At 48.4% G+C, this 57,671-nt stretch carries 52 protein-coding genes (1 of these 52 running past the window's edge); 20 read left to right on the top strand and 32 right to left on the bottom strand.

Going from position 1 to position 57,671, the window contains the following annotated elements; genetic code table 11:
• Positions 1–402, top strand: the final stretch of a protein-coding gene (locus KBW69_RS16535) for a translocation/assembly module TamB domain-containing protein (protein WP_257281573.1). It extends 2,886 nt beyond the left edge of the window; 402 of the gene's 3,288 nt are visible here — the last part of the coding sequence; its start codon lies off the left edge, out of view; it ends in the stop codon at positions 400–402.
• Here KBW69_RS16535 and KBW69_RS16530 read toward each other — a convergent pair whose 3' ends face one another.
• Positions 403–690 carry a HigA family addiction module antitoxin gene (locus KBW69_RS16530; protein ID WP_257274900.1) on the bottom strand — a complete coding sequence of 96 codons (288 nt, stop codon included), beginning with the start codon at positions 688–690 and terminating at the stop codon, positions 403–405.
• Between the two features lie 71 nt (positions 691–761).
• Positions 762–1,706, bottom strand: coding sequence for a D-2-hydroxyacid dehydrogenase (locus KBW69_RS16525; protein ID WP_257274892.1), 945 nt, complete (start codon positions 1,704–1,706; stop codon positions 762–764).
• Between the two features lie 92 nt (positions 1,707–1,798).
• Between KBW69_RS16525 and KBW69_RS16520 the strand changes: the two genes are divergently transcribed.
• A complete protein-coding gene (locus KBW69_RS16520) occupies positions 1,799–2,041 on the top strand; it encodes a DUF2789 domain-containing protein (protein WP_257281572.1) in 243 nt (80 codons plus the stop codon).
• 13 nt (positions 2,042–2,054) lie between these two features.
• Here the strand turns inward: KBW69_RS16520 and rlmB are convergent, their stop codons facing one another.
• A complete protein-coding gene (gene rlmB / locus KBW69_RS16515) occupies positions 2,055–2,792 on the bottom strand; it encodes a 23S rRNA (guanosine(2251)-2'-O)-methyltransferase RlmB (RefSeq protein WP_257281571.1) in 738 nt (245 codons plus the stop codon).
• Positions 2,793–2,919: 127 nt separating this feature from the next.
• Positions 2,920–3,282, bottom strand: a complete 363-nt coding sequence (locus KBW69_RS16510; RefSeq protein ID WP_257281570.1) for a GFA family protein — start codon at positions 3,280–3,282, stop codon at positions 2,920–2,922.
• 191 nt (positions 3,283–3,473) lie between these two features.
• Between KBW69_RS16510 and KBW69_RS16505 the strand changes: the two genes are divergently transcribed.
• Positions 3,474–3,908, top strand: a complete 435-nt coding sequence (locus KBW69_RS16505) for a CCDC90 family protein (RefSeq protein WP_257274897.1) — start codon at positions 3,474–3,476, stop codon at positions 3,906–3,908.
• 76 nt (positions 3,909–3,984) lie between these two features.
• Here the strand turns inward: KBW69_RS16505 and KBW69_RS16500 are convergent, their stop codons facing one another.
• Positions 3,985–4,623, bottom strand: a complete 639-nt coding sequence (locus KBW69_RS16500) for a hemolysin III family protein (RefSeq protein WP_257274898.1) — start codon at positions 4,621–4,623, stop codon at positions 3,985–3,987.
• A 169-nt stretch (positions 4,624–4,792) separates the two neighbouring features.
• Entirely contained in the window at positions 4,793–7,342 is a 2,550-nt protein-coding gene (gene rnr, locus KBW69_RS16495) for a ribonuclease R (protein WP_257281569.1), read from the bottom strand.
• 398 nt (positions 7,343–7,740) lie between these two features.
• Here rnr and KBW69_RS16490 point away from each other — a divergent pair, with 398 nt between their 5' ends.
• The gene (locus KBW69_RS16490) at positions 7,741–8,412 is read left to right on the top strand and encodes an OmpW family protein (RefSeq protein ID WP_257281568.1); all 672 of its coding nucleotides are present in this window, start codon (positions 7,741–7,743) and stop codon (positions 8,410–8,412) included.
• Positions 8,413–8,565: 153 nt separating this feature from the next.
• Here KBW69_RS16490 and KBW69_RS23865 read toward each other — a convergent pair whose 3' ends face one another.
• Positions 8,566–10,461, bottom strand: a complete 1,896-nt coding sequence (locus KBW69_RS23865) for a hypothetical protein (RefSeq protein ID WP_257281567.1) — start codon at positions 10,459–10,461, stop codon at positions 8,566–8,568.
• A 62-nt stretch (positions 10,462–10,523) separates the two neighbouring features.
• Positions 10,524–12,539 carry a hypothetical protein gene (locus tag KBW69_RS16480; RefSeq protein WP_257281566.1) on the bottom strand — a complete coding sequence of 672 codons (2,016 nt, stop codon included), beginning with the start codon at positions 12,537–12,539 and terminating at the stop codon, positions 10,524–10,526.
• 262 nt (positions 12,540–12,801) lie between these two features.
• On the opposite strand from KBW69_RS16480, the gene KBW69_RS16475 reads away from it, so the two are divergent.
• A complete protein-coding gene (locus KBW69_RS16475; protein WP_257281590.1) occupies positions 12,802–13,227 on the top strand; it encodes an OmpW family outer membrane protein in 426 nt (141 codons plus the stop codon).
• 42 nt (positions 13,228–13,269) lie between these two features.
• Here the strand turns inward: KBW69_RS16475 and KBW69_RS16470 are convergent, their stop codons facing one another.
• The 3 genes from KBW69_RS16470 to KBW69_RS16460 all read right to left on the bottom strand — a co-directional run bounded on the left by KBW69_RS16470 (position 13,270) and on the right by KBW69_RS16460 (position 16,189).
• Positions 13,270–14,562, bottom strand: coding sequence for an adenylosuccinate synthase (locus KBW69_RS16470; RefSeq protein WP_257281565.1), 1,293 nt, complete (start codon positions 14,560–14,562; stop codon positions 13,270–13,272).
• 136 nt (positions 14,563–14,698) lie between these two features.
• Complete coding sequence (locus KBW69_RS16465; protein WP_257281564.1) at positions 14,699–15,883, bottom strand: ATP phosphoribosyltransferase regulatory subunit; 1,185 nt, start codon at positions 15,881–15,883, stop codon at positions 14,699–14,701.
• Between the two features lie 120 nt (positions 15,884–16,003).
• Positions 16,004–16,189, bottom strand: coding sequence for a DUF2065 domain-containing protein (locus KBW69_RS16460; RefSeq protein WP_257281589.1), 186 nt, complete (start codon positions 16,187–16,189; stop codon positions 16,004–16,006).
• A 476-nt stretch (positions 16,190–16,665) separates the two neighbouring features.
• On the opposite strand from KBW69_RS16460, the gene KBW69_RS16455 reads away from it, so the two are divergent.
• A complete protein-coding gene (locus KBW69_RS16455; RefSeq protein ID WP_257281563.1) occupies positions 16,666–19,605 on the top strand; it encodes a death domain-containing protein in 2,940 nt (979 codons plus the stop codon).
• Between the two features lie 330 nt (positions 19,606–19,935).
• Here KBW69_RS16455 and hflC read toward each other — a convergent pair whose 3' ends face one another.
• The 5 genes from hflC to miaA form a co-directional block, all read right to left on the bottom strand.
• Entirely contained in the window at positions 19,936–20,814 is an 879-nt protein-coding gene (gene hflC, locus KBW69_RS16450; RefSeq protein WP_257281562.1) for a protease modulator HflC, read from the bottom strand.
• Positions 20,811–21,989, bottom strand: coding sequence for an FtsH protease activity modulator HflK (gene hflK / locus KBW69_RS16445; protein WP_257281561.1), 1,179 nt, complete (start codon positions 21,987–21,989; stop codon positions 20,811–20,813). The genes hflC and hflK overlap by 4 nt, the downstream gene beginning before the upstream one ends.
• Before the next feature lie 470 nt (positions 21,990–22,459).
• Positions 22,460–23,749 (bottom strand): ribosome rescue GTPase HflX, encoded by a 1,290-nt coding sequence (hflX, locus tag KBW69_RS16440; protein WP_257281560.1) that lies wholly within the window; start codon positions 23,747–23,749, stop codon positions 22,460–22,462.
• Positions 23,750–24,108: 359 nt separating this feature from the next.
• Positions 24,109–24,366 carry an RNA chaperone Hfq gene (hfq, locus tag KBW69_RS16435; protein WP_034836467.1) on the bottom strand — a complete coding sequence of 86 codons (258 nt, stop codon included), beginning with the start codon at positions 24,364–24,366 and terminating at the stop codon, positions 24,109–24,111.
• Between the two features lie 308 nt (positions 24,367–24,674).
• The gene (gene miaA, locus KBW69_RS16430) at positions 24,675–25,646 is read right to left on the bottom strand and encodes a tRNA (adenosine(37)-N6)-dimethylallyltransferase MiaA (protein WP_257281559.1); all 972 of its coding nucleotides are present in this window, start codon (positions 25,644–25,646) and stop codon (positions 24,675–24,677) included.
• Positions 25,647–25,893: 247 nt separating this feature from the next.
• On the opposite strand from miaA, the gene KBW69_RS16425 reads away from it, so the two are divergent.
• Complete coding sequence (locus KBW69_RS16425) at positions 25,894–27,786, top strand: autotransporter domain-containing protein (protein ID WP_257281558.1); 1,893 nt, start codon at positions 25,894–25,896, stop codon at positions 27,784–27,786.
• A gap of 124 nt (positions 27,787–27,910) precedes the next feature.
• On the opposite strand, the gene mutL is transcribed toward KBW69_RS16425, so the two are convergent.
• From mutL to KBW69_RS16400, 5 genes are all read right to left on the bottom strand, one after another.
• Positions 27,911–29,851: a DNA mismatch repair endonuclease MutL gene (gene mutL, locus KBW69_RS16420; protein ID WP_257281557.1), complete on the bottom strand. Its 1,941-nt coding sequence runs from the start codon at positions 29,849–29,851 to the stop codon at positions 27,911–27,913.
• Positions 29,852–29,921: 70 nt separating this feature from the next.
• Positions 29,922–30,863 (bottom strand): hypothetical protein, encoded by a 942-nt coding sequence (locus tag KBW69_RS16415; protein WP_257281556.1) that lies wholly within the window; start codon positions 30,861–30,863, stop codon positions 29,922–29,924.
• Positions 30,864–30,969: 106 nt separating this feature from the next.
• Positions 30,970–32,301: an N-acetylmuramoyl-L-alanine amidase gene (locus KBW69_RS16410; protein ID WP_257281555.1), complete on the bottom strand. Its 1,332-nt coding sequence runs from the start codon at positions 32,299–32,301 to the stop codon at positions 30,970–30,972.
• Positions 32,286–32,777, bottom strand: a complete 492-nt coding sequence (gene tsaE, locus KBW69_RS16405; protein WP_257281554.1) for a tRNA (adenosine(37)-N6)-threonylcarbamoyltransferase complex ATPase subunit type 1 TsaE — start codon at positions 32,775–32,777, stop codon at positions 32,286–32,288. Before tsaE ends, KBW69_RS16410 begins: the two co-directional genes overlap by 16 nt.
• A 65-nt stretch (positions 32,778–32,842) precedes the next feature.
• A complete protein-coding gene (locus KBW69_RS16400) occupies positions 32,843–34,372 on the bottom strand; it encodes an NAD(P)H-hydrate dehydratase (RefSeq protein ID WP_257281553.1) in 1,530 nt (509 codons plus the stop codon).
• 178 nt (positions 34,373–34,550) lie between these two features.
• Between KBW69_RS16400 and queG the strand changes: the two genes are divergently transcribed.
• Together queG and KBW69_RS16390 are read left to right on the top strand one after the other, a co-directional pair.
• Positions 34,551–35,654 (top strand): tRNA epoxyqueuosine(34) reductase QueG, encoded by a 1,104-nt coding sequence (gene queG, locus KBW69_RS16395; protein ID WP_257281552.1) that lies wholly within the window; start codon positions 34,551–34,553, stop codon positions 35,652–35,654.
• 59 nt (positions 35,655–35,713) lie between these two features.
• Entirely contained in the window at positions 35,714–36,112 is a 399-nt protein-coding gene (locus KBW69_RS16390) for a nuclear transport factor 2 family protein (protein WP_257281551.1), read from the top strand.
• A 44-nt stretch (positions 36,113–36,156) separates the two neighbouring features.
• Here the strand turns inward: KBW69_RS16390 and KBW69_RS16385 are convergent, their stop codons facing one another.
• Complete coding sequence (locus KBW69_RS16385; protein ID WP_257281550.1) at positions 36,157–37,506, bottom strand: DEAD/DEAH box helicase; 1,350 nt, start codon at positions 37,504–37,506, stop codon at positions 36,157–36,159.
• 181 nt (positions 37,507–37,687) lie between these two features.
• Positions 37,688–38,230, bottom strand: coding sequence for an oligoribonuclease (gene orn / locus KBW69_RS16380; protein ID WP_257281549.1), 543 nt, complete (start codon positions 38,228–38,230; stop codon positions 37,688–37,690).
• 345 nt (positions 38,231–38,575) lie between these two features.
• Here orn and rsgA point away from each other — a divergent pair, with 345 nt between their 5' ends.
• The 4 genes from rsgA (at position 38,576) to gshB (ending at position 42,455) form a co-directional block, all read left to right on the top strand.
• Entirely contained in the window at positions 38,576–39,595 is a 1,020-nt protein-coding gene (gene rsgA / locus KBW69_RS16375; protein WP_257281548.1) for a small ribosomal subunit biogenesis GTPase RsgA, read from the top strand.
• A 59-nt stretch (positions 39,596–39,654) separates the two neighbouring features.
• The gene (locus tag KBW69_RS16370; RefSeq protein WP_257281547.1) at positions 39,655–40,467 is read left to right on the top strand and encodes a sulfurtransferase; all 813 of its coding nucleotides are present in this window, start codon (positions 39,655–39,657) and stop codon (positions 40,465–40,467) included.
• A gap of 121 nt (positions 40,468–40,588) precedes the next feature.
• Entirely contained in the window at positions 40,589–41,449 is an 861-nt protein-coding gene (gene asd, locus KBW69_RS16365) for an archaetidylserine decarboxylase (protein WP_257281546.1), read from the top strand.
• Positions 41,450–41,501: 52 nt separating this feature from the next.
• Complete coding sequence (gshB, locus tag KBW69_RS16360) at positions 41,502–42,455, top strand: glutathione synthase (protein ID WP_257281545.1); 954 nt, start codon at positions 41,502–41,504, stop codon at positions 42,453–42,455.
• A 59-nt stretch (positions 42,456–42,514) separates the two neighbouring features.
• On the opposite strand, the gene KBW69_RS16355 is transcribed toward gshB, so the two are convergent.
• From KBW69_RS16355 to KBW69_RS16345, 3 genes are all read right to left on the bottom strand, one after another.
• Positions 42,515–43,198: a hypothetical protein gene (locus KBW69_RS16355; protein WP_257281544.1), complete on the bottom strand. Its 684-nt coding sequence runs from the start codon at positions 43,196–43,198 to the stop codon at positions 42,515–42,517.
• Positions 43,199–43,416: 218 nt separating this feature from the next.
• Positions 43,417–43,746, bottom strand: coding sequence for a type II toxin-antitoxin system PemK/MazF family toxin (locus tag KBW69_RS16350; protein ID WP_257281543.1), 330 nt, complete (start codon positions 43,744–43,746; stop codon positions 43,417–43,419).
• Positions 43,746–44,000: an AbrB/MazE/SpoVT family DNA-binding domain-containing protein gene (locus KBW69_RS16345; protein WP_257281542.1), complete on the bottom strand. Its 255-nt coding sequence runs from the start codon at positions 43,998–44,000 to the stop codon at positions 43,746–43,748. The genes KBW69_RS16350 and KBW69_RS16345 overlap by 1 nt, the downstream gene beginning before the upstream one ends.
• Before the next feature lie 819 nt (positions 44,001–44,819).
• Between KBW69_RS16345 and KBW69_RS16340 the strand changes: the two genes are divergently transcribed.
• The 4 genes from KBW69_RS16340 to KBW69_RS16325 are packed head-to-tail and all read left to right on the top strand — an operon-like array spanning position 44,820 to position 47,652.
• A complete protein-coding gene (locus tag KBW69_RS16340) occupies positions 44,820–45,686 on the top strand; it encodes an energy transducer TonB (protein ID WP_257281541.1) in 867 nt (288 codons plus the stop codon).
• A gap of 20 nt (positions 45,687–45,706) precedes the next feature.
• Positions 45,707–46,327 (top strand): YqgE/AlgH family protein, encoded by a 621-nt coding sequence (locus KBW69_RS16335; protein WP_257281540.1) that lies wholly within the window; start codon positions 45,707–45,709, stop codon positions 46,325–46,327.
• 43 nt (positions 46,328–46,370) lie between these two features.
• On the top strand, positions 46,371–46,811 hold the full coding sequence (ruvX, locus tag KBW69_RS16330) for a Holliday junction resolvase RuvX (protein ID WP_257274972.1): 441 nt from the start codon (positions 46,371–46,373) through the stop codon (positions 46,809–46,811).
• Entirely contained in the window at positions 46,789–47,652 is an 864-nt protein-coding gene (locus tag KBW69_RS16325; protein ID WP_257281539.1) for a hypothetical protein, read from the top strand. Before ruvX ends, KBW69_RS16325 begins: the two co-directional genes overlap by 23 nt.
• Positions 47,653–47,994: 342 nt before the next feature.
• Here the strand turns inward: KBW69_RS16325 and KBW69_RS16320 are convergent, their stop codons facing one another.
• Both KBW69_RS16320 and KBW69_RS16315 read right to left on the bottom strand, forming a co-directional pair.
• Complete coding sequence (locus KBW69_RS16320) at positions 47,995–49,122, bottom strand: PilT/PilU family type 4a pilus ATPase (RefSeq protein WP_257281538.1); 1,128 nt, start codon at positions 49,120–49,122, stop codon at positions 47,995–47,997.
• Between the two features lie 2 nt (positions 49,123–49,124).
• Positions 49,125–50,159, bottom strand: coding sequence for a type IV pilus twitching motility protein PilT (locus tag KBW69_RS16315; RefSeq protein WP_257255071.1), 1,035 nt, complete (start codon positions 50,157–50,159; stop codon positions 49,125–49,127).
• Positions 50,160–50,264: 105 nt separating this feature from the next.
• Between KBW69_RS16315 and KBW69_RS16310 the strand changes: the two genes are divergently transcribed.
• From KBW69_RS16310 to KBW69_RS16300, 3 genes are all read left to right on the top strand, one after another.
• Positions 50,265–50,981 carry a YggS family pyridoxal phosphate-dependent enzyme gene (locus KBW69_RS16310; protein ID WP_257254763.1) on the top strand — a complete coding sequence of 239 codons (717 nt, stop codon included), beginning with the start codon at positions 50,265–50,267 and terminating at the stop codon, positions 50,979–50,981.
• On the top strand, positions 50,971–51,795 hold the full coding sequence (gene proC, locus KBW69_RS16305) for a pyrroline-5-carboxylate reductase (protein WP_257254762.1): 825 nt from the start codon (positions 50,971–50,973) through the stop codon (positions 51,793–51,795). The genes KBW69_RS16310 and proC overlap by 11 nt, the downstream gene beginning before the upstream one ends.
• A 166-nt stretch (positions 51,796–51,961) precedes the next feature.
• Positions 51,962–52,513, top strand: coding sequence for a YggT family protein (locus tag KBW69_RS16300; RefSeq protein ID WP_257254761.1), 552 nt, complete (start codon positions 51,962–51,964; stop codon positions 52,511–52,513).
• Between the two features lie 179 nt (positions 52,514–52,692).
• Here KBW69_RS16300 and KBW69_RS16295 read toward each other — a convergent pair whose 3' ends face one another.
• From KBW69_RS16295 to KBW69_RS16280, 4 genes are all read right to left on the bottom strand, one after another.
• Positions 52,693–54,255 (bottom strand): hypothetical protein, encoded by a 1,563-nt coding sequence (locus tag KBW69_RS16295; protein WP_257254760.1) that lies wholly within the window; start codon positions 54,253–54,255, stop codon positions 52,693–52,695.
• 239 nt (positions 54,256–54,494) lie between these two features.
• Positions 54,495–55,610, bottom strand: coding sequence for a hypothetical protein (locus KBW69_RS16290; protein ID WP_257281537.1), 1,116 nt, complete (start codon positions 55,608–55,610; stop codon positions 54,495–54,497).
• A 154-nt stretch (positions 55,611–55,764) separates the two neighbouring features.
• Complete coding sequence (locus KBW69_RS16285) at positions 55,765–56,943, bottom strand: hypothetical protein (RefSeq protein WP_257254758.1); 1,179 nt, start codon at positions 56,941–56,943, stop codon at positions 55,765–55,767.
• An 88-nt stretch (positions 56,944–57,031) separates the two neighbouring features.
• A partial coding sequence (locus KBW69_RS16280) for a hypothetical protein (protein ID WP_257281536.1) occupies positions 57,032–57,671 on the bottom strand: 640 nt, incomplete at its 5' end.

Raw genomic sequence — 57,671 nt, 5'->3', positions numbered from 1 at the left:
TCCAGCCCGGAAATGCCACAACAGGAACAACTTTCCTACCTGCTGCGAGGCAGAGGTCTGGAAGGCGATGACGGTTCCGGAGCGGAGGCGATGCTGGTGGGTATCGGTGTTTCCCAGTTTGGTGGTATCGCTACCTCCATTGGTGAAAGCTTTGGTTTCAGCGACGTCTCGCTGGATACAGCAGGCAGTGGCGAAGACACCCAGATCACCATTGGTGGCTACATAGCTCCCGGTTTGCGCCTGCAGTACGGTGCAGGTGTTTTTAACTCAGTGAGCGAAGTGAAGGTTCGCTATGAACTCATGCCCAGACTCTATCTGCAGGTTGTCAGTGGTCTGGCTCAGGCTGTGGATATTTTTTATCGCTTTACCTACACTCCTGATTCTGAAGGAGGGGCTCAGTAGTCACGCTAAAGAAAACTTGAAAGGCTTCAGTGTGTTGAGCGACACCGACTGCTCTGACTGCCAGACGTCATAATTATTCTGCATGATGAGCCAGCTTTCCGCAGTTCTGCCAAGAACCTTGGAAAATCTTCTGGCCATCTCGGTAGACACAGCGCTTTTTCCCTGCAAAATTCTGTTCAAAGTAGAGGGTGAGACCTCTAAGGCCTCAGATAGCTGCCTGCAGCTTACTTTAGCTGGTTCCATGTAGGTTTGCTTAATAAACTCTCCGGGATGGAGTGGGTCGTGCATTCTCATCGATGATAATCCTCATAGTTCAGTATTTCAGGAGTTTGCATTCCTAAACTTATGAAAGCCGACTCCTATCCCTGAAAAAAACGTGCATAATGCTGCGCCGCAAGATTGACCAGACGCTGTCTCGACTCGAGACTTCCCCAGGCACAATGGGGAGTGACGATCAAATTTGGCAGAGACTTATTGAGCAGGATATTCCCGTTTCCGGGAGGCTCTTCTGACAACACATCAAACCCGGCACCTCCCAGTCGCCCTGCCTCCAGCGCCGAGACCAAAGCACTCTCGTCTACCAGCCCACCTCTGGCGGTGTTGATCAGAATGGCCCCTGGCTTCATCAGCGAAAGTCTTTTCTGATCCAGAAGGTTGGCCGTACTTTCACTCAATGGACAATGCAAACTGACGACATCTGACTGTTTCAACCCTTCGTCTAATTCTATCCGGTCTATAGAGGTTGTCGGTGAGCCAGGTACTCTAGCCTTCAATACATTCATTCCGAATGCTCCTGCCAGTCTGGCAGTCGCCTTGCCCAAGTCACCATAACCGACAATGAGCAGGTTTTTACCTCCCAGCTCCATGATCGGATGATTAAGCAGACAGAATCTGTCGCTTTCTGCCCAGGTGCCGTTCACAGCATCTCGTGAGTAAGCGGGAACAGAGCCCGCCAGAGACAAGATTAAAGTCATGGCATGCTGAGCAACAGACGCAGTGCTGTAACGCTCTACATTCTGGACTTTAATACCGCGCAGATCACACGCAGCAAGATCAATATTATTCGTTCCTGTTGCCAGTACTCCGATATACCGGAGGTTGGGCAGCGAAGAAAGCGTCGACTCATCAATCACCACTTTATTGGTGACAATCGCGACCGCATCACGACAACGTTCAATCACATCTTCTGGTTCACTCTGATCGTATATCACCAACGGTACCGGAAGCTGATGAAACGCCTCCAGAGACACGCCGTCACCCAGAGTAGCCCGATCCAATAAAACGACATTCTTTTTTGTAGTCACATTTTTTACCTTTGGAATCCGGTTTTATCTTTTCAAAAGACAGTGGCCTGCTATCCTGACGTTACGAAAACAGATTCCATCAGGAGGTCTCAATGGAACCTGCCCATCACACCATGAACGATCTGTTTGATCAGCTTGGACTGCCCAGCAGTGATCAAGAAATCAATGCCTTCATCGAAGAGCATAAAAAAATGCCCCACCGGGTAAAAATTGAGCATGCCGACTTCTTTTCAGATAGTCAGCAGGCTTTTATTCAACAGGCATACAATGAAGACGCTGACTGGGTTGTGTTGATTGAACATCTCGACGCCCTGTTGAGAGAAAAACCATCCTGAGAATTTCGGATTGCTATAACTGTCTTTGGCGAACCGCCTCAAACAAGCAGACACCTGTCGCTACAGAAACATTTAAACTGCTGACTGACCCTGACATGGGGATAAAGATTAATGAATCGCACTTGTCACGGGTCAGTCTTCTCATGCCCTTACCTTCAGCGCCCATCACCAGAGCCAGGGGACCCTTGAGGTCTGTTTTGTAAATATCAGAAGCACTTTCACCCGCGGTTCCAATCATCCAAATGCCACGATCTTTCAGCCATTCCATGGTTCTGGAAAGATTGGTTACCTGTACCAATGGAACATTCTCTGCAGCACCACTGGCCACTTTTCGAGCTGTCGCATTCAGGCTGGCCGATTTGTCTTTGGGCGTAATCAGGGCATGGACCCCTGCAGCATCTGCGGTTCTTAGACAGGCACCCAGATTATGAGGATCGGTCACACCATCCAGTATTAATAGAAAAGGCGGCTCATCCAGTGTATTCAGAAGATCTTCCAAATCACCTTCCCGGTAGACTTTCGCCTGCGCAACACGGGCCACTATGCCCTGGTGCACCCCTTCAACTTTCGAATCCAGTCGGCTGCGTTCGACAAAACGCACCGTCACTCCCTGGTTGCGGGCTTCCTCCACCAGCGCATTAATGCGCTTGTCAGTGCGACCTTTCTGGATCATCAGTTCCAGAACTTTTTCCGGAGAATGCTCAAACAGGCTTTGCACAGCGTGCAGGCCAAAAACGACATCATCACTCATTACGGGAATTCGTATACAGGGTTGGAATTAGGAATGAACGCATATTAGCAGAGCCAAAGGTTCAAGTGGAATGTTGATCTACTCATCAGAGGCTTCAATGAGCCGTTAATGATTGAAGTCTTATCAATCATTCAGAGTCGATGCGCAGACAGTTTTCGGTATATATATGGCTGTATTTGAATGAACTCATGTCGATATTCAAACAGGCAGGGCGCAATCGAACCGACTCCGGCTGTGCCACCCGATAAGCGTAAAGATGAGAACCACATTGGCCACAGAAAACTCTTTTCTTTCCTGTTGAAGATTCGTACTCCTTCAGCAGTTCCTGTCCTGTCTGCAGCTCGAAATCAGCACTGTCGATTGTCACTCCCATGGCAAAAGCTGAAGAATGAGCTTTTCTGCACGTCAGACAATGACAGCATTCAATCTCGACAAACTCGGATTTTACCCGATAGGAAACCTGCCCACATAAACACTGACCGAAATACATAGACGTTCTCGCTCTACAGAAACATTATTAGGCTCTATTGTGCAGAGCAAATGAAAGATCGACAACTGTCGACTGCGCCCGACAAGGCGCATCATCCCAATACTGGAAATGAGAGTCTGCGCTCTATTCCTGCCAGGTGGTCATAGTGTCATCCCTGATCTATGCTGTGATTCTGAATTTTTGGGGTTGTTATGGAAAAGTCGTTATTTTCAGAATTAAAGCGTATTGGCATTGATGAAGAACTGGCCAGCAAAGTCAGTGCTTCCCTTGATCCTGAGTACAATGCCAGTAAGAAAGATGTGCTGGTAATGCAAGAAGCCATCATGCAGGTGCAACTGCAAAGTGAGCGCAGCTATCAGGCACTCAGTTCAGAAATAAGCAGCCTGCGTTCTGAAGTGCATAAAGAGATAGCCGGTGTCCGCGCTGAAATCACGGATGTCCGCACTGAAATCACTGATTTCCGCGCTCAAATTACTGATGTCCGCACTGAAATCACTGATGTCCGCACTGAAATCGCCGATGTGCGTTTCGAGATGGGCTCCATCAACCGGCAATACATCATTACCTTCCTCGGTTTGATTACCACCATTGTCAGCGTCTTTGCCATCAACTGGTACTTCCATTAACACAAAAGTTGGTTAGCCCGCCTATTTCACCAACGCGAGCACAGACAATAGAACTAACTTGTAGCTTGACCAGGAACTAACTGACGGGAAGCACGTGAAAAAAAACAGCAAAGAAATGACAGAAGCTACCGCCCAGGACAAACACATGCCAGATAGCATGGTTAAAGGGCAGCTTTTTCCACAGGTAAAAAACAGCCCCGAGGGTATAAGAGAGGCCTCCCGCTACCAGCCAATAGACGCCCTCCAGCGATATCTTGCTGGCTAATTCTTTTGACGCAAAAAGAACCAGCCAGCCCATCAAAATATAAGTGGCTACTGAAAGTTTTTTAAAGCGTGGACCAAACCAGACTTTGAAAACAATGCCTGCAATAGCCAGCAGCCAGACAGTAGCAAACATGATCCAGCCCAAAGTATCCCTCATACTGACCAGTAAGAATGGGGTATAAGTTCCAGCGATCAGGAGATAGATGGAACAATGATCCAGCAGTTTGAAGACCTTCTTGGTCTTCTCATGCTGGATGCTGTGATAGAGCGTGGAAGAGAGAAAGAGCAGTATCAGCGTTGCCCCGTAGATACTGAAACTGGCGATGCGCCAGACATCATGCTGCTCGGCTGCATAAGCTACTAAAAGGGTCAAACCAGCAACACTGAGCAAGGCGCCCAGACCGTGGGTGATACTGTTTGCAATCTCTTCAGCCAGGCTATATCTGGCCATGAGGTTGTTTCCTGTGTCGGTGTTTCGTGACATCTTAACACTCGAAGCGGACTATCGAGCCCGGATAATACTCAAGATTCCGATTAATGCCAGAGCAGATGACAAAGAAAGATCAATTGACTGATCAAAAAATCAGAAAGCAAAGGAGTGCCGCCTAACCACTTTCAAATCACTTAGCTTTTCTCTTTCCCGGCTGCCTGCCAGCAGGTTTTGCTGAAGGCTTTTTATCGGCTACTGGCTTCTTACCTGCTGACGGCTTCCTATCGGCTGACGGCTTCCCGGCTTTCTTGCCAGTGTTTTTAGCCCCGGCTTTTTGCTTGCGGTTGGGCTTTCGCTTCTTACCTGTCGTCTTCTTGCCTGACTCTTCAGACTTTGCCGCATCCAAGAGAGCTTTTTTTGCCGCCCGACTCTTGGCCACATTGGCTAATGGCTTACCACCTTTTGAGGGGCTTTTTCGGGGTTTACGAGAACGAGAGGGTCTCAGTCCAGCGCCTGTGGATAATTCGAAATCAATTTTCTGGTCATCCAGATTGACGCTGGCAACCATGACTTCGATATCATCACCTAGCCGATAACCTCTACCGGTTCTTTCACCCACCATGCGATGGTGAACGGAATCATAGTGGTAATAATCACCTGGAAGGCTGGTAACGTGTAGCAACCCCTCTACATAAATATCATCCAGGGCGACAAACAGGCCAAAGCCGGTCACAGACGAAATGACACCGGAATACGTTTGTCCGATATGTTGCTGCATATACTCACACTTCAGCCAATCCATAGCATCCCGCGTGGCTTCGTCTGCCCTGCGTTCGGTCGCAGAACAATGCTCGCCCATAGCCAGAACTTCATTGCCATCATAGGGATAAATAGTCTTTTTGTTCATCTCACTGGCGCCCACACGAACAACGTGACGGGTTTCAACGGAAGAACGAATAATATGACGAATAGCCCTGTGCACCAGCAGGTCGGGATAGCGACGAATCGGCGAAGTGAAGTGCGCGTATTCGTCAAAGGCCAACCCGAAGTGCCCCTGATTATCCGAGGTGTAGACTGCCTGACTCATGGAGCGCAGAACGACAGTCTGGATCACATTGTAATCAGGACGGTCTTTGACCGATGCCAACAGAGCCTGAAAGTGAGCAGGCTTCAGTTTACCCGCTGGCAGCGATAATCCGAGACTGGCAATAAAGCTGTTCAGGTTGAGCCGCTTCTCCATAGTGGGCCCTTCGTGCACGCGATAGAGCCCGGGAACCTTATGCTTCTGAAGAAATCTGGCAGCACAGACATTGGCGCAAAGCATACATTCCTCAATCAGCTTGTGCGCATCATTGCGGACAGCAGGAACAATTTTTTCGATTTTTCGGTTACGGCCGAAGACGATCTGTGTTTCCACCGTTTCAAAATCAATGGTGCCACGTTCAGAACGAGTACTTTTCAGAACCTTGAACAGGTTGTAAAGCTCTTCAACATGAGGAAGCACCGTTTTTCGTTCGCGACGCAGAGCTTTACCGTCATCACTAAGCGGCTTTGAGAGCATTTCCCAGACCTGGTTGTAGGTCAGACGGGCATGGGAGCGGATCAGGCCCTCATAGAACTTGTAACCGGATATTTTACCTTTGCCGCTGATGGTCATTTCGCACACCATGGCCAGACGATCCACTTCAGGATTCAGAGAGCAGAGTCCGTTAGACAGTACTTCCGGCAACATAGGAATAACATGCCCCGGGAAGTACACAGAAGTGCCCCGGTTATAGGCTTCCTTATCCAGAGCTGTTCCGGGCTTTACGTAATGAGACACATCCGCAATGGCTACTAATAAACGCCAGCCACCACTTTTTTTGGTGTCACAGTAGACCGCATCATCAAAGTCTCGGGCATCTTCACCATCAATGGTAACGAAAGGCGTTTCTCTGAGGTCCACACGGTGCTTTTTGTCCCGCTTAGCCACTTCCGGCTTGAAACGGGCCACCTGCTCTTCCACTTCAGGAGGCCACTCATGAGGAATGTCATGGGTCCGTAATGCGACGTCCACTTCCATTCCGGCATCTTGCCGCTCGCCCAATACTTCTTTGATCAGGCCCACTGGCTGAACACGGCGGCCCGGCTGCTCAAGAATTTCAACCAGAACATATTGCCCATGGCTGGGCATCAAAGGACCGGGCTTAATATGAATTTCGCGATCAATTCTGGAGTTTTCCGGTACCACAAAAACATTGTCGTTTTCCATGTAAAAGCGCCCTACCAACTGAGTGGTATTACGCTCTATGACTTCAACAATCTGACCTTCACGTCGTCCTTTACGATCAACACCGGTTTCGCGAATAACCGCACGATCACCATCAAAAGCCTTGCGCATTTCACGCCATGAGAGGTAATAGTCTTCCCCACCCTCATCAGGAATAAGGAAACCATAGCCGTCCTTATTACCCTGAATACGCCCTTTGACCAGATCCATTTTACTGAGCAAGCCATAGGTTCCCTTGCGGGTTTCCAACAGCTGACCATCACGAATCATGGCTTTTAGGCGGAATAAAAGAGCTTCCTGCTGCTCTGGCACAGTTACACCCAACTCACGGCACAATACTTTATGGTTCGCCGGAGCCCCTCTTTTTTCCAGAGTCTCCATAATAAACAGACGACTGGGAATGGGGTTGTCGTAGCGGGCTGCTTCATCGGCAGCCTGGGAGTCCAGTTCTTTCCACCCTTTTTTGGGCATAGAGTTTATCAACCTCTCGGTGATCAAATAATGTCTGTATGCAGTGTAACCCTACTCCGGGTAACTAGCAGCCTGTCGGACTTAAGGCTGTCCTACTGCGGTTGCAATAAATTGGTCTAAAAATTCCTGCTTCTTCGTCAAATAGCTCGCTATTCTCCTCAGAAGCAGAAATTTTTATCCTCAATTTCTTGCAATCCTCGCTACGGACGCTTAAGTCCGACAGGCTGCTAGCGCGCATCTTTGCCTAGTATGCCCATACTTGCAACAGAATTCCTACCGTATATGTGTTGGCACACAGGGCGATGCATTGATTCAGGTCAATATTGCGTTACTACCAATTAGTTAAACTATTAATAGTTAAGAAGTAAACTTTCTGCACCCACACACAAGGGACCACTATGAACAGAAACGTTCTCTCATTCACTATTGCTGCAGCTGTTGCTGTTTCTGCTGCCTCTGCTCAGGCTTATGAGGCCGGAGATTTTATTTTCCGGGGCGGAGTTGCCAGTGTTCAGACGGATGTTGATAGCGGGGGGTTAGAACTCAACGGGGTTGAGAACAAGAACGCAACAGTTGACGTCAACAATGACACCCAGCTGGGACTCTCCTTTACCTACATGCTGTCGGATAAGTTTGGCGTTGAGTTGCTGGCAGCTACCCCGTTCAAACATACTCTGAAAGGAAAAGGTGATCTGGCAGGATTGGGGGATTTTGCCGAAGTAAAACACCTGCCGCCTACTGTGAGCCTTCAGTACTATCCAATGGACAAAAATTCCAGATTCCAGCCATATCTGGGCCTTGGTTTGAACTACACCGTTTTCTTCAGTGAAGATTTCAAAGGCTCCGCAGGTAATGACTACAGCGATCTGGAATTAGACAGCTCATTGGGTCTGAGTGGACAACTGGGTTTTGACTATCAGCTGAACGAGCACTGGGCCGTCAATGCTGCCGTATGGTACATGGATATCAATACCACAGCGAAGTTTAAGAACAATGCCGGAAACCGCTATAAGCTGGACGCAGAACTGGACCCACTGGTTTATATGGCCGGTGTTTCTTACAAGTTCTGATTGAAAGGGAATCCCCGCCAGTGAATGAGGTTGTCGTAAAAGGTAGCGAGCGCAGCCCTTTTTCGACAGCCTCTCAGTCGTGAGTTTGAAAAGTCTGCTGTCATGACGGAAAAATAGCTAGCGAGAAGCTTGCCACTTTATGAGATTTCCGGGTTAATCCTCAACCATATATTCAAGAAGATCTGGATGTTCAGCCTCTATCATTTCCCTGAGTAAAGGCAAGGTGTTAACTGAATGGCTGACACCGTTGACCAGTTTAAATGTCGGCCTTGGGATGCCATCAACGGTATCAATGGTCTGCATATATTTATTGTCGAACATTTCAGGCTGCTTTTTTGCAAGTTTTTTCAACAGACCAAAATGGGTGGATAACAGTAGCGTAAGATGGGGCAACTGACCCAGCTCTTCGGCGATAATATACGAGCCTATAGCAGCCTCTTGTGGATTTGTGGTTCTTAGCAGTTCATCAGCAAGAACAAGATCTCTGCTCTTGTTGGTTCTGCCTCGAACAATTTTAAGTAAATGGCTAACCTGATTGACTTCTGTTTCAAAAGAAGACCTTCCAAGCTCATCATTTTTTTCCATAAGAGTATTGATAGATGTGTAGGGTCTCAGGGTAAATGTTTCAGCAGAAGCAATACCAAGGTTTTGAGCCAAAAAGGCCACATTAATACCCAATGTTCTGAGAAAAGTCGATTTCCCGGAAGCATTAATACCTGTCAGAATGACATTTCTGACTTTTTTTCTTCCAGCACCAATATGGATATCAGAAGCGACTCCCTGTGAAGAGTCCAAACCAGGAGGCCTGAGCTTCTCGGCTGAAAGGTATGGACGCCTGGAATTACTTTCATCAAACTCAACAAAGGTATAAGGGTTTTGCTCAGAATTGATCTGTCGGCTGACAGAAAGCATAAAGTCGATCCATGAAAGCTTTTTCAACCACCGGTTAATTGAGCCATGCAGCAAAACAACAATTCTCATTGCACTGGCAGCATGCTGTATGCTCGATGATGAGAAATATCCATAATCTTCGAGCGTCAAAAGCTTCATCTGCTCCATAAGTATTCTAAGTAAACTTTCTTCTTTATCAGTGAAATTAAATAACCCGGTATTTTTTCCAAGGTTATACAGAGCTGAGAAAAAAGGACGCAGTAATAGTAACTCTGAAGTAATTTCTCTATTGACTCTTTTCAAATCATCGTGATTCTGCTGGAGCGATTTGAGTTTGTATAACGTACTTAAAGCTAATGACCACGGAAGAATGTAGCTTCCTGTTTTCTCCGTGATAACCAAACCGTTCCATAATATGCTTTGATCAGTATGTATGTTGACATTTCTTGATGGGGTACTTAATTTAAACAGCCACCCCGAAGTCAGCAACCCTAAAACTGGCATGATATACATCAAGGTTCTGAATTGTGGCGTCACCCCATGAATATTATTCTGAAGCATTAGCTCCTGCATAGCTTTTTCATTTTTTAATTCTATCCCTATGAGTGATTCCGACTCGGCCCAAGTGCCTTCATCATGAAGTAAAATGGGCATATGAAAGAAGTAAAAGAATGGATGTTTTTTATCCAGAAGCCGAACGACCGGATTAATATATTGATTAATTTCATCAATACTTGATACTAAAGCGGTAGCTGTATTGGGAGCCATTAAACTGCGAAGGATCTCTTTGCGTTCCTTCAGTGTTTTAATGCTACTTGTAGAGCCTGTAACCAGTTGACAGGCTCCGTACACTTCTCCAAGTAATGAGGTACCTGGAAACAGCCTGTCATACAGGTGAGCGTACCCATCTTTCCTGAACACCTGCATATCCTGCCATATATCCGTCTGAAACATACCCTGAATCTCAGCAGACTGAGAGCATTCAGGATAAAGATGATGCAACAGCAACTCTCGCTTTCTTCGAGAGGAGAGCTCTTCATGAGCTGTATGAGAAGAACTTTCCTCACTCTGATATGCCTCTGACTGGAACGATTGATTGTCAGAGTCCGAAAACTTGATCAGGTATTGTCTTTCAAGGATCTCATAAGGTGTTTGCACAGCCTGAACCTGGCTGGTTATCAGGCAAACTGGCAATAGGAACAGATGCCGTAGAATCATACTTAATGTGCTCGGTAAGTACGTATTTTTTCAGCAATATCAGGCAGTTCAGACTGAAAAGTTTCAGCCAGAAATTCAAGCGCAACTTTGCACTTGTTAGGGCCTTCCTCTATCTGATAGGTCGGCCTGATATAGCCAGAGCTGTTTGTCATCCCCATGTGCATGATGTTAAAGGATTCCTGCCATTCGCCTGTATCAGCCAGGTCATAATGAGTGGATATCAGTGCCATTAAATGGCTTTGTCTTCCGAGAGCTTTTAAAACAATCTCAAAACCTTTTCTACCATCATCAGGGTCTGTAGTACTGAACAGCTCATCAAAACAGACAAGCTTGTTTTCGTTATTTATTATGCCTGGCTTCTTTAAAAGCTCTGATACGTAGCGCAACTCTTCCATGTAAGACGACGACTCCCCAGCCTTGTCAAACTTGTCCATGTAGCTTCCTGCTTCATGAAAAATACTCGCTTCATAGGATTTGGCTGCGGCAACTCCCAGGGTCTGGGCAAGAAAAATACTGTTCAAGGTAACAGCCCTCATAAGAGTGGATTTTCCGGATGCATTATTGCCTGATAGCAAAAGTCCCACTCCAGTAACCGGTTCTGTATTATACTCCAGCTCCTCGTTGTCTTTGAGATAACTCCCTGCACACCCAAGCTGCAATGTATTAGAAACAGCAGTACTGTTATCAAGCAAAGGATTCCAGAAGCCCACCATGGAAAGACAAGGCTCAGGCTCTGATCTGAATCGGGCAATAGTGACTTCATTAGCATTTTCAACAGCCTCAGAAGCATGCATACGAGCAGCTATCGCCAGAAACAAATCCATTTCCCCTACTTTAAAGATAACCTTGGCGAGAACGTCCTTTATCCTGATCAACTCTGTCGCATGTAATATCACAGCTTCTGCATTGCGACCCTTTACGACAGCTCCAGCAAGATTTTCTGTTGCTTCGAGAAAGCCAATAATTTCTTCAAACTCCTTTGTGGTGAAATGAATTTTTAACGCTTCAGGCAAACCATCTGATAGTTGCCAGTCAACCACTTGCTGCAGGTAACCAGAGACAGCACTTATATATTCTTTGAGCATTTGACCGCTCACTCTGCGCTGTCCAGCAAAATATTCTTCTAGCCTGGACTCAAGAAACCATATCCACTGGTTCAAGCTTATGCTGACTACAACTCCACCCCAACTGCATAATGACTGTGCTGAACAATAAGTCGGCTGTCTCAGTGCTGAAAGTATCAATGCCAGGTAACCAGAAAAAGTTAAAAAGTGCGTAGATATTGATAATATTCCACTGCCTACAGGATGGCTCCACAGCTGCTGAAAAAAACCCTGATTCATGTATGACTTTAACTCTTCCTGAACAACTTCTGAATTAAATAAGGAGTCCTGATAATAAATGTCAGCTAATTTTGGTTCCCACTGTCTGAGCCCTGATAGTTGTTTTTCTATTGATGAGTAATCCGGATTCGTAGCCAGTATTTGTTGTATTCTTTCCTGCCGGTTCTCAATAGTCGATACATCGGAAGTCGGCCACTTTGCCAGAACCATCAGCCGAAAGACCTGCCCTGCCAGCGTATAAGCCGGGAAAAGACGATTTAAAACCGTTGATTGCTTTTCTCCTTTTTCGCCAGCCGCTTTGGTGTCGATCAGGATTTCCTGATTCATTCGCACAGGATGGGTGGCTTCAGAAAAAAATGCATACAAAACAGGCACCAATGCAGCCAGAGCTTGCAATTCGTTATTCTTTTTAGCTTTTTTTTCTTCCTCTATCTTTGAACTTAAATTACCTTTATTTAGCTCGTAACGAAGAGGACTGACGTATTGATACTGTTCGATATCAACAGCATTAATGTCTTTTTTTTCATAGCGCTGACCTGAAAATGAAACGAAGAGTATACGGCTTATTTCCTCCTGAGTATAAGCCCATGCTTTTTTCAGAAAAATCAGTTGAGCTGTAAAAACAATCACAGTAAGGCAAAAGAAAATTCTCGCGGTACAACTTGATTTTTTCAAAATAACTTTACCAGAAAAGCGTCGCCATTCAACGAGAAACGTTTCTACTAAAAAACAATATTAAAATATTCATCTGTTAATCTGATACTTTCAAACATCAGAAATTTTACCCAAATAAACAGCAGAGTCTGTTGTTTTTTAGAATATTAAGATATAGACAACCTTGAAAAATATTCAAGGTTTTTTCACCCTCAGAACTAATAGCTCACCGTGATTCCTGCACTCTGCTACATCTGCCCAAGCTTATGAGACCTGAGGTTTTATTTTTCGTGGCGGAGTAGCCAGTGTTCAGACGGATGTGGACAGCGGGAGTTTAAAAACCAATAGGGTTGAAGACAAAAACACTACAGCTGACGTCAACAATAACACTCAGCCGGGGCTCTCCTTTACCTACATGCTGTCTGATAAGTTTGGCGTTGATTTGAGCTATACCGTTTTCTTCAGTGAAGATTTCAAAGGTTCCGCGGGTAACACCTGCAGCGATCTGGAATTAGACAGTTCATTGGGTCTGAGTGGACAACTGGGTTTTGACGATCAGCTGAACGAGCACTGGGCCGTCAATGCTGCCGTATGGTACATGGATATCAATACCACAGCGAAGTTTAAGGACAATGCCGGAAACCGCTATAAGCAGGACGCAGAACCGGACCCATTGGTTTACATGGCCGGTGTTTCTTACAAGTTCTGATGGAGAAGAAATCCCCGCCAGAGAACCCGGCGGGGGGCTGGATCAGCCGAAAGGCTGCTCCAGAATAATGGTTTCTACACGATCCGGGCCGGTAGAAACGATGTGGATCGGTGTTCCCACCACTGCTTCCAAACGACGGATATAGGCACGAGCGTTCTCAGGCAGATCATCCAGACTCCTGGCGCCGAAGGTAGACTCGCTCCAGCCTGGCACTTCTTCGTAAACCGGTTGAATCGTTTCGTATTCTTCAGCATCGACAGGAGTCGTGATCGACTCACCCTGAGCATTCTTGTAGCCGGTGCAGATCCTGATGGTTTCCAGACCATCCAGAACGTCCAGCTTGGTCAGGCAGAGTCCGGACACAGAGTTGATCTGTACAGACTGACGCAGTGCGACAGCGTCAAACCAGCCACAACGACGAGGACGGCCCGTAGTGGCACCAAACTCGTTACCCTTCTTGGCCAGGTGCATACCCACATCGTCAAACAGTTCAGTCGGGAAAGGACCGGAACCGACACGGGTCGTATAAGCCTTGGTGATGCCCAGAACGTAGTCGAGATAAAGAGGGCCAAAACCACTGCCGGTAGAAACGCCACCGGCGGTTGTGTTGGAAGACGTTACGAACGGGTAGGTACCGTGATCGACATCCAGAAGAGAGCCCTGAGCCCCCTCAAACAGGATGTTATCACCCTTGCCATGATGCTCGTGAACCTTGTCGGTCACACGCTCAATCATCGGTTTGATCTGCTCACCCATGGCCAATGCTTCATCCAGAGTCTTCTGGAAATCGACAGTATCAGCCTTGTAGTAGTGCTCCAGAGCAAAGTTATGGTACTCAATGACTTCTTTCAGTTTCCGGGCAAAACGCTCAGGGTGCAGCAGATCAGCAACACGCAGTCCACGACGGGCTACCTTGTCTTCGTAGGCAGGGCCAATACCACGACCGGTGGTACCGATTTTATCCTTGCCACGGGCCACTTCGCGAGCCTGGTCCAGGGCAATGTGATAAGGAAGAATCAGCGGGCAGGACGGGCTGATACGCAGACGTTCACGAACAGGAACACCACTGTCTTCCAACTTATGAATCTCTTTCAGCAAAGCTTCAGGAGACAGCACCACGCCATTACCGATGTAGCATACGACGTCTTCACGCAGAATACCGGAAGGAATCAGGTGCAGAACGGTTTTTTCACCGTCGATCACCAGTGTGTGGCCGGCATTATGGCCGCCCTGGAAGCGCACAACCGCTTCTGCCTGCTCGGTCAGCAGGTCAACGATTTTGCCCTTACCTTCGTCACCCCATTGAGTGCCCAGTACGACAACAGTCTTACCCATGGTAAACGGTCTCTTACTTTCTAGAATAAACAGACATGACAAAGTTCAGTTCAAAAGATTTTCTGAACCAACTCTCATGCATCTGTGACAGGCCGGAAGAAGCTTGATCAACATCAGTTTCGATCAAACTTCCGGGTTATTCTACAACCCACTCTCCGTCACGGCAGACCAGCTGCCGGTCGCAACCCGTGCCCGCAGCGTCTGTCTCTTGTTCGGGCAGTTGGTAAACTACCCGCTGTCCCTGCCGACGCAGTTTCTGCACAACGGCAGGGTCTGCATCAACAGGAGCAAATATCGTCACTCGTTCATCATCGGCATCCGTTTTCAGACTCAGAAGACCCTTCATCTCAATTAATGTCTTCAAGTCAGTACTGAACCCGGTGGCAGGGCGGGCTCTGCCAAAGACTCGCCCGATGCCATCGTATCGACCACCTTTGGCAATCGCCTGCCCCTTTCCGGGAACATAGGCCGCAAACACGACGCCTGTATGATAGTTATAACCGCGCAACTCACCCATATCGAGGTAGAGGTTGGCTGACGGGTAAAGCTCAGCGACCCTGCCAGCAATCACTTCCAACTGGTCGAGCGCTTTGAAAACTGCCTCTGGCGCGTCTTTCAGTAACGCACGGGCATCATTTATCACACTGGCATGACCTGTCAGGGATGCCAGCGCTTGAAACATGCTTGCAGTACCCGAACAGATTTGCCAGCTAGCCAGCAGCTCAGACACTTCGCACGCTGCTTTTCTTTGCAGAGCATCAAACAGTTTCTGCTCCTGTTGTTCGCTCAGTCCGGCATATTCCACCAGTGAACGATAGATCCGGACATGACCCAGGTCGAGGTTCACAGACTCAATACCGACCGCTGCCAGTGTTTCCAGCATCAGGGAAATAACTTCAATATCACTCTCAACACCGCTATGACCGTAAAGTTCAGCACCCAGCTGAATGGGGGACCTTGTGGCTCCCAGCGACGCCGAACGGGTGTGAAAAACACTGCTCGCGTAACAAAGTCGAACCGGCCCTTTTTCTTTCAGGGTGTGAGCGTCAATTCTGGCAACGGCTGGCGTGGTATCCGCCCTCAAACCCATCGTTCTGCCCGTGAGTTGATCCGTCACTTTAAACGTCTGCAACTCCAGATCGTGACCCACGCCGGCTGTCAGTGACTCCATGAACTCCAGATGCGGAGGCATCACCAGTTCGTAGCCCCAGCCATCGAATAAATCCAGCATCTCACGACGCAGCATTTCTGCCTGACGCGCTCTTGGAGCGAGAATTTCCTCAATGCCATCTGGCAATAACCAGCGATCTGCGACGGTCATAACAGCCCTCTTTTTTTCGCTTTTTACCACTGTTCCCGGAGCCTGACTGAGAATAGACTGCCGACCTCACTTCGGGCGCTATTCTCAGTCAGGCTCCCAGAGCGATAGATTATTTCGCCCTTACGTGAGCATACTCAGGATTATGAGTCCTACCAACATGCTGCCAAAGCCTGCCATACGCAGCTGCCGGTTATCAATCTCTGACAGCTTTGTAACCATATTGCGCCAGCGCTGGGGATAAAGGAAAGGCAAGACGCCTTCCAGAATCAGCATGAGACTGAAGGCTATGCCCAGATGTTGCAACATATCCACAGATGACTCCCCAAAGCTTTCCAGTCCGGACAGGTCCACAAAAAAACCGGGCAGAACCCGGTTTGCGGTATCATACCACTGGCTGAAGCAGAGTTCACGACCAGCTATCGATTATTTATCATTCTCTGGCTTGTCAGGAAGCTCAGCAACACTGTTTCTTTCCTTTATTGTCACATATCACAAACCGGGTCCCACCCGGTTTTTTTGAGCCTATCCCCTGGGGAGTGTTCATCTGGATATGATGAAACATCGGGGCACAGCCTTCAGTCTCATGCTGATTCTGCTGGATGACGTATTGCCAAGAATGCTTCCCCGGTGCTGGAGTAACCAAAGGTGGGCCTGAATGTCTTTCCTTCTTTTCTTTATTTCCCGGGCACGAAGAAGCCTGGCTTCGATTATAAATAAAACGGCTTCAGATTTAGGGTCTATTGTTATGCCTCAACAATAAAAATCTATGGGCAAATTCAATCATGAAAGCAGTAAGATTTCTCACCATGCCGCGCCTGTTTATGTTACTCATTCTATCTGTCATGTTGCCGGTGTCCGGCCACAGTTCTTATGTTTCTTACGTTTCCAACCTGTTGAGCTGGACAGGATGGGGAGGCTCTTTCACACCCCTGAAGACATCAGAACTTATTAGCAAAATGTCGTTTATGGAGAACAGTCCGCCGCTTCACCTTGTTTACGATCTCAAGACTACTTACGATAAAAGCAAGCCAGCAGGACTGGAAAAAAATCAGCTATATGTCAGCCTGGATAGCAAGGCAGGCGATATATTTCATTTTTGTTTCAGAACTCCCCCCTCGCCATCTACGGAACATTTTCCCTCACCACCAGTGATTACAGAGGCTTCAACAGGACAGGGTATGCCGGATATTCAGGCTGGGAAAATGAGGCTGGTCGAACTCACACCAGACAGAAGCGGCTGGCAACACGAGTATCTGGCCAGATGGCGTTTACCGGCAGGAAAATCGTCGCTAGTGCTGTCGGTTCAAGACAATAGCAATCAATGGAGTATACAACCGGATTGTAGCGGTATTTTTTCGGAGCACACCGTTTTACCGTCACCCTCCGATGACAACACCCCTGTTAGCAATAGTTCCGGCAGTACAAAGCGATCATTTGTCGATATTTTTTTCCGTACCCCCCAGGCTCCTGAAAATGAGTTCAATAATCTTGACGACACCAGCCACTCCAATACGCCTTTTGCAATACCCGGAACCCCTGATGTCACCGATAACAGCGAGCCATACGCAAACTCTGGCGGCGGCGGTTTTGGTGGCGGCGATGATTTAGACGATTTATTTAAAAAAAGGCCGGGAGGTGGTATCGCTCCGCTTTTTTCTTTTGAACTGATGAGTAATCTGGTCAGCAGAGTGATCCTGGTGCGCCTACCCGACGCTAACGATCAGCTCGTTAAGAAACGGGTTTGGGAAACCCGGATTGTTCTCAAAATCAAACGGGGTTGGAATGAGCAGAACGTCCTTATTTCACAGCAACTGTGGGATAAGATAAGGGGTGCAAACCTTGAACGGAATTCGGGACTGTTTTTGGCATTACTCAGGAGTCCGAATAATCCGGAAGCAGCATTTGATCATTACCTGAGTAACAACCCACAACAGACAGAGGACTACCGTGGTTATGCAGAACAAGAGTTCATTTTAAGCCCAAAACAATTACGCAGTGTGTCAGTCTTTCCGGGCAGCTGCCCAGAGGGGATCGGCTGCCCAACAGGGACTGAAACGATCGAAAAAGGTGTTTCCAGAGTTAATTTAAATGCCCCTCCCTCCTACAGCCAATCTCAAGCAGACTATCTTCATCAAAAGCGACACGCCCACGGTGGAAGCGGAAATGGGGAAGACGATGGTTCCGGTGGGGCACCAAACACCAGAATTTGCCAAACTTGTCAGAAAAACCGACCTATATTCTACGACAATATGTGCTTTGATTGCGCTAATGCCGGAATGGTTGCATTTGAGCAGAATCTTAGCGGACCACCTCCTATCGTAAGAAACAAGGAAATACCGGTGGCCTTGGCAAAAGTGGTTGATACCTCAGCTATCAAAATATTACGCTGGCTCGTTGATTTGGTCTACGAAGGACGGGAATTGAATCTTTTTCACCACAGCATGTTCTACCAGAAGTATGAGCTTTATAACCTTTTAACTGAAAGCTTTTTGTCGCACAAAGAGACTCTGGAAAGATTTCATAAGTACTGGGTTAAATTTTCCAGAGGTCAATTATCTGCTGGCAGTTTGATTCTTCAGGTCGGGGCACTGGCGAATAATCATGGAATCGATAAGCATACTGAGGTAGCAAGAATTGTTAAAACACTTGCCCGTCACAGGGACATATTTGAAACCAAAGATCACTTGGATAAATTAAAAGAAAACAGATTAGAAAATGAGCTGACAGGCAATAACCTTGTAACACACAATGAGCTATATAATCTCGTATATTCACGCGTAGATAATCAAAAGATAAAAGAATTAATAGATTTCATTTATCAAATATTCAAACAAACCAGTGATTTGCTAACAGAGGAAACGGTTCCTTCTAAACAGGATACATTTACACATTTAGGCACCTTATCCAGAAAGCTGAATAGAGATTATGGTTTTGGCTTTCCGGTTTATAATGATGGGAAGATAGACATTAAGCCCTGGGGCATGGGACTATATACTTTTATTACTCAATCTAACAGGTATCGATTAGAAAGAAATATACAATCTCAAACACTTGATGGCCTTGGATTTGATGTCTCTGACGATAATCCATCCACACCTGAACAGGTTAAAGCTATAGTTACCGGTTTGGCTATTTTAAGCTCAACACTCTCGGGATATTACGGTTTCACACAAAAACTTTCTCTGGATCAACGTGAGCTTTTCGTTAACTTTTCCAAGCTTGCCAGAAAAGAGCTTGTTAATTTTCTGGAATCAACCAGTTCAGATCAAAAAAATGCGTTCATAAGTAGTATGTTTTTCGTCTTTGGCGAGATTCCCAGAGAGCTGGCTGATGAACTGACTCAGGAACAGCCACCTTCACTTGTCAGGGGCGCGCAGGCACCTCTGCAAGCATCAGTACATCGCCAGTATGAGCAAACAACAGGATACACTCTGGACTCGCCTCTACCTAAAGAAATATTCACGGATTATGGTTACAAGATAGGTACTAATTGGAAAATGTTTGCCAGACGTACGGAAGTGGATTTTGAAGAATATCAGTTGGACGCTATTGATACCGACAACAGACAAGTTACGGAAAAGGTAATGAAGATGCTGAATCAATGGAAGCAACGCTCTCGTCGACCTATTACCTTTAGAGACTTCCTATATGTCCTTAAAAAAATAGACCGAAATGATATTAGAAACTCGATAGAAAAAAAATATAATCTTCCTCAAATATAGAGTTTTAAAAAACAGTAGTTTCACTGTTTAATTCATATTCAGTCAAGAGCAACCATCTCAATATTGCAAAACAAGAGATGGTTGTATCTGATCACAGATTCATCCTTCAGGAGCCCGCCTCCTATACAATTTTTCTGGCCAGAATGCGGTCACCAAAACATCTACCACTACCACAGTTTTTTAACTGCTATTTGAAGTTTACTGGATAGGCCCACAAAAAAGCCGGGCAGAACCCGGTTTGCGACATCACAACACTCACTGAAGTAAGGGCAGCAGCATCGTTTCAGTCCATCCGGACCTCTGCAATGCCGTACCCGGCAGCCTGAACACTTACTTTTTGCTGCCTGACTGATTGTTCAGATAGTTGAAGAAGTCATTGTCAGGCTCCAGCAACAGGATGTCGCCTTTACTGTCAAAAGACCCTTTATAAGCTTGGAGGCTACGATAGAAAGCGTAAAATTCAGGATCCTGACGATAAGCCTTAGCATAAACTTCTGCCGCCTTGGCATCACCATCACCTCGAACAATCTCAGCTTCTTTATAGGCATCTGCCTGAATAACGCGCTGTTCGCGGTCCGCATTAGCACGGATACCTTCGGCCATTTCCTGACCTTTAGAGCGGTATTCCTGAGCTTCTTTTTCACGCTCGGAAGACATACGCTCGAATACCGAGTCACTGACCTGAGGTGGCAGGTCGACTTTCTTAACCCGGACATCAACCACAGTCACACCCAGCTCTTCCCTGGCCACTTTATCGAGATTACTGGTGATATCATTCATCAGCTTATCACGCTGACCGGATACCACCTCGTTCAGTGTCAGACCACCAAACTTGTTACGCATTCTGGATTCAGCACGCTGAGAAAGCAGTGTGTTAGCACGAAAAATATCACCAGCTGTAGACTTGTAGAATTTGGCTACATCCGCAATTCGCCACTTGATGTAGGAATCCACAATAACGGCTTTCTGTTCCAGCGTCAGGAAGCGCTCAGATGGCACCTCGAGGTGTTGCAGACGGGCATCAAAAATGCGCACGTTATCCACAAACGGGAATTTAAAGTGCAGACCCGGCTTGAGATTCGGGTTCACCAGCTGACCAAAACGCAGTTGCACAGCGCGCTCACGCTCGCTGATAACAAAGAGACAACTCCAGGCCAGAACCAAGATGACAAGACCGGCGATCAGGGCTGTAAAACCTTTCTGATTCATCGACCAACCCTCCCACTGCTACGTGCACTGTTCACTCGCTTGCTCAGCTCCTCTGCAACGCGATTACTGATGTCAGACAAATCCTGACTGCTCAGCTCAGATGGCTGGGCTGGCATGGATGACTTGCCCTGGGTCAGTCTATCCAGTGGCAGGTAGATCATATTATTGCCACCCTTGACATCCACCAGTACCTTGCTGGTGTTCTTCAGGACTTCTTCAACAGTTTCGATGTAGAGACGCTCACGTGTCACTTCAGGTGCACGTTTGTACTCTGTCAGCAGCTTGGAGAAACGATCAGATTCACCTTCAGCTCTGGCAATGACCTCATCGCGGTACGCATTTGCCTCTTCAATAGTCCGCTGAGCTTTACCACGGGACTCAGGAATAACCTTGTTTGCGTAAGCTTCCGCCTTATTCTTGGCACGCTGTTCGTCTTCCCGGGCACGGATCACATCATCAAAAGCGGCCTGAACTTCTTTTGGAGGCTGGGCACTTTCTATGTTGACTTTCCCAATGCGCAGCCCTGTACCATAGTTTTCCTGGTACTCCTGCAAACGAGTACGAACTTCCTGCCCCAGAACTTCACGCCCCTGGGTCAGTACCTGATACATCTCAGAGCTGCCGACGACATGGCGCAGAGCACTCTGAGTGGCCTGTTCAAGACTCATCAGTGGCTTGGCGACGTTCAGAACATAATTTTTAACGTCTTCAATGTTGTATTGGACAGACATGGAGACTTCAACAATGTTTTCGTCTTCAGTCAGCATCTGCTGTCTCAGGTTATAGGTACGAAGTTCAGTCACCTTTTCCTGAAACTTGCTTTCAAAAGGTGGGAAATACATGTGAAGACCCGGACCAACGGTCTCGGTATATACCCCGAAACGCAAAATAACAGCACGCTCTTTTTCATCGACGGTGTAAATTGCGTTCCACAGATAGGCGACAATTGCCAGAACTATGATTCCGATAAACATTCCTGAAGAAGAACCGGAGTCATTGCCCCCTCTGCCTGAACTGCCTCCGCTCTTGCCACCACCAAACATTGAGTTCAGTTTGTCCTGCAGTTTGCGGAATGCCTCGTCCAGATCAGGTGGCCCCTGATTTTTGCCACCACCGTTATTTTTTCCACTACCCCATGGATCCTGGCTGTTTCCACCCGGCTCGTTCCAGGCCATATATGTCTCCGTAGAGTCAGTAACGAATTCTCTGCCCAGCTGATGCGTCAGGACTTGGATGGTCCAAACTGGCTCTGTGAGCAAACTATTTTGCTGTAAAGCTGATCCTCGCCATCACGACAGGGTTATTCTCTTTACAACAGTACAAAAAAACCCATAAGGCGATCGGCCTGACAGATCTGTGAACGTGACCTTGCCCGGACAGGCGTATTGTCTCCCCGGTCGTGATCCCCGAAGGCTTGACTGGAAGAGTGAATATTCAGCACTTTTCCAACACCACGACTTTCGGATACAGACCAGTTGTGTCGTTCCGGGAGCCTGTCTAACTCAAGCTTTCGAGTATGAAATTATCTCAGGTCTGACAGGACTCCTAGGCCAGATTGTAGAGTTTGGACAGCAGGAAGTGCAAGCTCATATTAGTAATCACCGCATCTTCCTGACACATCACTGACTATTCGGTAACAATAATCCTACCCTTCTATCAGGCAATCTGCCTGCAACCCTTCCTGTTTAGCGACACGGTCAAAGTCACTTCTGGGCATACGGATAGCCAGCAAGAGCTCACCATTGTCAGAATACTCTTCTGACTGAATGGCACCCATTTGGTACAAACGTGCTCTCACTTTTCCTTGGGCAGCCCTCAGCAGCAGACGCCCCTGAACCATATCATCGCCCAGCAATTCGGTAATAGCCTTTTCGATTAACTCCAGACCCACACCGTCTTTTGCAGAGACCCAGACCCTTTCAGGTCGCCCATTATCATCACGCTGGATTTTAGGCGTTACCTCAGCCAGCAGATCAATCTTGTTATAAATCTGCAGTGCAGGTACTTCATTGGCATCAATTTCTTTGAGAACCTCATGCACTTCCCTGATGTTTTCCAGACGTTCCGGATCATGAGCATCGATCACATGCAACAGCAAATCTGCCTGACGGGTTTCTTCCAGAGTCGCCCGAAAGGCTTCGACCAGCTTATGAGGCAGGTGTCGAATAAATCCTACCGTATCCGCCAAAATCACCGGCCCCAGATCGGCAAGATCCAGCCTTCTCAAGGTTGGGTCCAGTGTGGCAAACAACTGATCCTGCGCATAAACATCCGACTGAGTCATGCTATTGAATAATGTAGATTTGCCTGTGTTGGTATAACCCACCAGAGAAACCTGCGGCACTTCTGCCCTCTTTCGGGAACGGCGCCCCTGAGCACGCTGCTTACGAACTTTTTCCAATCGGCGGGTAATGCTCTTAATTCTCGCCCTCAGCAATCTGCGGTCAGTCTCCAACTGGGTCTCACCCGGCCCCCGCAGACCAATACCCCCTTTCTGCCTCTCCAGGTGAGTCCAGCCACGGATCAGACGGGTACTCATGTATTCAAGCTGAGCCAATTCAACCTGCAGCTTACCCTCAAAGGTTCTGGCACGCTGAGCAAAAATATCCAGAATCAGTCCGGTGCGGTCGATGACACGGCATTCCAGCTCTTTTTCAAGGTTTCTTGCCTGACTAGGCGACAAAGCGTGATTAAACAGAACAACTTCAGCCCTTTGCTGAAACACGGATTGACGGATTTCTTCAACTTTGCCAGGACCCACAAAATAGCGGGGAGAAGGAGACCGCACGTTCACTGTGATAAAAGCCAGAGTTTCAACACCAGCGGAACGAACCAGCTCCATAAATTCCTGCGGATCTTCCCGTTCCTTGTCTTCACTCATATCCGGATGAACAAGGATTGCACTTTCACCACCTTCATGGCGTTCAAAAAACAAACAGAACTCCTGAAATTATTTTCTTTCACAAGGAACCAGTAACCATAAAGCAGACGTCGTTCCCGGATGACTCAAGACCAGATGGCATTATGGCAGGACGACAATGTTTCTCTTATGGCTGCTAACTGCGACCGGAACCATTCATTTACGCAGCAGAGAGTATTAAACGATCTGAATTATTCGTTAAAAACAAGCTGCCAGCGTGTCAGTATACCGCCCGATTATTGTTCTACACAGCTGTTTCTTCCATATGACACTGTTCATAGTGGAAAATGCTTCAATCGTAGACGCAGTGTTTATAAAACTCTTAAACGTCAAAAGGCGCTACGAAAGCGCCTTCTAATCAACCAGCAAAAAGTTCATTCTTGCTCGTCGTGCTCGGCCATGCCTTCCTGCCCCTGCATCGGCAGACGTACCGGACGGCTTGGCACTACAGTTGATACTGCGTGCTTGTAAACCATCTGGCTAACAGTGTTTTTCAGAAGGATTACGAACTGATCGAATGATTCGATCTGTCCCTGGAGTTTGATGCCGTTTACCAGGTAAATGGAAACCGGCACGCGCTCTTTACGCAGCACATTAAGGTAAGGGTCTTGTAGAGAATGCCCTTTTGACATTTCTGTACTCCTTATTAATTCTCGGGTTTTTGAATAGCCTTTGTTCACTTCTAGTTGGGCTATTCGCTCGACCGGCAGTGCCAGTACCTGATTGTTCAATCTGTGTACAGCCCAGAAATTCAGCCGGGCAACAGTAAGCGAAGCCCCGCACTGCCATCAATAGGTAATACTAGCTACTCATACCGGACCTGCAGAAACTATTGCAGGTGCTCACGTACCAGCCTTTTCCAATACACTTTGTCAATGATGTAACCAATACAAAGCCGGGGCCAGAAGAGTTATACAGAAATCACACTTCTTATTATTCCTTATTTGAGGACGGGCTTCAGCCATTTTAAGGCTTCTTCTAACCGGTTTTCCGACGTACTGTCCAGCCAGTGTATATCGGGCCAGCTTCTGAGCCAGGTCAACTGTCGCTTGGCCAGTTGCCGGGTAGCGACCACTCCTTTTTCCACCATGGTGGAGTAATCCATCTCCCCTTCAAGATATCCCCAGACCTGGCGATAACCCACCGCTCTGATGGAAGGCAGTGAAATATCCAGATCTTCCCTCTCATAAAGAGCCCTGACTTCATCCATAAAGTTGTGCTCCAGCATCAGCCTGAAACGGGTTTCAATGCGCTGATGAAGTATTGATCGATCCTTGGGAGCAATAGCCAGATTGACTACATTGTATGGCAGTCGACTGGCTTGTTGCTCCAGATGCCAACGGGAAAGTACCTTACCTGTCGCATAATAGACTTCCAGTGCCCTTTGCAGGCGCTGAGTATCCGTTGCTTTAATACGAAGTGCGGCTACAGGGTCGACACTCTGAAGCTCTTCATGAAGCGCCTGCCAGCCCTCAGACTCTGCCCTGCCCATCAATATTTCCCTGATTTCAGGATCCGCGGCTGGCAGGGGTGCCAAACCATCCCGAAGCGCCTTGAAATAAAGCATGGTACCTCCCACAAGAAGAGGTATGTTTCCCTTATTAGTAATTTCCGTCATTTCCCTGAGAGCATCCTTACGAAAGTCAGCTGCAGAATAAGGCTCGGAAGGATCCCGGATATCAATCAACCGATGAGGAGCCTGAGCCAGCTCCTGCGCAGAGGGCTTAGCTGTTCCTATATCCATGCCCTTGTAGACCAGTGCCGAATCAACACTGATCAACTCACAGGGAAGTTGCTCTGCCAGCTGGATAGCCAGATCGGTTTTGCCGGATGCAGTGGGCCCCATCAGGAAAATAGCCGGTGGCAGTTTTTCTTCAGAAGAGACCCTCTGTGTACTCGGTTCGGATGCCATAAACAGAAAAATAAAGCGTTATTAGAAAAACGGGTAGCCGAGTGTACCTGAAGCGTTCCCGGGTTCAAAAGCTATAGACTGGAAATTTATGAAAGAGTTCCGCGAACCTGACCGGGGATGGCAAAAATTTTTTAGCAATTTGTTGCCACCACAGTAAGGCAGTCTATTCTCGAACAGACCCTTAGTTTAATTGGAGCACAGGAACAATGGAATGACCGACGCCAACTGATCGAAAAACAGGTTTATCATGAAAGCAGTCCCGTTTTTAAAGCCCTCTTACCGAAAAGTACTTTCAGCAGCAGCTCTTTCTTTAACGCTATCCCCTGTAAATGCAAATGAACTTTATAGTCAGTTTTTTAGTTTTGGGGACAGTATCTCAGATACCGGCAACCTGAAAATCCCTTTTTCCGGGCGTTTGTTCCCACTCACTTTCTCAGACAAAACTTTATACAATCAGAATATTGCCGGCACAATGAGGCTTGATCTTAGCCCTTCTGTGACGGGTGGCAATAACTTTGCCGTGAGTGGCAACTCCAGTGAGGAAATTCTTTTATCAATCACGTCTGACAGCCCGTACACGCCATTAAATCCAGAGCAATTTTTCCAGGCTCAAAAGCAAAATACCTTCTTCATGAGAAACCAGGGGCAGGCAGATAAAAAAGCCATGTACATGGTTTTGGGAGGCAGCAATGATGTGGTATTTGTGGTGCATCAGCTTCGGACACCCCGGGAAGTTGCTCAAAACATGGTGGGCAGTGTCAATGCTCTCCAAAGCTATGGCGCTCGTTATATCGTTTTGCTCAATGTTCCCAATCTTGGAGAAACACCAGGAGGAGAGCGTGAGTTATCTGGCACCCGTGACCAACTCAGTATGGCCAGTAAAGCGATTGATGACGCCGTCCTCACAGAGCTCCAAAAGTCCAGTGCCAATATCTTCTATATGAATCTGTCTGGTCTGGTTACAGAGGTGTCTGATAACGCGGCAGCCTTCGGTTTCATTGATCTTTCCTCTGAAAATACCGATATCACCTGTATGGTTAAGGGTGAGCCAATTGGCGTCCCATGCAGAGCGCCTGATCAGGGGGGAGACCAGAGAGAACGCATCACAACGGGGGTTGCACAGAAGTCAATATTCTGGGATGGCCTGCACCCCTCCAGCGTCATGCACAAAATAGGCAGCGATTATATTTTGTCGGCCATCAGGGGGGCCACCGAAGTCGGCGGCTTGCCAAGAATTGCAGACTCTCACTCAGCCACACTGGATAACAATATTTTCAATGAACTGGCACAGCATCGCTGGAAAGACGCGGAATCAGGCACCTTGTCATTTTTTGGCGGCGGAGCCGGAGTAGAAAACCAGATTTATGACGCTGTTGGCAGGAAAGCCAATAACAACAAGGGCTATGTCATCCATGCGGGCCTGCACTACCAATTGACAGAAGCACTCAGGCTGGGTATCGCCATACAGGGTGCTGAAACTCGATACACACCCGAGCAATCCAACTATAAAACCGACAGTTTCGGCGGCAGTCTTTTTGCAAGTTACCAGGGAGAAAGGTTGTTTTCCAATGCGGCAGTGAACTATTTCGACCTCGATTATAAAAATAAGCGTGGTTTCCGTTTAGGTGCCCTGACACGTAAAGAAAGTAGCTCCACTACAGGTAAGCTCTATGGATTAACACTGGATACGGGCTATGCACTTTACGACAATGGCAATATAAAAGCAGGCCCCGTCGTATCCGCCAGTTATCATAAATCATCAGTAGATGGCTTTACCGAATCCGGAAACAATCTCTCTTCCATGGTATTCGGGGATCAGGAGCTGGACTTCAAGAATGCAGCAGCAGGTGTTTTTCTGGATGCCATTAACGACAGAACGCGTCTGGGCATTCAGGTTGATTACAACAAGGATCTCAATGATGACGACCTGAGAACCATTGACCTGCGACAGAAAATAGCTCGCCGTACGGCCTATCTACCCGCTGATATCACTAGCAACGATGCCTGGCGAATGAAGGTGAGAGTGGGGCACAGCCTGACAGCCGATATGGAAATTTACGGCAGCTACCAGTTCAGCAAGGCAGATGACTATCAGACAGATTATCAGGCCCTGCAACTAGGTATATCCTGGTCCATCTAAAGTCAGAGTTTTCTCGAATTGGGCTGTCTGGTTATTCTGTCAAAGGCCGTGGATGATTTGTTGGAGCGGAAAGGATAGTCAGACAGCCCTGCTTTCCTGGCGGATACACTGGCTCCAGGGTAAATTAGCGCCCTCGCAAAAACAGTTTGTCCAGCTGATCCAGTGTCAATAAGGTCCAGGTGGGTCTTCCATGGTTACACTGTCCGCTGCGTTCTGTCCGCTCCATGTCCCTGAGCAGAGCATTCATTTCTTCGGTTGAAAGACGACGATTAGCTCGTACTGAACCATGACAGGCCATGGTGGCCAGTACCTCATTTATCTGACTTTCCACACGATCACTGTCACCGTGCTGCATCAGATCTGAAAGCACATCACGGACCAGCTTTTCTACATCAGCATTGTGAAGCATAACCGGCAACTGACGCACCAAAAGTGTTTCTGGTCCCATTCGCTCAAGCGCCAATCCAAGCTGTTTGAAGTACTCATAATTTTCTTCGGCACAGGTCGCCTCACGATCACTGACAGCAATTGATTTTGGTACCAACAGAGGCTGGGCTTTAATACCATCGGCATGCCAGGAAATTTTCATCCGTTCATAAGTAATGCGTTCGTGAGCAGCATGCATGTCGACCAGAATCATCCCCTGCTCGTTCTCAGAGAGAATATAAATACCTTTCAGTTGTGCTATGGCATAGCCCAGGGGTGGGATATCTGCTGTCTGTTCTGGCAGATTTACGGAGGTAGACTGTTCGGCTGGAGTATCATTGATGGCTGAGGGCTGATCTTCCTGAAGAGAGCTTCGCTCCGTGGCACCTGAAGCATAAAGCTCACCGTATGCCTGAATCTGCTTCTGAATTTGATCTGGCAGAGGTGTTTCTCTTGCTTGTCTTGCACCTGAAAACGCTGACGGCTGCCCGGAAGCTGCACTATAAGAAAAGGAGGCACTGGCTGGAGCCGGGGACAGCTTCATACTTTCCTGACTCTTGAATTCGCCACCTTCAATGCCTGAGGCTTGGCTTTTGGGCTGTAAAGACAGAGCCGCTGAAGGCAGTTGATCTTCTGGAGACACTTGTCCCAGAGCACGATGCAACGTACTGAACAGGAAGTTATGGACTGTTCGACCATCCCTGAATCGGACCTCGTGCTTGGTTGGGTGAACGTTAACATCCACCTGCGCCGGATCAAGCTCAAGATACAAGACAAAGGTTGGATGCCTACCCCCATAAAGCACATCACGATAGGCTTGACGCACAGCATGTGCGACCAGTTTATCTCTGATTACCCGGCCGTTAACAAAGAAGTACTGAAGATCAGCGCTGGAACGGGAAAACGTTGGTAATCCTACCCAGCCCCAAAGCTTTAGATCTGAAACCTCGACATCAACAATCACCGAGTTTTCAATAAACTTTGGTCCACAGAGAGACGCTACCCGGCGATCTTTCTCAGCCTGTGTGCTGCAGGGTCTTAGTTGATGAATACTGCGCTGGTTATGCCTCAGACCAAACCCTACATCAAACCGGGACAAGGCCAAACGTTTTACGACTTCTTCGAGATGGGAAAACTCTGTTTTTTCTGTCCGCAGGAATTTCCGCCGCGCAGGGGTATTAAAAAACAGATCCTTGACTTCAATTGTCGTACCCACGGGGTGGGGCGCTGGATTTAAAACAGCTTCCATATCACGCCCTTCCGAACGAACCTGCCAGCCCGACTCCTGACCATCAACATGAGACGTTAATGTTAAGCGTGAAACCGAACTAATGGATGCCAGAGCTTCACCACGAAAGCCCAGGGTGCCGACACCTTCCAGGTCTTCCAGTTCAGAAATCTTACTGGTTGCATGTCTCGACAGGGCTAATGCCAGATCATCTTTGGCAATGCCATGTCCGTCATCACGAATACGGATTAATTTGACACCACCACTTTCTACTTCGACATTCACTCGTTTTGCGCCGGCATCAAGACTGTTTTCCAGCAGTTCTTTAACAACCGATGCAGGACGTTCAACCACCTCACCGGCAGCAATCTGGTTAGCAAGGCGGGTATCGAGTAAACGGATAGGTTTCATAGAGGTAGGTCAATCAGTCCGGTTTTATTGCCAGAAAGACTATCAGTCTCCATCAACTTTTGCCAAGTGGTTAGAATCCTGAAAGACTGAACGCTAAAGTTGGCACCCAACTAATGGTAAGATCCACCAGCGCAGGTGTGGCATTGTGGTCGTAATACAGCGCAGAAATCTCTTCCCTGAAATCCTTGAGTCGCCAGAGTGCCAGCATTGCCGGAATAAACTGATAACCCGGAGTGGAGTACCCCAGCAATGTCAATGCTGGCAATAATGGACCGGTAGAACCACAAATCTGCGCTATCTGCAGGATACGCCGTCCAATGTTTTCGTTGACTTCATAATCAACCTGATTTTTCAGAACGCTCTTAAGACCTGTCTTTAGCTGTTCTACCTTCTCCTCTGAGACAACACCGGTTACGACCCCCTTAACTTTGCCTGCTGCCGGAGACAGAGTATCGACTACTTTGAACAGAAACTCCCACACTTTATTTTCAAGCTCTCTCACAGGCATACCGGTCAGCGTATCAATCACTGGAGCTTCTTCCGGCTCTTTTTGTTCTGTTATCTGTTCTGCCAGAACTTCCGGTTCGCCGGCCAGCCCGCGCTTTTTTTCCTGAGCTTCCAGCTCCCTTTGTACTTCTTTCTGCTTCCAAATCTGCTCAGGCATCAATAAACGTTGCCCGATAGCAACAGACCGGGGTGCAGAAGGTCCAGCCCCCCCTCTGACGACCAAATCAATAACAGGGTACTCTGTAATCACCTCATAGGATTCCAGCAAATCTGACAGATCGACTTTAGGCTCCTCAAGGCCGGGGGGAGAAAACGCCAGGTTTTCAAACTCGGCAATGGACCGACTATCCAGCTTGGTAAAGGTATCGCTGAAAACCCGATACCCAGGCCGATTGACCCGGTTGTTCTCATTAAAAAGGTTATCCTGACCACGGTTCGACAGGTCATTGGATGATGACTGGTTCAGATGGGTGGGTAATGAGTGAACTAACGCCCTCAAATGCATAACCGGTTCCCCCCGGGATTTTTCACATAATGACACTTTATGGGAAAAAAACCGGGAAGGAACTGACTAGCCTGTCAGCATGACTGACATTCTCTTCAGGTGCCTTTTAGTTGGGAATAACCAACATCTGTCCAGTTCTGATCGTATCTGATCGGCTGATATTATTGGCTGTTTTCAATGAACTCAGACTGATATCAAAACGACTGGCAATCTCTGACAAAGTATCACCGGCCTGAATCACATACTGGTCCGGGCGTGTATCTATTTTACCCTCAGCCTTAAGCCTGGAGACCAGAGTACCGGGCGGAGGTTTGTTCACAAAGTAGCCTTTTACTCCTTTGTATATCTGTCGGGCCATGGCACGCTGATGGTTTCGGGTTTTCAGTTTACGCCCTTCTTTAGGGTTGGAGATAAAGCCTGTTTCCACCAGGATCGAGGGAATATCGGGAGACTTCAGAACAACAAATGCAGCCTGCTCCACTTGCTCCTTGTGCAACCTATTAATCGTACCAATATGCTTTAGCACCCTGTCACCGACTTCCAGACTGGAAGACAGCGTTGAGGTCATAGAGAGATCCAGCAAAACACCCGCCAGAATATCGTCTTTGTCACCCAGGGATATGCCCCCTTCACCACCAATCAGATCTGACGAGTTTGCCCTGTGAGCAAGCCAGCGGGCAGTCTCTGAGGTCGCTCCCCCCCTGGACAAGGCATACACCGAGGCACCATTCGCACGGGGATCGGTAAAAGCATCAGCATGAATGGATATGAACAGATCGGCTCCAGCTTTGCGAGCGATAGCAGCACGTTCACGCAGAGGAATGTAGTAGTCTCCGGTTCTCACCAGAACAGGCTCGAAGCCGGGCTCTTTTTTCAACAGCGCAGCAAGGTCTTTGGAAATGTTCAGCGTGACGACTTTTTCATGCCCCCCACCATAGGCCAGAGCCCCCGGATCTTCGCCACCATGGCCGGCATCAATAGCCACAACAATATCTCTTGCAGAAGGAGTTTTAGTGGGCTCTTTTACCGGCCCTGCTGTTTTTGTCGAATCATCAAAGAGGTCCACCACAAGACGATAGCCGTATGTGGCATTGGGCTTAAGCAGGAAGCTTTTGCTGGTGACCTTATTTTTCAGGTCCAAAACAATGCGCAGGTCTTTCTTATTTCTGACACCATAGCGAATCTTGTTTATAGGGGTGGTACCGAGACGGGGACTGGCTACATTTTTAGTTTTTTGAGTGCCACGAATATCCAGCACCAGCCTTCGGGGGTTGTCCAGAAAGAACTGCGAGTGAGCCACTTCACTGGAGACATCGAAGACCAGACGGGTTTTATCAGGAGAACGCCAGACACGAATATCATTGACCTGGGCTGCCGACAATGGCAGAGGTAACATCAGCAAAGCAGCAATAAAGAACTTCCTTATCCTTGACGACATTCTCCCTCCTGCCGTCCCTGCAGTCTTCTCAACAGACCCTGCCCGCGTTCGGTCCCTGCTTTGACCAGGGCCTTGCGTCCGGGCAGGTTGTAATCCAGTTGTACTTCCAGATCGGCATCTGGCAGAGCCCCCTCACCTTTGCAGGGCCACTCGATCAGACACAGACAGTCTTCTTCAAAATAATCCCGCCCTCCGATAAACTCAAGCTCTTCAGGATCAGCCAGACGGTACAGATCAAAATGATAAACCTGTTGACCTTCAATGCTATAGGGCTCAACCAGAGTATAGGTCGGGCTTTTAACCGCACCCTGATGACCAAGACTATGCAGAATACCCCGGCATAAAGTGGTTTTCCCGGCCCCCAGGTTTCCCACCAGATAAATGACGGCGTGACCGCCGCTTACTTCAGCCAGCTGCTTGCCCAGCTGAACCATTTCCTGCTCATTATCAATCAGCAGCTCAATCCTGCCTTCCATACACTCACTATTATCTTGACGTAGACGGGTACGTGCACCCGTTCATTGTTTGTTGTTTCTATAGCTCAAGGCTGTTTTGCTATTTTATTCAGTTGACTTCTTATGTAAGGCACGGTTTCCAGCGCCAGGATCCCTCTTTCGCCCTGAAGCTCTGCTAAATGGTCTGCACCTGTCGCATGTAACCAGACCCCCAAAGCTGCAGCAGCATGGGTCTCCAGCCCTTGAGCGGCCAGTGCAGCAATCACGCCACTGAGTACATCCCCCATACCCGCTACAGCCATTCCCGGATTACCATCAGAACAGAGGTTCAGGGTTTTTCCGTCGTATACAAGTGTACCCGCCCCCTTTAGAACGACCACCGCGCCGAAACGCTTAAATAGTTCTTTCGCAGCCTTAACCCGATCAGCACTAATGGTTGAACTTCGGGTCTCCAGCAGTCTCGCCGCTTCACCGGTATGAGGTGTGAGAATCATCGGGTACTTTCGATATTTAAGCAACGCCGGATCTTCCGAAATAATATTGAGGCCATCGGCATCGACCACCACAGGACACTCGGCTTGCAGTACTTCTGTCAGTAGCTCCCGGGCCCACGGATCTTTTCCCAGACCGGGTCCCACCACCACAAGATTTTTCCCTTCCATGAGCGAACGAAGATCTTCCGCTCCTGAAACAGCCGATGCCATTAACTCTGGACGACGGGCTGCCAGGGCCAGGAGATGTTCCCGACGAGTGGCCACTGTGACCCGACCCGCACCACAACATAATGCAGCTTCTGCCGACATAATCGCTGCTCCGGGCATACCATGGTTCCCGGCCACCACCATAACATGTCCATGGTCGCCTTTGTGTGAATCTCTGGACCGGGGCTGAACCCAGCGACTCAGCCTGTCTTCTGACAACCTCAGAGCTTCGCAGGGTACAGCCTCATAAACCGCTTCCGGCACTTCCAGATCAGCAAACTCAACTTGTCCGGACAGCTCTTTTCCTCTGCCAGAACTCAGCCCCAGTTTCATACCAATGAATGTCACGGTCACATCCGCTTTTATAGCAACGCCCAGAGCAACGCCTTTATCGGCGCAAAGACCGGAAGGAATATCAACAGCCAGAACAGGTCGGCCCGATTCATTGATTCGAGTCACAACGTCTCGATAGTGTCCCTCAACGTCTCTTCCCAGCCCTGTTCCCAGCAGGGCATCCACGAAAACGTCGCCGGTCAGTGGCGTCTCTGGTGTGTAAGGCTCAACATCAACACCTGCTGCTATGCAGGTTTGGTAGGCTAGCAGGGCATCTCCTGACAGTTTTTCCGGCGAGGACAGGAAAGTCACTGAAGCCGCCCCACCCCGTTTGGCTGCCAGCATGGCCACCAGATAACCATCACCGCCATTATTCCCGCCACCGCAGAAGACCCGAAGCCGTTTGCCGTGAAGAAGGTCTGGCCAATGATTTATCAAAGAGCGAAAAGCCGCACGGGCAGCCCGATTCATCAGTTCAAAGCCATTGATTTGAAAATCATTGATTGCCGTATCATCCAGCCGACGTACTTGTTCTGCGGTGTAAAGCCGATCACAGATGTCAACTTGAGCGCTATCGTACATAAGTGTTCACCCCTGCCTCCATAGATTACCCTAATATTGACAGGTAAACAGCTTCGATTCCGTGCGGGACTTGGCCAACAATCAGGCTTTTCTGCGTGTCTGTCACTATTCTCGACAACGAGTGTGTTAGAATACTTGGCAATATTCTCAGATTCTTTCCTGGCAGTAACTGATCAACGTGTCTACCTCCAACCGCTCTTCTGAAAACCTTGATTATCATAAGCTGGCTGACGATATTCGTCTTTGGGCCAGAGATTTAGGCTTTCAGCAGGTGGGTATTACCAAAGCCCGAATCCCGGACCGTGACAAAAAGCACTTTCTGCAGTGGCTTGATCTGGGCCTTCATGGAGACCTGCAATATATGGAGCGGCACAAAGAACTCAGATGCCACCCTGAAAAGCTTCATGAAGGTGTCATAAGGGTTATCTCCGCCAGAATGGATTATCTGCCCGCAGAAACCGAGACCGTCAAGATTCTGAATGAGCCGGAAAAGGCTTATGTCTCCCGTTATGCTTTGGGACGTGATTACCACAAGCTGATTCGCAAGCGCTTAACCCAGCTCGGAAAAAAAATAGCTGATATTGCCGGAAGCCATGGTTATCGCGCCTTTGTTGACAGCGCACCGGTGATGGAAAGACCTCTGGCTCAGCAGGCCGGTCTGGGCTGGATGGGCAAACACTCCCTGATTATCAACCGTCAGGCAGGTTCTTTCTTTTTCCTGGGAGAACTCTTTACCAATTTACCTCTGCCCACTGATGAACCTTATGAGAAGGACCATTGCGGTCGATGTACTGCTTGCATGGATATTTGTCCTACCAGCGCGATTGTAGAACCCTACAAAGTGGATGCCAGAAAGTGCATTTCCTACCTGACCATTGAAAACAGTGGACCCATACCCGAAGAGCTGCGCAGCAAAATCGGTAACAGGATTTTTGGCTGTGATGACTGCCAGCTCACCTGTCCCTGGAATCGATTTGCCAGACACACACAGGAAAGTGACTTTCAGCCCCGTCATCATCTGGATAACAGTGATCTGGCTGATCTCTTTCTGTGGACGGAAAAAGAATTTCTGGAGCGCACGGCAGGTTCACCGATCCGGCGTGCAGGTTTTGAAAGCTGGTTGAGGAATCTGGCGGTAGGTCTCGGCAACGCCCCCACAACCGGGAAAGTCGTGTCAGCGCTTCGCCAGCGCAGGGACCATCCTTCGAAGCTGGTGAAAGAACATGTGGACTGGGCGCTTAAACAACATACTCAACAACACAGCCCGGATTCTCACGATTAAATTTACACATGGACTACCCTTAGGAGCTACCGAGGTACAGATTCCAAAGGTTTTTGATCATGTCTGTAAAGTTATCGGGTGAATCACTCACGCCCTTTCTTCATATTGTTAAACAATACGATCATTACATTCAGTCCAAAGATATTCGTGGCATCATGTCGTTATTCGTAACAGACGATGAGCCTCACAGCTTTGGACTGCATGTCAATTTGAATGAACGGAAAACATTAGAGCAGCGGTTTACGGACTATTTCAATGCCGGTGAATCCTGTACCGCAGCTTTTGAAGCAGGAAAAAGCGAGCCAATTGTTTACCATTTTGGCGAAGCGGCCTGTCTCTGCATGATGCTACCCGTGAAGGGGTTTGAAGATACCCGAATCCGGGTCACTATTTTTCTGGAAAACCATTGTGGGCAGTGGCTGATACGTCACCAGCATATTTCCCCTTCGCCCGATTGAAGGGTTTGCCAGTCAGCGACTTCTGACTGGCCGCTCTCAATCATTTAAATGACCTTGGGATGTGGCTTTCCTGGTCCTGACTGTCTGACCACCTGTTTGGTTTCTGCACCCCGTTTGCGACTGGCAGGCGTATTGGGTTTATGACCTCTGGAAACCTCTCCAGAGCGCTGCCCGTCCTGATGCTGTGCTCTGGGTTTCTTTGGCTTTTTAGGCTTCTTGCGTTTCGGTGAACGAATATCCAGTTTCGATTCGGGCAAAGCATTCACAGGCTTGAAGCCGGGGATTTCCTCTCGGTCAATGACCTGACGGGTTAACCTTTCAATCGCCACCAGCTCTTTGAATTCGTCGGCACACACCAGAGAGACGGCTTGTCCGGTCGCACCAGCCCTACCCGTTCTTCCGATCCGGTGAACGTAGTCTTCGGCAACATTCGGCAGATCATAGTTAACGACTTGCGGCAACTGATCAATATCCAGTCCCCGTGCAGCGATATCGGTGGCCACCAGAATGCGAATTTCACCGCGTTTAAACTCAGCCAGTGCTTTTGTCCGGGCACTCTGACTTTTATTGCCGTGTATAGCAGCAGCCTGAACCCCCTTGCCCTCAAGATGCCGTGTCAGCCGGTTGGCACCGTGTTTGGTTCGGGTAAACACCAGCACCTGACGCCAATTGTTCTCTTTGATCAACTGAGTCAGCAGTGCGGTCTTTTTGCTTTTATCCACAGGGTAGACACACTGGTCTACGGTTTTAGCGGTGGCGTTTTTTGGTGTCACCGAGATCTCTACCGGTGAACGCACCAGACCTTTTGCCAGTTGACGAATATCATCGGAGAACGTCGCCGAAAACAGCAGGCTTTGCCTGTTTTTGGGAAGTACCGCCAGAATCTTGCGAATATCATGAATAAAGCCCATGTCCAGCATACGGTCGGCTTCGTCCAGCACCAGTACTTCCAGCTGTTTGAACTTCACAGCATTCTGGTTGTAAAGATCCAGCAGCCTTCCCGGGGTTGCCACCAGCACATCCACACCTCTTCTCAACCTCATCATCTGGGGATTGATCTTGACCCCTCCAAATACCATGGTTGAGCGAAGAGGAAGATGACGACTATAGATTTCCACACTTTCCGCCACCTGAGCTGCCAGTTCCCGGGTCGGTGTCAGAATTAACGCCCGCACCTGATTGGCCTGAACACGAGCCCCCATTGCCAGCTTTTCCAGTATGGGCAGCGTAAAGCCTGCCGTTTTCCCGGTACCTGTCTGAGCTGCGGCCATAACGTCGTGGCCTTCAAGCACTGCAGGAATAGCCTGAGACTGAATAGGGGATGGAGTGACATAACCTTGCTCTGTAACAGCTTGGAGGATGGGAGCTGATAAACCCAGCGAGTCAAAACTCATGAAAGATTCCCGGTTGGCGTCATTCAGCAGAACCGGGCTGAAGACATGGAGGGGTGGGCAGCTTAACGTATATGTCTGACTGAAGCTATCTGGCTTTTGCTGTCAGAGCTGCAATGATGAAAAAGAACTGACGAAAAAGAACAGCCACTCTTTTTTCAGAGTCACTGTTCTGATTATCTGATCAGGATTGAATAAAGTGCTGACGGTAGAAACGCAGCTCTTCGATGGATTCGCGAATATCTTCCAACGCCAGATGAGTGCCTTTCTTGGTAAAATGATCCAGCATCTCAGGCTTCCACCTTTTTGCTAACTCTTTTAACGTGCTGACATCGATATTGCGGTAGTGGAAGAAATTATGAAGCTCTGTCATGTAAAGGTTCAGAAAGCGGCGATCCTGACCAATACTGTTCCCGCACATGGGAGAGGCACCGGCATCGGAATGCTGTCTGAGAAAGGCCAGAGTCATTTGCTCAGCTTCAGTCAGGCTGATCTGGCTCTCACGGACTCTCTGGGTCAATCCCGTTTCACCGTGGGTTTTGATACACCACTCATTCATATTCTCCAGCACTGCATCGCTTTGATGCACCGCTATCACCGGGCCTTCAGCAATAAAATTCAGCTGACCATCTGTAACAATTGTCGCAATTTCCAGAATTTGGTCCTGTTCAGGATCAAGACCGGTCATTTCCAGGTCGATCCAGACAAGGTTGTCTGCTTTAGCCATCAAGCACCCGATTTCCTATGAAGTGATGTGCCAGCCCGTTTGCAGTGAACACGGCCCGGAGCTAAGCATTTGAAATAGCCCTAAACCCAATCCTGTGACATTTTCATAAAAAAATAATTGCAAATGAAGAAAGCCATGGCTGACTTATTAAGTCTAACCGATCATAATCCCTCCGTGAAACCTACACTCGCTCCCAACTGACCGCTCTGCGGCTCAATATTGATTGGCACCTTCTGTCTACCCATTTAAAAATATGGGCATCGGCGAGACAAAGGCTATTCACGGTCAGGAGCCATGAAAAGCCAGAACCCTATTCAGCAGATCAGGTAAAACCTTGAGCAAACCATGAGTAAGCGCAAACTGACGCGCAAACAGAAATGGCGCATAGAGAAGGTCCAGCAGGAGCGCATTGCCCGGGCCCAAAAGCGAGAACAGCTTATTGAGCAGCAAATGCAGGACGATAACCTGGGGCCTGAACAACAGGGTCTGGTCATCGCCCACTATGGTGCAACACTGGATATTGAGCCACCAGGCCAACCCGGGGCTATTCATCGATGTCACCTGCGAACCAACCTGCCACCTCTGGTCACCGGCGATCAGGTGGTATGGCGCCCGTCTCTGAAAGACGGAACCGGAGTGGTGGTTGCCCTTGAAGATCGCACCAGCCTGCTAACCCGACCTGACAACCATGGTCGAATCAAACCCGTTGCCGCCAATATCGACTACATCGTGTTGGTCATAGCGCCAATACCCATTCCCCACGCCAACCTGATTGACCGTTATCTGGTGGCTGCTGAGACCGTAGGCATCGAACCCGTACTGTTGCTGAACAAAATCGACCTGCTGGATGATGAGGGCATGGAACTGATGAACGACATGCTGTCGATTTATGAAGATATTGGTTATCAGGCCCTCCGGGCCTCTACCCGCTCCGAAGATGGACTGGCCCCTCTCAAGGCTCTGCTGGATGAGCATGTCAGTGTCTTTGTCGGGCAGAGTGGTGTAGGCAAATCTTCTCTGGTTAATGCCCTGTTACCTGGTGTTGATATCCGCGTCGGTGAGCTGTCCGAAGCGACCGGCAAAGGTATGCATACAACCACCGCCGCAAAACTCTTTCACTTCCCCGCAGGTGGCATGTTGATTGACTCACCCGGCATTCGGGAATTCGGCCTCTGGCATATTGATGCCCAGTCGGTTCTTGAGGGTTTCAGGGAATTCAGACCTTATCTCGGTCATTGCCGTTTCCGCGACTGCCAGCATGAGAAAGAACCGGGCTGCGCCTTGAAACAGGCTCTGGAAAATGGCGAGATTCTGGAAGAAAGAATGTTCAGTTACAAACAGATTGTCAACTCTCTGGACGTCTGACAGGTCCGTGATAGCATATGCTATCGCTTTATCTCATGAGCCATGAAAGAAGAAGTAAAATGAATTCGATAGAAGATCTGCCACTGATTCTTGAAGCTGAACAGCTGGCGCCTCTGCTGGGGCACGAAAACCTGCTGATAGTAGACTTGTGTAACCCGCGACTGTACGACCATTCTCATGTTCCCGGTGCGGTCAGTGTTGCGCCACAGAGCATGGTTTCTGGTGTAAAACCTGCCGCAGGCAAATTGCCTGCCGTTGAACAGCTGAGCCAGATGCTCTCCAACATTGGCTACAGCAAAAACAAACACATTGTTGTTTATGATGACGAAGGCGGTGGCTGGGCGGGCCGTTTCATCTGGACTCTGGATGTGATCGGACACAAGAAATACAGCTACCTGAACGGTGGTGCGCACGTCTGGCTGAAAGAGGGCCATCCCACCGAAAGTACCATTAACCGTCCTGAGCCTACCCGGGTTGATCTGAAGATTGACAACTCCGTGATAGCCAGCAAAGAGTTCATCATGGATTCTCTGGAAGACCCGAACACCGTGATCTGGGATGCCCGATCAGCTGATGAATACCAGGGTGAAAAACGTTTCTCCCAAAGAGGAGGCCACATCCCGGGAGCCGTGAACCTTGAATGGACACTGGCCATGGATCATGACCGTAATCTCAGAATTCGCAGCGACATCGCCGGTGTTCTTGAACAGCTCGGCATTACCCCGGACAAAAAGGTGATTACCCATTGTCAGAGCCATCATCGTTCGGGGTTTACCTATCTGGTAGGTAAGTCTCTGGGGTTTTCTATCAGAGCTTACGATGGCTCCTGGTCAGAGTGGGGTAATCTACCAGACACTCCTATCGAAACCTGAGGGATGACTGCACTGTTTAATCGCAAGCAGTGCACACATTGTCTATTTCATTGCTGACTTGTGAGACCCGGTTCTCATTATTACAATCCAACATCACTCAAAAACAGGATGAGTCCTGACTGTGAAAGAACGATTATTTGCCTTTATCCAATATTTCCTGCCTCACCACCTTATTTCAAGGGCGGTATACTGCTTTGTTGAGTGCACCTGCCCCAGGTTCAAGAACGCACTGATCCGACGTATCATCAAACAGTATGATGTTGATATGAGCGAGGCAGAACGTGAAAATTCTGAAGATTACCTTCACTTTAACGATTTCTTCACACGCTCTCTGAAAGAGGGGATGCGTCCCCTGCCTGAAGATGAAAGTCTGATCGTCAGTCCTGCTGATGGCGAAGTCAGCCAGCTTGGCAATATTGAAAATGGCAGGGTTTTTCAGGCCAAAGGGCACGACTACAGTCTGATTGAACTGCTGGGCGGAGACAGTGATCTGGGTCAGGAATTCATGGGGGGAAAGTTCGCTACCATCTACCTTTCTCCCCGTGACTACCATCGTGTTCACACACCTTTCGGTGGCACTCTTCGCAAAATGATCCACGTTCCTGGTCGTTTATTCTCGGTAAATCAGGGCACCGTTGAAAACATCCCTAACCTGTTTGCCCGCAATGAACGGGTCGTGGCTATTTTTGACACTGAGCACGGACCGATGGCCGTTATCATGGTCGGTGCCATGATTGTTGCCAGTATTGAAACCGTATGGGCTGGACTGGTTACCCCCATCAGAAAAGAAGTTCGTACCTTTCACTACGGCAAAGACTCTGCAAAACAGGTCTCCCTGAGTCGGGGTGATGAAATGGGTCGATTCAAAATGGGCTCTACCGCCATTGTTCTCTTTGGCAAAGATCAGGTTGACTGGCTTGAGTCATTCGAAGCGGGATCGGAGATCAGGATGGGAGAGGCTCTGGCTGAGCCTGCAAAATAGATGAAGGACTCAATTAAGAATACACTGCGGTTTTTGATCGCCCGGACTTGCAATGACTATTAAACTCGGCGTCGTGATGGACCCTATTGAGTCCATCGAATACAAAAAGGACAGTACTCTGGCAATGCTGGTCGCAGCCCGGGAAAAAGGCTGGGAGCTGTTCTATATGCAGCAGGAAGACCTGTATCAGTCAGAAGGTGTCGCCTATGGCAGTATGCGCCCCTTGCAGGCCCGCTACAATCCGGAGGATTTTTATTCTCTGGGAGACCGGGAAGAGCAGCCTCTGAGTACTCTGAATGTCATTCTGATGCGTAAAGACCCTCCTTTTGACATGGAGTTTATATACAGCACCTATCTGCTGGAACAGGCTGAGGCGGCTGGCACACTGGTGGTCAACAAACCCCAGAGTATTCGTGACTGCAACGAAAAAATGTTTGCCACCCTGTTCCCTCAGTGTACGCCTCCGGTCATGGTGGCCCGCAGTGCGAGACACCTGAAAGCCTTTGCTGAGAAACACGGTGATGTGGTTCTCAAACCACTGGATGGCATGGGAGGGTCGTCTATTTTCAGAACTCACGCCAATGACCAGAACTTCAGTGTGATTGTCGAAACCCTGACCCAACACGGGCAACAACAGGCCATGATCCAAAAGTACATTCCCGAGATCAAGGCAGGTGACAAACGCATACTTCTGATCGACGGCGAACCCATACCTTACGCTCTGGCACGTATTCCCGCCGAGGGTGAACTGCGTGGCAACCTTGCCGCCGGCGGCAGTGGTGTGGGTCAGGCGCTGACCGAAAAAGATTACTGGATCGCTGAACAGGTGGCTCCGGTACTGAAAGAAAAAGGCCTGCTGTTTGTCGGGCTGGACGTCATTGGAGAATACCTGACCGAGATCAACGTTACCTCACCCACCTGTATACGACAGTTGGATGATCAGTTTGGTATCCGCATTGGTGACAGGTTGATGGATAAGATTGAGGAGAAGTTGTCTGTCCTGTGATCAAAAAAAGGGGGAGGGTTTTATCCCCCCCTCTTCATCGAGAAACATTTCATTCAGAATCAGTTAAATTTCTTTGAAGACGACAATAATTGTATGATTCTTTGAAGCTTGTGGTACATTTGATCGAGATAAAATCTTTCATCATTGTTAAAACAGCATGGAAAGCTTTGTTTAAATTTCTTGATTTTGGATTGAAGTTCCTTACCCAATTGAAGAAGCAAAGACTTATCTTTATATTTCGTCGAAAAAAATGTTGCCAGTCTTAAACGATGTTCATTATCAACTTCATCAATACCAAATTTTTTATTAAACTGAGTTGCGGCTTTAAATGCATTTTTGATGGTCTCTTTATCGGCGTCCTCTCTACAAGCGGCATCCATAGCCTGATTCAGAATATCATTTTCAAGTTTACTCTTCATTTGGTGCGCACGAGTTTCAAAAACTTTCATACCACCTATTGGGTCTAACCTTTGAAATGCATCAACAATGGCACCAACCATACGGCTAAAAATATTTTTCCTGCCTGTTTCAGCTGTGACATTGACATCAACTAATCTATTTTCATCGCTACTGGCACAGACAGAAACACTGTAATTTCTGTCTGCTTGCACTGAGTGAAATGTCACTTCTTTCTCGCCACCTTTGAACCCACCAATTCCGTCAATGAGTGTTCGATCAACCAGAATATTTTTCCAGTTATTGATGTTAGTGAGATTGGCTGCTGGACATCCCTGTATATTCATACCCATTACCTCCATGGCAGTTAATCAATAAAATAAATACTCCTATCACTTGGGATAAGCATTAAATATGTTTTAAAAAGATATAGAAAATTCACCCTGACGATAATGACCGCTCAGTTAGCAACACTGACAATTGATAGTGACTAATGAGTGTAGCGAACTTTCTCAAACCTCAATGATACACATCAACTGCCTTTTGCAGAGCAGGCGATGAGTTGTCAGGAGATAATTACCTTCGCTATCTTGTCTACTTGATCAATGACGGATTCCGGTGATTTCTCTACGAAACGAGCACCCCGGCACTCAAAATCCATGGATTTCATCTGGTGAACCAGAATAGACCCGTGGGTCGTCATTGTTTTGGTTAACAGCACTTCCAGTTTGACACCTCGAATGGTACTGGTAACAGGGGCGATGATGGCGAGCCCTGTATGCTGGTTAAGAAGTCTACGGGAAAGCACATAACCCGGGCGGGTTTTCATGATCTCCCTGCCACTACCGGGTTCAAAATTGATGAGTACAATATCGCCTCGCTCTGGTATGTACATCAAACTTCCTTACCGACAGGTAACATGTCCACCCACTCTTTGTCCTCGTCGGTCATGACCAGACGTTCGGTCGGGCTTCCTTCAAGCAGGGCTTCAAGTGTTAACTCTTCTTTGACAGGGGACAAGACAATCTTGTTGTCCTCAATGGACAGGTTCAGCTTTGACCCTACTGTTATCCCCAAGGTTTTCAGTACGGCTTTGGGTATACTGACGATACTGGCTCCACCGGACTTCCTGACAGCTATGGACGACATAATGCTTTCCTCCTGATATTTTACCCAAGTATAACCATGATTAAGTTTTACTCAAGTATAATTTTATACATCCCTGAAAAGCCGACTCTACAGCGTGAGATAGGTATGAGTTCCATGACTACTCAGTTAACAACACTGACAATTGATAGAAAAAGCCGGGTTCAAAAGAAAATGAGTGTTATTTTTTCAAAATACTCTCAGGAGCTTGAGTCGATTTTAATTGGTTGACTCCAAAAGCTGTCGTTCTCTATCATCCCGGGATGAGATTCTTAATCAAAGGTTTTACTCATTGGCGACTCTTTGGTATGAGGACAGGCAAATTAAAGTACTCAGACATATTGCCTGGCATTTAGTATTTTAATTCAAAGTCAGGCTGATAAAAAAGTGTTTTATTACAACTCTGCTGGCAGACTGTCCCAACCGGGTCAGGCTTTTTACGAGCAAAATAGATGCATGGTAACGATAGCCATGAAACTACTTAGAATTATTGGTCATATCTCCCAACTCTATTGACCCCTGATCCACATACCCCAGATTTTTAAACGTAAATTTCATTGCCCTTCGCTCAAAGGATATTCACAGTAATGAGTGTGCTGAACTTTCTCAAACCTCAATATTACACAATTATCGCTACCAGTAGACAAGTGAGGTAGTGCCGTTTCAAAAATAAGTCCCCAAACCCTGAAAACAGTACTTGCGCACCCCATTTTCATTGATGACAATGCACAAATAGCTGGTAAGGTATTGAAACAACCTTCCAGCTTGAGGGAGTTCATTTATAAAATCCAGGATGCAGTGTTCAAGAGGCCCACACCGTCAATGACGACCGTTTCTTCCGCCGACCGCTTAGGCTTTACCATTTTCATGGCAGCCGCTGTTCATGCCGTGATTGTGCTCGGTCTGTCTTTTGGTCTTGAGGACAAGGCTCCACCTCCAAAAACGCTGGAAGTCGCCCTTGCAACTTATAAGAGCCAGGAAAAACCAAAAGATGCCGACTTTCTGGCCCAGCTGAATCAGCAGGGCAGTGGCACACTTGAAAAGAAAGACATACCCACTACTGATCGCAAAGCAGATATTCAGGACAATCAAATTAACGAGGTAAAGCTTCAGCCTCAGGAAGCTGCAGCACCTGAAACACAGGCAGAGAAAACACCACAGGTAGTTACCCGGGCTGAGAGCAAGAAAAAGGTTCAGGACAGTGACGTTATTGACCAGCCCACAACCGAACAGCCCAAAAAAGCCGAGCCCCGCAAGCACATTGATCTGCGTCAGGAGATTGCCAGCCTTGAAGCTCAGCTCAGTGATCAGCGTCAGGCCTACGCCAAGCGCCCTAACGTAAAACGACTGACCTCAGCCTCCACCCTATTTGAACCCGGTGCTGCTTACAAAAATGCCTGGAAGCAGAAAGTCGAGCGTATCGGCAACCTGAATTATCCCGCCAAAGCCCGCCAACAACAACTTTATGGCGAGCTCCGGCTGATGGTCGCCATTAACCGTGATGGCACTCTGTCTAATATCGAAATCTTAAAATCTTCAGGTTATAGCGTTCTGGATGATGCAGCTATCCGAATCGTGAGATTAGCGGCTCCCTACGCGCCCTTCACAGATGATTTACGGGATTACGATATTGTCGAAATCATTCGTACCTGGCGTTTTGAAAAGGGTGACAGACTGTTCAGCCAGTAACGCTTGTATGTCGGCAGTCATTGAGTGCTTTATTTGCCATCGGGGCCGTTTGCCCTGATACTCCCCTCATGAGCAGAGAAACCTTTCAAAGCTTCAAAAACCACTTCCTGATCGCTATGCCCAGCATGGCCGATACTTCTTTTGCAGGCACTCTGACTCTGGTTTGTGAACACAGCCCCGCCGGAGCGTTGGGAATTATCATTAATCGCCCGATCGGACTGACACTGGGTGAAATTTTCAGTCAGGTAGGCATCAAGGACGCAGAAGAATGTTTCCTTAGTCCCGATGCAATTTATGCCGGCGGCCCTGTATCAGTTGAAAGAGGCTTTGTGCTTCACTCTGGCAGCGATCACTGGGAGTCCAGTCTGGAAATCAGCCAAGGGCTTCAGCTAACCACTTCCAGAGACATTCTATTCGCCATGGCCCGGGACGAAGGCCCTGATGATTCGCTGGTAGCCCTGGGTTATGCTGGCTGGGGTGGGGGTCAGCTTGAAAGAGAGTTGTCTGATAATGCCTGGCTCACCTGCAAAGCGAATCAACAGATTATTTTCGAAACGCCTTTTCAGCGACGTCTTGATGCTGCCGCCAAATCACTGGGGGTCGATCTTCGACTGCTCTCTGATCAGGTTGGCCACTCTTGACGCTCCTTAACGAAAATCTATCTCTGGCAACGTTTAAGAAAACATGACTGAAAAAAAACTGAACACGCTGATGGGCTTTGACTTTGGTACACGCAACATTGGCGTGGCCGTCGGTCAGGCTGTGACCCGAACAGCAACCGCATTGCCCTCTGTCAAAGCAAAAGACGGTATTCCCAACTGGGCCGATATCGCCGCGCTGATAAAAGAATGGCAGCCTGATGCAGTAGTGGTCGGTATCCCTTTGAATATGGATGGCACCGAGTCCCAGATGTCGATGCGTGCCAGAAAATTCGGCAAACGTCTTCATGGTCGTTACAACCTGCCTTTCTATGAAGCGGATGAGCGTCTAAGCTCTTTTGAAGCCAAAGACTGGGCAAACAAACTGGGTCATAGTGGACACTATGGCTCTAATCCGGTCGATGGTATGGCAGCACAAATCATACTGGAAGGCTGGATGAACGATGAGAACAACCCGGTGCTCTAGCTACGCTCTTTCAACTCTGTTGATTCTATTCTTGGTCGCCCCGTGTTTGAAATCCCGGGCCAGTGAGAGGGACATTATTCACCCTCTCTGCTTTGAGCCTTTCGCCAGTCTGGGAAAAACCAGCCACTCCCCGGGCAAGAAAACCATCAAACTGAATGACTGTCTGAATAAATACATCAAGTACCCTTTCAAAAAGCCTGACCCCTGGCAAGCCGTTTTTGAGAAAAACGATCAACCCAAAGACAACAGTGAGGCCGGCTTACCCACATACTCCAGCTACCAATTAATCGGAGAGATGGAAAACCGGCAGGTGTTGATGAGTTATTCTGCCGCTTACGGAGGCAGCGGCACATTCAGTCATGCTTTTCTGGTTGATGGCATCTCACTGCAAAATCAGGTTCCCGACAAGAATACACTGACTCAGACGTTGTACATTGAAGGCGGCGATCGCTGCTTCGGAAGTATTGAACACCTGTCAATTATTTCGCCACAGAGATTTGAGATCCGGCGCAAAGTAACACCCAGTGCGCTCATTGGTTTTGGGATGGAGGCGGACTACGCACAAAGGGTGACGAAGGGCCTGCCAGACTGTGCTTTATGTTGCATAGGCAGTTTAGTGGAGCAGGTAGATATGAAGGGTAATCGGGAACTGATGAACATCATTCTGCTGCCAAGAGAATTGCGTGAAACGGATACAGCGCAGGAACGCTGCCTGAACCGTCTCACCAAAGCAGACACCCATACCGATATTTTCACCAAAGAAAATCTTAAAACCCTTCAGCAGAATTACATCGATGAGTGTCTGGGGGATATGACCCCCTCCCTCAAGGATCTTCTCTAGCTCATACTCATACACGACTAGGAGCCTGACCGAGAATAGCGCCCGTAGCGAGGACGGCAGAAAATTGAGGATAAAAATTCGGTTTTGTGAGGAGAATAGCTAGCTATTTGACGAACAAAAGCGGATTTTTAGACCAATTTGCTGTCGCCGCAGTAGGGCAGCTATTCTCGGTCAGGCTCCTAGCAGCCTGTCGGACTTAAGGCTGTCCTACTGCGGTTGCAATAAATTGGTCTGAAAATTCCTGCTTCTTCGTCAAATAGCTCGCTATTCTCCTCAGAAGCAGAAATTTTTATCCTCAATTTCTTGCAATCCTCGCTACGGACGCTTAAGTCCGACAGGCTGCTAGAAAATCTCCTCATGCTGCAGACTAAGCTTGTCCGCCATTTTGGTCAAATGCTCACCATTAGCCCCTGACCCCAGTTTAATCAAAAGGCGCAGGTCGTTGGGTGAATCAGCATGAGCCAGGGCGGCTTCGTAAGTAATATCTCCATTGTCGTATAGTTCAAACAATGCCTGATCAAACGTTTGCATACCCAGCTCACGTGAATTCTTCATAATCGTCTTGAGTTCGTGAACATCACCGTTACGGATCGTATCCTGAATCAAGGGGGTATTGAGAAGAACCTCAACAGCTGCCCGACGGCCTTTACCTTTTCGGGTTCTCACCAGCTGCTGGGCAATAATGCCCTTCAGGTTCAGGGATAAATCCATCCATATCTGAGTGTGACGATCCGCCGGGAAGAAATGAATAATCCTTTCCAGAGCCTGATTAGCGTTATTGGCATGCAGTGTTGCCAGACAGAGGTGCCCTGTCTCTGCGAATGCCATGGCATATTCCATGGTTTCACGGGTTCTGATTTCACCAATCATAATGACATCCGGCGCCTGTCGCAGGGTATTTTTCAGACCCACAGCGTATGACTCGGTATCAATGCCCACTTCACGCTGAGTGACAATGGATTTGCCATGTTGATGAATAAATTCAATCGGGTCTTCAATACTGATTATGTGCCCGCAGGCATGCTCATTCCGATGCCCGATCATCGCCGCAAGAGAAGTAGATTTGCCGACACCGGTCGCCCCGACAAAAAGCACCAGACCACGCCGGGCCAGCGCAAGGTCTTTGATCGTCTTCGGCAACTTGAGCTGGTCCAGCGTCGGAATCTCAGTCTCAATCCTTCTCAATACCATGCCAGCCAGATTTCGCTGATAGAAGGCACTGACACGAAAACGACCGATTGTAGACGCTGAAATCGCAAAGTTGCATTCATGCTCCCGATTAAATTCAGCTTTCTGATCCTCATCCATAACACCGTACACCATATCCCGTGTCATGGTGGCTGTAAGAGGCTCCTTGCTGACAGGAACGATCCTGCCATTGAGTTTAAAACTGGGCGGAAAGCCAGCCGTGATAAACAGGTCAGAGGCCTTCTTTTCGGCCATCACTTTGAGTAAGCGGTTAATATCCATAGTCAGAAGTTTTCCGGGTCCCGGGCTTTTTCCTGGGCCACATCTCTGGCAATCTGGCCTTTTCTCACCAGCTCATGGAGGCACTGATCCAGTGTCTGCATGCCAAGGGAACCGCCGGTCTGGATAGCAGAGTACATCTGGGCAATCTTGTCTTCGCGGATCAGGTTACGGATAGCGGAAGTACCGATCATGATCTCGTGGGCTGCCACACGTCCGCCACCGTTTTTCTTGAGCAGAGTCTGGGAGATAACCGCCTGCAGTGATTCTGAAAGCATCGAGCGCACCATGGCTTTTTCTGCTCCCGGAAATACGTCCACCACACGGTCAATGGTCTTGGCTGCGGAGGTGGTGTGCAGGGTTCCGAAAACCAGGTGTCCGGTTTCTGCAGCAGTCAGGGCAAGACGAATGGTTTCAAGGTCACGCAGCTCCCCCACCAGAATAATATCGGGGTCTTCACGCAGTGCTGAGCGCAGTGCGTCGCTGAAACTGTGAGTATCCCTGTGAACTTCCCGCTGATTTACCAGACATTTTTTCGACGTGTGGACAAATTCAATGGGATCTTCGATGGTCAGTATATGCTCATACTTATTGTCATTGATAAAATCCATCATGGCCGCCAGACTGGTACTTTTACCGGAACCTGTAGGACCGGTCACCAACACCAGACCCCGGGGCTTCAGGGCAATATCCTTGAACACCTGACCCATGCCCAGATCTTCCAGGGAGAGCACTTTGCTGGGGATAGTTCGAAATACGGCACCGGCTCCGCGGCTCTGGTTAAAGGCGTTGACACGAAAACGGGCGACCCCGGGAACTTCAAAGGAGAAGTCCGTTTCCAGCTTATCTTCGTAGTCTTTTCGCTGTTTGTCGTTCATGACGTCATAGATCAGGCTGTGAACTTGCTTGTGATCCATAGGAGGCAGGTTAATCCGGCGAATATCTCCGTCTATACGAATCATAGGCGGAAGGCCAGCTGAGATGTGAAGATCCGAAGCGCCTTGCTTATAACTGAAGGCCAGCAGTTCGGTTATGTCCATGAATTTCCCCCTGAAACCCGGACGCAGGTAAAATAGACCGGGACATCTTCTTATTTTCGACCGAAATATCGGTTTCTACCTATTAACGCACTACTGTACAGGCTGATGACCTCATTAAAAAGTCAATTCGACCAGGTTTTTGAAAGAATTTATAAGGCCGAACAAGCCAGCGTTCGGGAAGGCCAGGTGAAACTTCTGGCAGTCAGTAAAACCAAGCCCGCCGAGATGATTGCTGAAGCCTGGCAGCTGGGCCAGCGGGATTTTGGCGAAAACTATTTGCAGGAGGCTGTGGATAAAATCACCCAACTCTGTGACCTGGAAGGCTTGGTCTGGCACTTTATCGGGCCCATCCAGTCGAATAAAACCCGCGATATTGCCTCTCACTTCCAGTGGGTACACAGTGTCGATCGTTTTAAAATTGCCCAACGACTGAATGATCAACGCCCGGAAGAACTGCCACCCCTGAATATCTGTCTTCAGGTCAATGTCAGCGAAGAAGAAAGCAAATCCGGAGCCACTCTGGCAGAACTTCCTGAACTGGCAGCGGCCATATCTCAATTACCGAGACTACGGTTGCGTGGGCTAATGGCAATACCCGCACCGGAAGCCGATGAAAGTAAACAGCGGGCTCCCTTCAAAAGGCTGGCTGATGCCCTTGAATCTCTTAACCGTGGGCACCATCTAACTATGGACACATTATCCATGGGAATGACCGGAGACCTGGAGGCTGCCATTGCTGAAGGGGCTACCATGGTTCGCATTGGTACAGCTCTGTTCGGGGCCAGGCGTCATAACCACCAAGGAATTAAGAATGACCAATAAGACCATTGCATTCATCGGTGCTGGCAATATGGCCACCAGCATCATGGGTGGATTGATTGAGCACGGTTGGCCCAAAGACAGAATATTCGCTTCTTGTCGTACGGAAGCAAGTGCCAAAAAGCGTTCTGAAGAACTCGGCATTCACACATCTACCCGCAGCCTGGAAGCAGCAGCAAAAGCGGACATTGTGGTGCTTGCCGTTAAACCCCAGATGATGAAAGCGGTTCTGACTGAACTGTCACCGGTACTTCAGAAACAAAAACCTTTCATTATTTCCGTCGCCGCCGGTATTCGTCTTGACAGTCTGGATGTCTGGAGTGGTGGAGGGCTGCCGATTGTCCGCAGTATGCCTAATACACCATCACTCTTGCATTGTGGCGCCACAGGCCTGTTCCCCAATAGTCGGGTGACGGATGAACTGAAAGCCATTGCCAATGAGATTTTTTCACCGATTGGCATTCTTCACTGGCTGGAGAGAGAAGAACAGGTCGATACCATTACCGCCTTGTCAGGCTCAGGTCCCGCTTACTTTTTCCTGCTGATGGAAGCGATGGCAGAAGCCGGGGTCAGGCTGGGGCTGGATCATGAAACCGCTGAACGCTTTTCATTGCAAACCGCTCTGGGAGCTGCAAACATGGCTATTCAGAGTGATATTGATGCTGCCGAGCTTCGCAGAAGAGTCACCTCTCCTGGCGGCACCACTGAACGGGCTTTAAAAACCTTCCGCGAGGAAGGCTTCGAAGCCGTGGTTTACAAAGCGGTTAAGTCTGCAAAAGAAAGGGGTGCAGAACTGGCAGAACATTTGGCTGACTAGTAGACGTTAACTGCTATTTCCCGCACCCGGAAGTTTCATAGTAAACTGGTCAGGACGTAGGGCACAGCCTCATAAGCCATCTCGCTTCCCCGGCTTGCTGAATTTTATTTAACGCTCATGGCTGTTTTATTTAACATTCATGGCTGCTTAAACACGAAGGATTTTTATGTCGGCATTCTCCTCCAGCCTCGTCTTTCTGATACAGACCCTGGGAGGTCTGTACATCATGGCTGTACTGCTGCGCTTTCTGCTGCAACTGGTTAAAGCAGACTTTTATAACCCCATCTCCCAAGCCATTGTCAAAGTCACTTCCCCACTACTGAATCCTCTCAGGAAAGTGATTCCGGGAATGGGAGGCCTTGATCTGGCTTCCCTGATCCTTGCCCTGATCTTGCAGATACTCCTGGTTTACGTACTCTTTATGGTTCAGGGTTTGGCTGCTGAGGCGATTCCTTTTCCCCAGATCCTGATTATCAGCCTCAAAGAGCTGGCGGGTGAAATCTTGAACATTTATATGTTCAGCCTGATCATCATCGCCATTGCCAGCTGGGTAGCGCCCGGCAGTTACAACCCGGGCCTGATGCTGCTGCATCAACTGACCGAGCCTCTGAGCAGCAGGATCAGACGAGTGATTCCCCCTTTGGGAGGTCTGGACTTTTCCCTGATGGTACTGGTTTTGATCATCATTACCCTAAAGAACTTCATTGCTGCTTTGTAATACGGTTTGAGCCCCCCAAACCTCCGCCTTTTTGCCGACATCGCAAAACGCTCGCAATCCATTCTCATGCTTTCAGGCTCTGCGGGTCTTCTGGCCCTGTGGGGCCGAGATGAGAACAAAACTTTTGCGACGACCTCTGGAGCCCCGGAACGAGTCACAGGCTTGTTGAACGCTGTGGACTATTCCATATCGACATCGTCATCCTGCCCTGTTCCGCGGGTGTCGTTGGAATCTTCCGGGGTGCCCGCAAGCTCCGTTGATGGATTATGAGCGTCGCTTATTGGCCGAAGTCGCCGAAATGGTAATGACTCGGCTGATAGGGTGTTAAGAAACGAAGATCCACGGCCAAAGCCGCAAGACATGGGGTCGAAACCAGCCACAAGATGGGAGATTGCTCCTGAGGCTTGCGATTGAGATGGCTGGCTTTGTGGTTGGTTTTGTCGCCAGTTTTGTCCTTCGCCATTTGCACCTGATGGAATGACACTCACCGGAGATCCACCGGCTTGGGGCTGAAAGGTTTGTGTTCCTGTCATGCCGTGATGAGTCAGGCCCGCCGAACTTCCTTCGAAGCTCAGCGACCCTTCAACTGATTCACTACCGCCGGATTGTCGGAGTCTGCAAAAGCCATTGCAGGAATCGAAGAAACAATTAAAACTCATAGTATGGTTCCCAAGCTCCCTTAGATCACCATTAGCGTCGCTTACCATAACGCCGTATGGCCGAAATCGCTCAAATGGGAACCTGTCGGCTTCTGAACGTGACATGACGGTACGAACCCAAGGTTCACTGCAAGTCGAGGGGTCGAAACCAGCCACAAGATGGCCAATTGATGCTGAGTTTTGTCGATCGCGAAATGCAATTGATGGAATGACAATAAGCATAGAACTACCGACTCCTAGCTGATAGGTTCGCGTTCCTGTCATGCCACGATTAGTGTGGCCCGTCGAACTTCTTTCGGAACTCCGCGACCCTGCAACTGATTCACTGCTACCGAATTGTCGGAGTCTGCAAAAGCCATGGCAAGAATCGACGTAACAATTGAAACTCATAGTATGCCGGGGTTGCTCAGGGCCCTGGTTGCCACCGCCGCCAGAGCCGGAAGACATGAAGCTGGAGAAAGCAGCCATGAGATGAGGCATTGTTCCTGAGGCTTGCGATTGAGATGGTTGGCTTTGTGGTTGGTTTTGTTGCCCGTTTTGTCCTTCGCCATTTTCGGGTTTTTTTCTGGTGGTGATCAAAACCGGGTGATTCTCCTGCATCAACATAGATGCTGCCTCCAGTTGATCCATCGTGTTAAACAGGGGTGAATGAGCGTTCCAATAGCTTTTCAAAAGCAGGCCAACAGCGGCAAACGCTTCTACAGGTAACCATGAATAAGCTTTGGCCCCGAGAGAGTTGTCGCTGGTGGTCAGAACCAGTTTGTAAGCAAGCAGCAGATGAGTGGCGTAAATCAATTCCCACGAGATCGATTCAATGAGGGACGTTGTTTCACCGTAACGACCATGCCGGTATGGTTTGTCTTCAGGCGGAAAAATTGAACCTGCGTCATTATTTGTGTCGACACAGCATGACGGATTATACGACACTGCATTAAGATCACGCTTTATAGAAAAGCTACCTTTTGGAGCGCCTCCGTCCTGTTCAAACTCGACAACAAAATCTCTTGATAAAAGTTCAGCCTGACCGACGACAGGCAACACGAGCAAGAGCAACAGTAGCGCCGCCGATAATGAGTTTCTCATTATTTTTTCATTACCCTACTTTGCAGTTTTTAAGGAAGGAGAGTAGACCAAGAAGGTAATGAATCAAGAAAAAAAGTATCCTTACTATGTCAAAAACCAAGCTTTTACCGGGCAAGAACTCGCTGCGAAGAAGCTGACAGAGTCTGACCAATGCAAAAGTTCAGTTTGATCCATACCGAGAGATTACGAGGCTTTAAACGAAAATACCCAATATACTCAAAGCAATGAGAAACACCTGTCTACAAAAATTCTATAGGCCCGATGTATCTGATTCTGAGTGTAAACTCATTGCGCAGCCGCTCCGGAACATTTTCCCGCAGGAAGCCCTCCACCTCAGCCTGTATCTGCCGCTTTTCTTCCTGGGTGCAATCGAAATCAGCGGTTACTTCAAACTGAAGTTGGCCTCTGGTCTTGCCCGACGTTCCCAGCCCGCACACACGTTCATTCATCGAAAGCAGAGGAGGAACGATGCCCATTAATTCTATCTTCATGCCTCTTATAATGCTCTTTTCAGAGTCGGATTGATCAACAACACTGGAGGATGTGCTTTGCCCGGCTGTTGCTCCTGCGTGATCTGTCGTACTTTTTTCGGAATTTAGCGCTCCTTCAACAGACGCTTTGTCATCGGATGATGATCCGAGCCTACAAACGCCATGACAGGAATCGACGTAACAATTTAAACCCAGAGTATGTTGGCGTTGATCAGGGCCTTCGCTATTGCCACCAGAGCCAGACGACAGAGGAGAAGTGACAGAGCCTGTACAACAGTTGGTTGTGGTTGTGGTTGCTCCTGAGGCTTGCTGACTGGATGATGCTGATGGCGGGGTTTGTTGTTGACCACTTCCGGGTAGCATCATAGTGGTGATCGCAAACGGATCACCTTGGTATGAATGCAGTTGATCCATCGGGTTGAACAGTGGCGAACCAGCGCCCCAATAGCTTCCTAAAAGCCAGCCAACAGCTAAAAACGCTTCTAAAGGTATCGATGAATAGGATTTGGCGCTCAGAGCTGCGTCATGGGTACTCATAATCAGCTCGTAAGCAACCAGCGTACTAGTGGCATAAATCAATTGCCACGATATGGACTCAAAAAAAGACGTTTTATCCCTGCAACCGTCGACTCTGTGCGGTTTGCCATCATATGGCAAAACTGCTTCTGTATAGTCGTTTGTGTTGGCAAGGTACGACGCACTGTTTAACAATGTGTGATGGTCTGGCTTTATAGAAAAGCTCTTTTTTGGAGAGCTTCCACCCTGAAGCTCGACAAGAAAACGTCTTGTCAGTGATTCAGCCTGACAGATGGCAGACGGAGAGAATAGCAACAACAGCAGTGTCGCTGAGAAAAAGTTTTTCATAACTCAATCATTACATCCACTTTTGCAGTTTCTAAGGGCAAAAGATAGACCAAGAAAGTAATGGATCAATAGAATATGCATCCTTTTCTGTCAAAAGCGCAATCACTCCTTACCCTCTGAAGGCATCATCGTTCACATCAACACACTTGAGTTTTCAACGCCTTCTATATCTTCTATCACGCCATCTGTTAGGCGATCTGCCATGGCATCTTATGTGTCTCGAAAGCTCGTGAACATTATAAAAGATCCTCCCGCATAATCGTGGATCGTTATCCGACGACCCGACCATTATTACGTCACAGAATTGTGGCCCAGTGTGGTGTGTTCTGGTGTGACGCAACATCATTTCGGCATTCCTGCGAACCACTCCGCATGGCCGCCGCTCGCCATCCATCGTGGTCAGCATCTCGTCACAGACCAGAGGTGTATGCGCTGCCTCAGCATTCATTGAGCGTAATGCTGAAAGAAATAGTCTGGGCTCTTCCCGGTGAACTTGCGTGGGAAGATCATTTCGGATCGGAAACCGAAAAATATCTTCAACTGAAAAGGGAGGAACTGAGCTTCGTCCGGGTGTTGATCCTGTGTCGTCTGCTGAACTTTCTTCGGAATTCAACGGCCCTTCAACTAGTTCACTGTTATCCAATGATGGTCGGAGTATACAAACGCCACTACAGAAACCGACGTGACAATTTATGCCGAAAGTATGCAGGCGTTTTTCAGGGTCTTCCTGACCGCCGCCAGAGCCAGAAGGCAGGGGGCAGGTATTGGAGCCTGTAAGATGAGTGCTTGTGGTTGCTCCCGAGGCTTGCTGACCGGATGACGCTGACGGCTGGCTTTGTTGTTGCCCATTTTGGTTTTGTCCGGGAAGCGTCATAGTGGTGATCGCAAACGGGTCATCCTGAATTGCCTCCAGTCGCTCTATCGAGTTAAACAGCGGTGAATCGGGATTCCAATAGCCTTTCAAAAGCCAGCCGACAGCGACAAACACTTCTGAAGTTAGCCATGAATAAGGTTTGAAGCCAGAGACTGCATTGGTAGTCAGAACCAGTTCGTAAGCAACCAGCAGATTCGTGGCGCAAAGCCATTGCCACGAAATGGACTCAATAAGGGGCGTTTTTAACCCATAACCGCTTCCGGGTGGTTTAACATCTGGCAGTAAACCGCACCCTGCGTAGCCGTTTGTGTCAGCAATATCTGAAAAGAACTGGTCTGGAGAACCTGTATCCTGATCCTGTTTAATCTCGACCACAAAACGCCTTGTCGACGTTTGGGCCTGGCAAATGACTGAAAACGAGAGCAGCAACAGCAGTGCCGCAGATTGTGTTTTCTTCATTTTTACCTCGATAGATTTTTTTTGTAGAGATGAACCCGGGAGCCTGACCGAAAAGGCGGCTGCTAAGGTGTTGATATGTATTAGTCCGTCAGTTCCTCAGGTAATCACACTTATTCACTTTATCTGCTGGAGCACTGAGTTTATCGTCCTCGTCCAGATCAGCAGGCTTGCGTTTTCGATGTCTGCGTTTGTGATTCGACAGGGCTTGAGCATCCTTGCAGACTCTCCCGCATGGTCGCCACTGACCATCCGCCCCGACCTTGATCTCGACACAGGTTTGTATCCCGCTGTGGTATCCGCTTTTGTGACTCGATAGAGATGCAGCACTTTTGTAGACTCTTCCGCATGGTCGTTGCTGGCCATGCTCCCCGACCACGATCACTTCACAGACTTTTTGCCCGGAGTGTACTTGTTGCCCGGTGTGATCTCGTCTTTTGTGATTGCTCAGGACTTTAGCATTCCTGTAAACCTTCCCGCATGGCCGCTGTTGACCATCCTCCCTGACCACAATCATTTCACAGGTTCGTTGCTTGCCATGGATATTTATTTTGTGATTCGACAGGGCTTGAGCATCCTTGCAGACTTTCCCGCATGGTCGCCGCTGACCATCCGCCCCGACCTTGATCTCGACACAGGTTTGTATCCCGCTGTGGTATCCGCTTTTGTGACTCGATAGAGATGCAGCACTTTTGTAGACTCTTCCGCATGGTCGTTGCTGGCCATGCTCC

It is taken from the genome of Endozoicomonas sp. ISHI1 (assembly GCF_024606225.1).
In the GTDB taxonomy this organism is placed as follows: Bacteria; Pseudomonadota; Gammaproteobacteria; order Pseudomonadales; family Endozoicomonadaceae; genus Endozoicomonas_A.
Note: the sequence above shows the minus strand (reverse complement) of the source record. Positions and strands in the feature narration are given on the sequence as shown.

What these genes read in the sequence shown, in the direction of transcription:
- rnr (WP_257281569.1), bottom strand. Translation starts at nt 7,342, where the DNA reads ATGCCCAAAAAAGGGTGGAAAGAACTGGACTCCCAGGCTGCCGATGAA.
- gshB (WP_257281545.1), top strand. Translation starts at nt 41,502, where the DNA reads ATGACTATTAAACTCGGCGTCGTGATGGACCCTATTGAGTCCATCGAA.
- KBW69_RS16465 (WP_257281564.1), bottom strand. Translation starts at nt 15,883, where the DNA reads ATGACCGTCGCAGATCGCTGGTTATTGCCAGATGGCATTGAGGAAATT.
- KBW69_RS16355 (WP_257281544.1), bottom strand. Translation starts at nt 43,198, where the DNA reads ATGAATATACAGGGATGTCCAGCAGCCAATCTCACTAACATCAATAAC.
- KBW69_RS16320 (WP_257281538.1), bottom strand. Translation starts at nt 49,122, where the DNA reads ATGGATATTAACCGCTTACTCAAAGTGATGGCCGAAAAGAAGGCCTCT.
- hflK (WP_257281561.1), bottom strand. Translation starts at nt 21,989, where the DNA reads ATGGCCTGGAACGAGCCGGGTGGAAACAGCCAGGATCCATGGGGTAGT.
- hfq (WP_034836467.1), bottom strand. Translation starts at nt 24,366, where the DNA reads ATGTCAAAAGGGCATTCTCTACAAGACCCTTACCTTAATGTGCTGCGT.
- miaA (WP_257281559.1), bottom strand. Translation starts at nt 25,646, where the DNA reads ATGGCATCCGAACCGAGTACACAGAGGGTCTCTTCTGAAGAAAAACTG.
- mutL (WP_257281557.1), bottom strand. Translation starts at nt 29,851, where the DNA reads ATGAAACCTATCCGTTTACTCGATACCCGCCTTGCTAACCAGATTGCT.
- KBW69_RS16520 (WP_257281572.1), top strand. Translation starts at nt 1,799, where the DNA reads ATGGAACCTGCCCATCACACCATGAACGATCTGTTTGATCAGCTTGGA.
- KBW69_RS16460 (WP_257281589.1), bottom strand. Translation starts at nt 16,189, where the DNA reads ATGTTGCAACATCTGGGCATAGCCTTCAGTCTCATGCTGATTCTGGAA.
- KBW69_RS16310 (WP_257254763.1), top strand. Translation starts at nt 50,265, where the DNA reads ATGACCTCATTAAAAAGTCAATTCGACCAGGTTTTTGAAAGAATTTAT.
- KBW69_RS16370 (WP_257281547.1), top strand. Translation starts at nt 39,655, where the DNA reads ATGAATTCGATAGAAGATCTGCCACTGATTCTTGAAGCTGAACAGCTG.
- KBW69_RS16345 (WP_257281542.1), bottom strand. Translation starts at nt 44,000, where the DNA reads ATGTCGTCCATAGCTGTCAGGAAGTCCGGTGGAGCCAGTATCGTCAGT.
- ruvX (WP_257274972.1), top strand. Translation starts at nt 46,371, where the DNA reads ATGACTGAAAAAAAACTGAACACGCTGATGGGCTTTGACTTTGGTACA.
- KBW69_RS16350 (WP_257281543.1), bottom strand. Translation starts at nt 43,746, where the DNA reads ATGTACATACCAGAGCGAGGCGATATTGTACTCATCAATTTTGAACCC.
- KBW69_RS16500 (WP_257274898.1), bottom strand. Translation starts at nt 4,623, where the DNA reads ATGGCCAGATATAGCCTGGCTGAAGAGATTGCAAACAGTATCACCCAC.
- KBW69_RS16415 (WP_257281556.1), bottom strand. Translation starts at nt 30,863, where the DNA reads ATGCATTTGAGGGCGTTAGTTCACTCATTACCCACCCATCTGAACCAG.
- KBW69_RS16285 (WP_257254758.1), bottom strand. Translation starts at nt 56,943, where the DNA reads ATGAAGAAAACACAATCTGCGGCACTGCTGTTGCTGCTCTCGTTTTCA.
- KBW69_RS16340 (WP_257281541.1), top strand. Translation starts at nt 44,820, where the DNA reads ATGACGACCGTTTCTTCCGCCGACCGCTTAGGCTTTACCATTTTCATG.
- KBW69_RS16470 (WP_257281565.1), bottom strand. Translation starts at nt 14,562, where the DNA reads ATGGGTAAGACTGTTGTCGTACTGGGCACTCAATGGGGTGACGAAGGT.
- KBW69_RS16400 (WP_257281553.1), bottom strand. Translation starts at nt 34,372, where the DNA reads ATGTACGATAGCGCTCAAGTTGACATCTGTGATCGGCTTTACACCGCA.
- KBW69_RS16325 (WP_257281539.1), top strand. Translation starts at nt 46,789, where the DNA reads ATGAGAACAACCCGGTGCTCTAGCTACGCTCTTTCAACTCTGTTGATT.
- KBW69_RS16390 (WP_257281551.1), top strand. Translation starts at nt 35,714, where the DNA reads ATGTCTGTAAAGTTATCGGGTGAATCACTCACGCCCTTTCTTCATATT.
- proC (WP_257254762.1), top strand. Translation starts at nt 50,971, where the DNA reads ATGACCAATAAGACCATTGCATTCATCGGTGCTGGCAATATGGCCACC.
- KBW69_RS16385 (WP_257281550.1), bottom strand. Translation starts at nt 37,506, where the DNA reads ATGAGTTTTGACTCGCTGGGTTTATCAGCTCCCATCCTCCAAGCTGTT.
- KBW69_RS16510 (WP_257281570.1), bottom strand. Translation starts at nt 3,282, where the DNA reads ATGTATTTCGGTCAGTGTTTATGTGGGCAGGTTTCCTATCGGGTAAAA.
- KBW69_RS16490 (WP_257281568.1), top strand. Translation starts at nt 7,741, where the DNA reads ATGAACAGAAACGTTCTCTCATTCACTATTGCTGCAGCTGTTGCTGTT.
- rlmB (WP_257281571.1), bottom strand. Translation starts at nt 2,792, where the DNA reads ATGAGTGATGATGTCGTTTTTGGCCTGCACGCTGTGCAAAGCCTGTTT.
- orn (WP_257281549.1), bottom strand. Translation starts at nt 38,230, where the DNA reads ATGGCTAAAGCAGACAACCTTGTCTGGATCGACCTGGAAATGACCGGT.
- KBW69_RS16295 (WP_257254760.1), bottom strand. Translation starts at nt 54,255, where the DNA reads ATGAGAAACTCATTATCGGCGGCGCTACTGTTGCTCTTGCTCGTGTTG.
- KBW69_RS16425 (WP_257281558.1), top strand. Translation starts at nt 25,894, where the DNA reads ATGAAAGCAGTCCCGTTTTTAAAGCCCTCTTACCGAAAAGTACTTTCA.
- KBW69_RS16410 (WP_257281555.1), bottom strand. Translation starts at nt 32,301, where the DNA reads ATGTCGTCAAGGATAAGGAAGTTCTTTATTGCTGCTTTGCTGATGTTA.
- hflC (WP_257281562.1), bottom strand. Translation starts at nt 20,814, where the DNA reads ATGAATCAGAAAGGTTTTACAGCCCTGATCGCCGGTCTTGTCATCTTG.
- tsaE (WP_257281554.1), bottom strand. Translation starts at nt 32,777, where the DNA reads ATGGAAGGCAGGATTGAGCTGCTGATTGATAATGAGCAGGAAATGGTT.
- KBW69_RS16505 (WP_257274897.1), top strand. Translation starts at nt 3,474, where the DNA reads ATGGAAAAGTCGTTATTTTCAGAATTAAAGCGTATTGGCATTGATGAA.
- KBW69_RS16455 (WP_257281563.1), top strand. Translation starts at nt 16,666, where the DNA reads ATGAAAGCAGTAAGATTTCTCACCATGCCGCGCCTGTTTATGTTACTC.
- KBW69_RS16530 (WP_257274900.1), bottom strand. Translation starts at nt 690, where the DNA reads ATGCACGACCCACTCCATCCCGGAGAGTTTATTAAGCAAACCTACATG.
- KBW69_RS16300 (WP_257254761.1), top strand. Translation starts at nt 51,962, where the DNA reads ATGTCGGCATTCTCCTCCAGCCTCGTCTTTCTGATACAGACCCTGGGA.
- KBW69_RS16315 (WP_257255071.1), bottom strand. Translation starts at nt 50,159, where the DNA reads ATGGACATAACCGAACTGCTGGCCTTCAGTTATAAGCAAGGCGCTTCG.
- rsgA (WP_257281548.1), top strand. Translation starts at nt 38,576, where the DNA reads ATGAGTAAGCGCAAACTGACGCGCAAACAGAAATGGCGCATAGAGAAG.
- KBW69_RS16290 (WP_257281537.1), bottom strand. Translation starts at nt 55,610, where the DNA reads ATGAAAAACTTTTTCTCAGCGACACTGCTGTTGTTGCTATTCTCTCCG.